The following is a 56,329-nucleotide window of genomic DNA, read 5'->3' as shown; positions in this document are numbered from 1 at the left end:
GACGTCGGTACCTCCGGCCTGATGGTCGTCGCGAAGTCCGAGCGGGCCTACACCTCGCTCAAGGCGCAGTTCCGCGAGCGGGTCGTCGACAAGCGCTACCACGCCCTGGTCCAGGGCCACCCGGACCCGATGAGCGGCACCATCGACGCCCCGATCGGGCGCCACCCCAACCACGACTACAAGTGGGCCGTGACCGCCGAGGGCAAGCCCTCCGTCACGCACTACGACCTGATCGAGGCCTTCCGCGCCGCCTCCCTGCTCGACATCAAGCTGGAGACGGGACGCACGCACCAGATCCGCGTCCACATGTCGGCCCACCGCCACCCCTGCGTCGGCGACCTCACCTACGGCGCCGACCCCACCATCGCCAAGCGCCTCAAGCTGACCCGCCAGTGGCTGCACGCGGTCCGGCTCGGCTTCGAGCACCCCTCGGACGGCCAGTGGGTCGAGTTCGAGAGCACCTACCCCGCCGACCTGCAGCACGCCCTCGACACGATCCGTGCCGAGAGCGAATGACCGCCTACGAGGTCAGGGTCGCCGAGGACGAGGCCGACCGCGCGGCCTGCTTCGCCGTGCGCCGGCAGGTCTTCGTGGTCGAGCAGCGGGTGTCCGAGGACATCGAGTACGACGCGTACGACGCCGGCGCCCTGCACGTCCTGGCCGTCGGCCCCCGGGGCCCGCTCGGCACCGGACGCCTCCTGCACGGCCCCGGCACCCTGGCGAGGACGGGCGGCGCGGACATCGGCTCGCTCGGCCGGCTCGCCGTGACCGCCGAGGCCCGCGGCCTCGGCGTCGGCGCGGCCCTGGTCCGCGCGATCGAGGAGGCCGCACGCGAGCGCGGCCTGACCGCGGTCGACCTGCACGCCCAGACGCACGCCCTCGGCTTCTACCAGCGGCTCGGATACGAGGCCTACGGCCCGGAGTTCCCGGACGCCGGCATCGCGCACCAGGCCATGCGGCGGGTGCTCCGCCGGCCGTGAGCCCGGCGCTATGAGCCCCGATGGGCGGTTCGGGCGGGTTGCGTGGCACGCTTGAGGTCTTGATCGTCAAGGCCGTCCAGGCCCGCACCGCCCGGAGGGCATCCCGTGGATCAGCTGGCCCTGCTGCTCGTGCTCATGCTCGGCGCGGTGGTGACCGTCCCGTTGGGGGAGCGCCTGGGACTGCCCGCGCCGGTGCTCATGACGCTCGGCGGCATCGTGATGGCGCTGCTCCCGTTCGTGCCCAATGTCGACATCGAGCCCGAACTCATCCTGCCGCTCGTGCTGCCCCCGCTGCTCTACGCCTCCGTACAGCGCACTTCCTGGCGGCAGTTCACGGCCAACGTACGGCCGATCTTCCTGCTCGCCGTCGCGCTCGTCTTCGTGACCACGGCCGCCGTCGCGGCCGTAGCCAACTCCATCGTGCCGGGCCTGCCGCTCGCCGCGGCCGTCGCGCTCGGCGCGCTCGTGGCGCCGCCCGACCCGGTCGCGGCGACCGCCGTCGCGGGCTCGCTCGGGCTGCCGCGGCGCCTGGTGTCGATCCTGGAGGGCGAGGGCCTCTTCAACGACGTCACCGCGATCGTGCTCTACCACGTGGCGATCACGGCGGTCGTGACCGGCAGCTTCTCGTGGGCCTCGGCGGCGGGTGAGCTCGTGCTCTCGGCGGTGGTCGCCGTGGCCGTCGGCCTCGCGCTCGGCTGGATCGCCAACAAGGTGATGAGCCTGCTCGGCGACCCCACGCTCCAGATCGGGCTCACCCTGCTCGTCCCGTTCGTCGCCTACGTCCTGGCCGAGGAGTTCCACGGCTCGGGCGTCCTCGCGGTGCTGACCGTGGCGCTGTTCCTCGCCGAGCACACGATGGACGCCGACGACGTGCAGGGCCGGCTGGCCGGGGCCACGTTCTGGGAGATCGTCGACACCCTGGTGACCGGGGTGGCGTTCGGCCTGATCGGCCTCGAACTCCACAACGTGTTCGGCACCGCCACCGGCCACGAGGCCCACATGTTCGGCTGGGCGGCGGGCGTGGTCGGCGTCGTCGTGGGCGTACGGCTGCTGTGGCTGCTCCCGGCCACCTGGCTCGCCAAGCGGCTGCACAACAAGCGCGACTACGACGAGGAGATCCCGACCTCCTGGCGCGAGACCGTCATCATGTGGTGGGCCGGGATGCGCGGGGTGGCCTCGGTGGCCCTGGCGCTCGCCATCCCGCTGAAGACGGACGACGGCGCGCCCTTCCCCGGCCGTGACGAGATCGTCTTCATCGCCTTCGCCGTGATCATGACCACCCTGGTCTTCCAGGGGCTCACCCTGCCCTGGCTGGTCAGGAGGCTCGGGGTGCGGGCCGACACGGACGCCGAGCGCGCCCTGGAGCGCGACCTCGCGATCCGCGCCGCGAAGGCCGCCAAGCGGCGCCTGAAGGAGATCGAGGACGTCGAGGAGCTGCCCGAGGACGTCATGGAGCAGCTGCACCGCAGGGCCTACGACGTGGGCGCGCGGATCAGCCCCGACATGGTCGACGACGAACGGCGCGCGTCCTATGCCAAGCGGGTGGAGCGGATCAGGGCGGTGCAGCGCATCCAGCGCGAGATGATGTCGGCCGCCCGGCACGAGGTGCTGTCCGCACGCAACGAGCCGGGCGCCGACCCCGAGATCGTGGACCGGGTGCTGCGGCAGCTCGACGTCCGCAGCCTGAGGTGAGCCCGTGGCGCCACCGGCTCGGGCGACCCCCTAGGGCCGCCGCTCCTCAAGTGCCGCGCGCTCCGGGCGGGTTGAGAGCCCGGCCTGCTCGGTGGTGATCCTCGGCAGCGCGTACGGGTGCTCCTCGTGCAGCCAGGCCACCAGCTGTTCGCGGACCGTGACCCGCACCGTCCAGATGTCGTCCGCGTCCTTGGCCGTCACGACCGCGCGCACCTCGATGGTGGAGGGCGTGGTGTCGGTGACCGCGAGCGAGAAGTCACGGCCGTCCCAGGCCGGGCACTCCTTGAGGATCACGGCGAGCCGCTCGCGCATCAGCGGCAGCGGCGCCGAGTGGTCGAGGTGGAAGTAGACGGTGCCGGTCATCTGGACACCGCCGCGCGACCAGTTCTGGAACGGCTTGCTGGTGAAGTACGACACCGGCATGGTCAGCCGGCGCTCGTCCCAGGTGCGGACCGCGAGGAAGGTGAGCGTGATCTCCTCGACGACGCCCCACTCCCCGTCGACCACCACCGTGTCGCCGAGCCGCACCATGTCGCCGAAGGCGATCTGCAGTCCGGCGAAGAGGTTGCCGAGGGTGGACTGGGCGGCCACACCGGCGACGATGCCCACGATGCCCGCCGAGGCGAGCAGGGAGGCGCCCGCCGCCCGCATCGCGGGGAAGGTGAGCAGCATCGCGGCGACGGCCACCACGATGACGATCGCGCTGACCACCCGCTGGATCAGCGTGACCTGGGTGCGGACCCGGCGGACCCGGGCGGGATCACGGGTGGACGCGGCGTAGCGGGAGTAGGAGGAATCCACGACGGCGGTGGCGATCCGCACCACCAGCCAGGAACTCGCCCCGATCAGGATCAGGGACAGGAACTGTCCCAGGCCCGCCTCGTGCTCCTGCACCGGGCTCCATTTGATCTCGTCGTAGGAGCCCCGCAGTATCGCGGTGAGCAGGACGAGGTTCAGCGGAATGCGGCAGCGGCGCAGCAGTCCCCACAGTGGGGTCTCGTGATGACGCGCGTCGGTTCGGCGCAGTAGTCGGTCGGCCAGCCACCCCACAACGAGCGTGAGCACGACCGACCCGCCGATGACGATCAACGGACGCAGTACGTTCTCCATGCCCCCGACCGTAACTGGCACGATGGCCCCATGAACATCATGCTTTTCCATTCGGTCTACGGTCTGCGCCCCGCCGTACAGGAGGCGGCCGCGCGTCTGCGGGCCGCCGGACACCAGGTGTACGTCCCCGACCTGTACGAAGGACGCACCGTGGAATCCGTCGAGGAGGGCAGGGAGATCAAGGACGAGATCGGCACGGATGAGCTGCTGAAACGGGCGATTCTGGCCGCGGCCCCCCACTCGGAGGCCGGCCTCGTCTACGCGGGCTTCTCGCTCGGCGGGTCCATCGCGCAGAACCTGGCGCTCGGCGACAGCAAGGCCCGCGGTCTGCTGCTGTTCCACGGCACCTCCGACATGGCGGAGAACACATCCGTGGACGAGCTGCCCGTGCAGCTCCACGTCGCCGACCCGGACCCGTTCGAGCCGGCGGACTGGCTGAACGCCTGGTACCTGCAGATGCGGCGGGCCGGGGCGGACGTGGAGGTCTACCGCTACCAGGGCGCCGGCCACCTCTACACCGACCCGCAGCTGCCCGACTACGACGAGGCCGCGGCCGAGCGGACCTGGCAGACCGCGCTCGGCTTCCTCGACAGCCTCGCCGAGGCGTAGCGCCGGACCGGACCGGCCCGGCTCCCTCGCCCCCCCGACGCGGGGGGGGGGGGGGGGGGGGCCCCGCCGGCGCCCGGGGGGCGCCCGCCCGGGGGGGGGGGGGGGGGGGGGGGGGCGGGGGGGGGGGGGGGCGGGGGGGGGGGGGGGGCGGCCCCCCCCCCCGGCCCCGCCCCCCCCCCCCCCCCCCCCCCCCCCCCCCCCCCCCCGCGCGCCCCCCCCCCCCCCCCCCCGCGCGGGCCGGCCCCCCCCCCCCCCGCGGGGGAGCGGGGGATCAGCCCTTGAGCGCCTTGTCGATCGCGGCCGTGAAGGCGGCCGGGTCCGAGGGCGCGTTGTCCGAGCCCTCGGCGGTGACCTTCTTGCCGTCCATCTTCAGGGTCGGCGTGCCCTGGACGCCGCTGCTGTCGAACTTGTCCGACATCACCAGCGCCCACTTGTCGTAGGTGCCGTCCTTGACCGCCTTGGCGAAGGCCGCGTTGCCCTTGAGCGCCGGGACGGTGTCCGCGATCTCGATCAGGTAGTCGCGGCTCTTGAACTTGTCGTCGGTCTCCTCGGGGTGGAACTTGGCCGAGTAGAGCGCGCTCTTGTACTCCAGGAACGCCTCGGGGCTGACGTTCAGGGCGGCGCCGAGGGCGCTCAGGGCGGTCTTGGAGCCGGTGCCCGGGCTGCCCTTGTCGATGAACGTGGCGCCGATGAACTGGATCTTGTACTTCCCGGCGTCGACGTCCTTCTTGATCGTCGGGCCGACGGCCTGCTCGAACTGCGAGCAGATCGGGCAGCGCGGGTCCTCGTACATTTCGAGGGTCTTCTTCGCGTCCGCCTTGCCGATGACGACGCTCGTGCCGTCGCTGCCCGAGTTCGCGGGCTTCACCAGGGTCTTGTCCTTGGCGGCCTCCCACGCGGTGGGCTTCATGGCCTGCATGATCGCGTAACCGGCGCCGCCCGCGACGGCGAGGACGCCGACGATGGACGCGGCCACGATGATCTGGCGGCGGGCCTTGGCCCTCTTGGCCTCGCGCTCGCGCTCCGCGCGCAGCCGCTCGCGGGCGGCGGCCTTGTTGGCCTGGCTGTTGCGGGAACTCATGATCGTTTTCTCCGGATGGCAGAAGAGGAAAGGGGCAGGTGCTGCGGTGCTGCGGGCTCAGACGAGGCCGAGCGAGCGCGCCGGCGGACCCCTTCGTGCCACGGAGTGCACCAGCAGGCGGGTGCGCGAGGGTCCGGGCCCGTGGTGCGACGGGCGGGCGGGCCGATCCGGGTGGCCGGCGACGGCGCGCACCACGGCGGCCGCGACGAGCAGCGGCCGGAAGGCGAACGCGCCCACCGCGCGCAGCACCCGGGCCAGCGCCGCCTCGCCGCGCCGCAGCCACAGCGCGGCGAGCAGCCCGACCGCGAGGTGCGCGGCGAGCAGCAGCCAGGGCACGGCCGGGCCGGGGTGGGTCAGGAGGGTGGCCGCGGTGGCCGGGGTGCGTACGGCGCCCAGCGTGCCGCCGCCGCACAGCACGTCCACGCCGACCGCGCGCAGGGCGCCCGCGACGGGGCCGCCCGCCGGGCCGTAACAGACGTGCTGGCCGGTGGTGAACAGAGTGTCGGCGGCCAGCTCCAGCGGGACCAGGGCGCCGGCGATGGCCCCGAACCCGCGCTCGCGCCCGGCCAGCGCGTAGGCGATGACGAACACCGCGCCGGCGGCCGCGGCCACCAGCGTGAGCGGCAGCGGGACCTGCGAGAGCAGCACGTGGGACGCGGCCGAGAGCGTCACGACGAGCGCTGTGAAAAGCGCCGCGCGTGCCGCTCTGAGCTGCGTCCCTGATATGTCCATCGCGGGTGAGTGTGCCATGCCGGGCTGTCAGCCGTGCCTAAAGGTTCAGTGAGACTGGAGACCCGGAATCCGACCGTTACGGAACAGGTCCACGAAGATCTGGTGATCCGCCCTGGCCCGCGCCCCGTAGGAGTGCGCGAAGTCGACGAGGAGATCGGCGAAGCCGGTCTCGTCGGCGGCGATCGCCGCGTCGATGGCGCGCTCGGTGGAGAACGGCACGAGCTCCGAGTGGCCGCTCTCGTCGTCGGCCGCCGCGTGCATCGTGGCGGTGGCCCGGCCGAGGTCGGCGACGACCGCCGCGATCTCGTCCGGGTCGTCGATGTCGGACCAGTCCAGGTCCACCGCGTACGGCGAGACCTCGGCGACCAGCTGTCCCGCGCCGTCCAGCTCGGTCCAGCCGAGCCACGGGTCGGCGGCGGCCTGGAGCGCCCGCTGCGAGATCACCGTGCGGTGGCCCTCGTGCTGGAAGTAGCCCCGGACCGCGGGGTCGGTGATGTGCCGCGAGACCGCCGGCGTCTGCGCCTGCTTGATGTAGATCACCACATCGTTCTCCAGGGCGTCGCTGTGGCCCTCCAGAAGGATGTTGTACGAGGGCAGACCCGCCGAGCCGATCCCGATGCCGCGCCGCCCCACCACGTCCTTGACCCGGTAGGAGTCCGGACGCACCAGGCTCTCCTCGGGCAGCGTCTCCAGATAGCCGTCGAAGGCGGCGAGCACCTTGTACCGCGTCGCCGCGTCCAGCTCGATCGAGCCGTCGCCCTCGGTGAACCGGCGCTCGTGGTCGCGGATCTCGGTCATCGAGTCGAGCAGCGCGAACCGGGTGCGGGCCCGGGCGTCGCGCAGCGCGCCGAGCAGCGGGCCCTCGGCCGTGTCCAGGGTGAAGGGGGGCAGCTCGGCCGAGCCCGGGTCCGCCGCGCCCGAGGCCAGCGCGCGGATGCGCTCGCGGTAGGCGGTGGCGCAGGTGCGCACCAGGGAGGAGATCTGCTCGTCGCCCAGCGCCTTGGTGTAGCCGATCAGGGCCAGCGAGGCCGCGAGCCGCTTCAGGTCCCAGGTGAAGGGGCCCACGTACGCCTCGTCGAAGTCGTTGACGTTGAAGATCAGCCGCCCGTTGGCGTCCATGTACGTGCCGAAGTTCTCGGCGTGCAGGTCGCCGTGGATCCAGACCCGGCCGGTGCGCTCGTCGAGGTAGGGACCGCCGTGCCGCTCCTTCTCCAGATCGGAGTAGAACAGGCAGGCCGTGCCGCGGTAGAAGGCGAAGGCGGAGGCCGCCATCTTGCGGAACTTGACCCGGAACGCGGCCGGGTCGGCGGCCAGGAGCCGGCCGAAGGCGGTCTCGAAAACGGCGAGTATCTCTTCGCCGCGCGCCTGCGCGCTGGGCTGGACCGACATCGCTGGGTGCCTCCTGGTGCGTACTGCCTGGTTCACGATCGGGACGGGGTGTGCCCCTTCCAACGCGCGACCGTACAGCCAAGTGCCCGCCGCCCGCCCGGCCGCCGTCCCGTCCGGGCCGCGCACGCCGGCTTTCCCCTCGGCTGTCGGTGCGGCGACGTAGACTCCGAGGCTGTCCCCCCGCTCCGCGAGACCCCCCCTGCCGTTGGAGGCCCCAACCGTGACTGGCACGTCCAAGACACCGTTCACGCACCTTCACGTCCACACCCAGTACTCGCTGCTGGACGGTGCCGCGCGGCTCAAGGACATGTTCGAGGCCTGCAACGAGATGGGCATGACGCACATCGCCATGTCCGACCACGGCAACCTCCACGGCGCCTACGACTTCTTCCACTCGGCGAAGAAGGCGGGCGTCACGCCGATCATCGGCATCGAGGCGTACGTGGCCCCCGAGTCGCGGCGCAACAAGCGCAAGATCCAGTGGGGACAGCCGCACCAGAAGCGCGACGACGTGTCCGGTTCGGGTGGTTACACGCACAAAACGATCTGGGCGCACAACAAGACCGGCCTGCACAACCTCTTCCGGCTCTCCTCCGACGCGTACGCCGAGGGCTGGCTCCAGAAGTGGCCGCGGATGGACAAGGAGACGATCTCGCAGTGGTCCGAGGGGCTCATCGCCTCCACGGGCTGCCCCTCCGGCGAGGTCCAGACCCGGCTCAGGCTCGGCCAGTTCGACGAGGCGATGCGGGCGGCCTCCGACTACAAGGACATCTTCGGCGAGGGCAAGTACTTCCTGGAGCTGATGGACCACGGCATCGAGATCGAACGCCGGGTCCGCGACGGGCTCCTGGAGATCGGCAAGAAGCTGGGCATCCCGCCGCTGGTCACCAACGACTCGCACTACACCTACGCCCACGAGGCGACCGCGCACGACGCCCTGCTGTGCATCCAGACCGGCAAGAACCTCTCGGACCCGGACCGCTTCCGCTTCGACGGCACCGGCTACTACCTCAAGTCCACCGACGAGATGTACGCCATCGACTCCTCGGACGCCTGGCAGGAGGGCTGCCGCAACACCCTGCTGGTGGCCGAACAGATCGACACCACCGGCATGTTCGAGGCCAAGAACCTCATGCCGAAGTTCGAGATCCCGGACGGCTACACCGAGGTCACCTGGTTCCAGGAGGAGGTCCGGGTCGGCATGGAGCGCCGCTACCCGGGCGGTGTGCCCGAGGACCGCCAGAAGCAGGCGGAGTACGAGATGGACATCATCATCCAGATGGGGTTCCCGGGGTACTTCCTCGTCGTCGCCGACTTCATCATGTGGGCCAAGAACAACGGCATCGCGGTCGGTCCCGGCCGGGGCTCGGCGGCCGGTTCGATCGTGGCGTACGCCATGGGCATCACCGACCTCGACCCGATCACGCACGGCCTGATCTTCGAGCGCTTCCTCAACCCCGAGCGCGTCTCCATGCCCGACGTCGACATCGACTTCGACGAGCGCAGGCGCGTCGAAGTGATCCGGTACGTGACGGAGAAGTACGGCTCCGACAAGGTCGCCATGATCGGCACCTACGGAAAGATCAAGGCGAAGAACGCCATCAAGGACTCCGCGCGCGTCCTCGGCTACCCCTACGCGATGGGCGACCGCCTCACCAAGGCGATGCCCGCCGACGTCCTCGGCAAGGGCATCGACCTGTCCGGCATCACCGACCCCAAGCACCCGCGCTACAGCGAGGCGGGCGAGATCCGGGGGATGTACGAGAACGAGCCGGACGTCAAGAAGGTCATCGACACCGCCAAGGGCGTCGAGGGCCTGGTCCGTCAGATGGGTGTGCACGCGGCCGGCGTGATCATGTCCAGCGAGCCGATCGTCGACCACGCCCCGATCTGGGTGCGCCACACCGACGGCGTGACCATCACGCAGTGGGACTACCCGCAGTGCGAGTCGCTCGGCCTCCTGAAGATGGACTTCCTGGGCCTGCGGAACCTGACCATCATGGACGACGCCGTCAAGATGGTGAAGGCCAACAAGGGCATCGAGCTGGAGATGCTCGCGCTCCCGCTGGACGACCCGAAGACCTTCGAACTGCTCTGCCGCGGTGACACCCTCGGCGTCTTCCAGTTCGACGGCGGCCCCATGCGCTCACTGCTGCGCCAGATGCAGCCCGACAACTTCGAGGACATTTCCGCCGTCTCGGCCCTGTACCGGCCGGGCCCGATGGGCATGAACTCGCACACGAACTACGCCGAGCGCAAGAACGGCCGCCAGGAGATCACCCCGATCCACCCGGAGCTGGAGGAGCCGCTCAAGGAGACCCTGGGCCTCACCTACGGCCTCATCGTCTACCAGGAGCAGGTCCAGAAGGCCGCCCAGATCGTCGCCGGGTACTCGCTCGGCGAGGCCGACATCCTGCGCCGCGTGATGGGCAAGAAGAAGCCCGAGGAGCTGGCCAAGAACTTCGTCCTCTTCCAGGCGGGCGCCAAGGAGAAGGGCTATTCGGACGCGGCGATCCAGGCGCTGTGGGACGTGCTGGTCCCGTTCGCCGGCTACGCCTTCAACAAGGCGCACTCCTCGGCGTACGGCCTGGTCACGTACTGGACCGCGTACCTCAAGGCGAACTACCCGGCCGAGTACATGGCGGCGCTGCTCACCTCGGTGAAGGACGACAAGGACAAGTCGGCCGTCTACCTCAACGAGTGCCGGCGCATGGGCATCAAGGTGCTGCCGCCGAACGTCAACGAGTCGGTGCACAACTTCGCCGCCCAGGGCGACGACGTGATCCTGTTCGGCCTGGAGGCCGTGCGCAACGTCGGCACCAACGTGGTCGACTCGATCATCCGCTCCCGCAAGGCCAAGGGGAAGTTCGCCTCCTTCCCCGACTACCTGGACAAGGTCGAGGCGGCCGCCTGCAACAAGCGCACCACGGAATCGCTCATCAAGGCGGGCGCCTTCGACACCATGGGCCACACCCGCAAGGGCCTGACCGCGCAGTTCGAGCCCATGATCGACAACGTGGTGCAGGTCAAGCGCAAGGAGGCCGAGGGCCAGTTCGACCTCTTCGGCGGGATGGACGAGGACAGCAGCGAGCCGGGCTTCGGCCTCGACGTCGAGTTCGGCGACGTGGAGTGGGAGAAGTCCTATCTGCTGGCCCAGGAGCGCGAGATGCTCGGTCTGTACGTCTCCGACCACCCGCTCTTCGGCCTGGAGCACGTGCTGTCCGACAAGGCGGACGCGGGCATCGGCCAGCTCACCGGCGGGGACTACTCGGACGGCTCGATCGTCACCATCGGCGGCATCATCTCCGGCCTCCAGCGCAAGATGACCAAGCAGGGCAACGCCTGGGCGATCGCCACCGTGGAGGACCTGGCGGGCTCCATCGAGTGCATGTTCTTCCCGGCGACCTACCAGCTGGTGTCGACCCAACTGGTCGAGGACGCCGTGGTGTTCGTCAAGGGCCGCCTCGACAAGCGCGAGGACATCCCGCGTCTGGTCGCGATGGAGCTGATGGTCCCGGACCTGTCGTCGGCGGGCACCAACGCCCCGGTCGTCCTGACCATCCCGACCGTCAAGGTCACCCCGCCGATGGTCAGCAGGCTCGGCGAGATCCTGGGCCACCACCGGGGCAACACCGAGGTGCGGATCAAGCTCCAGGGCCCGCGTTCGACCACGGTGCTGCGGCTCGACCGGCACCGGGTGCAGCCCGATCCGGCCCTGTTCGGCGACCTGAAGGTACTGCTCGGCCCGTCCTGCCTGGCCGGCTGAGCGCGGCGGGCTTTTCCGCCCACCGCAAACACGTTCGGCCGCCCCGCACGGGGCGCGGCGAGAACGCGTACGAGAAAGGGACGCACCCCTCGGGTGCGTCCCTTTCGCTCGCAATGACGGCTAGTTATGGCCGAAGCGACGCTGGTGCTTACGAGCAACATCCGCCGGGCTGCCCTGGCCCTGCGACTGGGGCATCGCCTGGGACTCGAAGGCGGTGGACTTGGACTGCTCCTGACCGCGCTCGGCGGCGCTGGAACGGTCCTGCTGACCACCCGACTTGCGGTTCTTGTTCTTGGCCATGGTGCTGCCTCCTGTGGGGGAACTCGGGGCCAGGGCCGCTGTCAGACTCACACAGATGGACAAAGAGCGCATTTCGGATCATTACCGTGTGTGAGCACGCGGCGACGCCGTAATCCGCCACGCCGATGATCGAGTTCCGGTGCTCAACCCTTGCGCGGTCGGGCAGACTCGAAGGAAACCCGAAGTTCATTCGGTGATCTCCCGAAACCCCGCTCCCGATTTCTTTTTCTTCGGCTTTTCCGTTCCCGAAAGAGGGTGGAACGCATGGATCGCTGTGTCGTCCTGGTGGATGCCGGCTACCTGCTCGGTGCCGCCGCGAGTCTGCTCGCCGGAGAACCGGCCCGCTCCCGCATCACCGTTGACCATGCCGCCCTGATCCAGGGCCTCCGCGAGCGCGCCGAGGCCGACACCCAGCAGCCGCTGCTGCGCATCTACTGGTTCGACGGCGCCCCCGACCGGGTGCCGCAGCCCGAGCACCGCCGGCTGCGCGTGATGCCCCGGGTGACGGTCCGCCTCGGGGCCCTGACCCGCAGCGACGGACGCTGGGCCCAGAAGGGCGTGGACGCCGCGATGCACGCGGAACTGACCGAACTCGCCCGCAACCGGGCCTGCTCCGACGTCGTCCTGGTCACCGGCGACGGCGATCTGCTGCCCGGCCTGATGTCGGCCAAGGAACACGGGGTCGCCGTGCACCTGTGGGCCGTGCAGGCCGCCGACGGTGACTACAACCAGTCCGAGGACCTGGTCGCCGAGGCCGACGAGCGCCGGGTCCTCGACCGGGCCTGGATCACCCGGGCGGTGCGCGCCCGCGACCTCACCGGGATCTGCGCCCCCGCCCCGGCCCCGCGCCCCGAGATCGCCGCCATCCTCTCCGCGCCGCTGCCCGAGTCCGCCCTCGCGGCCTCCGCCGAGCGGGCCGCCGAGGCCCAGGCCGCCGCCGTGCGCGGCGCCACCGCCACCCCCCAGGCCCCCGGCGAGAACGGCAGCGCCGTGCCCGCCCCCAGCGGCGCCAAGGGCGTACCGACACCGAAGGACCTCGCCTCACTGCGCGGCCCCGCCGGCGCCCAGGCCGCGCCCCCGCCCCCGCCCGCGTCGGCCACCCTGCGCTGGTCCTCCGACAAGGGCTGGGTGGAACGGCCCGGCTCCGCGCTCGGCGAGTCGCCCGAGACCGCGTCGCTGCCCACCCTCGCCCAGCTCACCAGCGCCGAGCAGCGCTGGGCGGACCGCGAGGAGGACATCACCACGGTCGGCGGTGACCCCTACGAGGTCGGCCAGGTCTTCGCGCGGCGCTGGATGGAGCGGCTGCCGGAGCCCTCCCACGTCCAGAAGCTCTCCACGATGTACCCCCGCATCCCGCACCGCATCGACGGTGAACTCCTGCGCTACGCCGCCCGGTTCGGCCTCCTCGCGCACAAGGACGACCAGATCGACGAGCACGACCGGTACGCGATCCGGGCCGGCTTCTGGCGCGAGATCGACGTACGGGCCGCGGCCGAACGCCAGCCGGCCGGCGAGTGACCCCGGGGTCGGGGGCGGCGCGGGGAGCGCGGCCAGGGCGCCCCCGGGGCGGGGCGGCCCGCCGGACCCCTTAGGCTCGTTCTCCGTGAGTACCGGCACAGCAGCGGCGCGGGCCGGCACCGTTTGCACGGTGCGGGGCCTGGTCAAGACGTACCCCGCGACCCGGGGCCGGCGAGGTGCGCCCGGTACGCCCGAGGTGCGGGCCACCGACGGCGTCGACCTCGACGTGCGCCGGGGCGAGATCTTCGGGCTGCTCGGGCCCAACGGGGCCGGCAAGTCCACCCTGGTGCGCCAGCTGACCGGGCTCATGCGGCCCGACGCGGGCAGTGTCGAGGTCCTCGGCCACGACCTGGTGCGCCATCCCGAACGCGCGGCCCGCCTGATCGCCTACCTCGGCCAGGAGTCCACCGCGCTGGACGAGCTCACCGTCTCGCTCGCCGCCGAGACCACCGGCCGGCTGCGCGGGCTCACCCTGCGCGCCGCACGCGCCGAACGCGACGCGGTCCTCGCCGAGCTCGGCCTGGACGAGATCGCCGGACGCCCGCTCAAGAAGCTCTCCGGCGGCCAGCGCCGCCTGGCCTGTTTCGCCACCGCGCTGGTCGGCGAACGCCCCGTCCTGGTCCTCGACGAGCCCACCACCGGCATGGACCCGGTGGCCCGGCGCGCGGTGTGGGCCGCCGTCGACCGGCGCCGCGCCGACCACGGGGCGACCGTCCTGCTCGTCACCCACAACGTCATCGAGGCGGAGACCGTGCTCGACCGGGTCGCCGTGCTGGAGCGCGGCCGGGTCATCGCCTGTGACACCCCCGCCGGCCTCAAGGCCCGGGTCGCCGACGAGGTGCGGGTCGAGCTCGTGTGGCGCGAGCGCGCGCCCGTCGAGGTCCCCGAGGTCGCGGCGCTGCGCGCCTCGGCCCAGGAGTCGGGGCGGCGCTGGACGCTGCGGCTCAGCCCCGAGCGGGCCAGGGCCGCCGTCGCCACCGTCACCGGCGGCCCCGCCTTCGCCGCCCTCGACGACTTCACCCTGGCCACGCCGAGCCTCGAAGACGTCTACCTCGCCCTCGGCGGCCGCACGGAAGGTCTGGTGAAGGCGTGAGCGCCCTGCCCCTGGAGAGCAGCGTGGAAGCCGTCGCGGGCCGGGCCCCGGCGGGCGGCGCGGCCGAGCGTCCCGGCGCCCCGCACGCCGCCGCGCTGGCCCCCCGCGCCCGGCTGCTGCCCGCGCTCGCCGCGGTCTACCGCGCCCAGCTCTCGCGGGCCCGGGTGGCCCGGATCCCGCTCCTGTTCGTCGCGACCTTCCAGTCCGTCGGCATCATGATCCTGATGCGCGGCGTGGTGGACGGCGGCGGCGAGGCCCGCGCCGTGGTCGCCGGGTCGAGCGTGCTGGTCGTCGCCTTCGTCGCGCTCAACCTGCTCGCCCAGTACTTCGGCCAGCTCCGTGCGAACGGCGGCCTCGACCACTACGCGACGCTGCCCGTGCCGCCCGCCTCCGTGGTCCTCGGCGCCGCCGCCGCGTACGCCTCGTTCACCGTGCCCGGCACCGTGGTCACCGCCGTCTTCGGCTGTCTGCTGTTCGGGCTGCCGCTGGGGCACCTGTGGGTGCTCGCCGCGGTGGTCCCGCTCGCCGGAGCCGCGCTCTCCGGGCTCGGCGCGGCCCTCGGCCTGCTCGCCCCGCGCCAGGAACTGGCCACGCTCTTCGGCCAGTTGGGCATGTCGGCGGCGCTGCTGCTCGGTGTGCTCCCGGCCTCCCGGATGCCCGGGCCCATCGCGTACGCCCGCGATCTGCTGCCCTCCACCTACGGCGTGGAGGCCCTCGCGCGCAGCTTCGACGCGCAGCCCGACTGGGGCCTGATCGCGCTCGACCTCGGGGTGTGCGCTGCGGTCGGCGCCGTCTCGCTCGCCGTGGCGGCGTGGGCCTACCGCCGGGCGGCGGTCCGGTGAGGCAGCGCACAGACACGCCTGGCACGATGTCAGGGTGACCGCACCTCTGACACCCCCCCATCAGCAGCCCCCGGGCGACGACCCGTGGCAGACGCACGCCGGTGCCACCGCGCCCGGAACCGTCGAGGAGGGGCCCGCCATGAAGAAGGAACTGCGGGACGCGGTGGTCGTGGCCCTCGCCGTGACCGTGGCCGGAGTGGCGCTCGGACTGCTGTGGCTGTGGCTGGCGCCCAAGGTGCCGCTGATCGCCGACGACAAGGCCGTCTTCCTCAAGGACACCGAGGGGGAGGAGGCGATCGGCGGTGACGGAACGTTCATCCTGCTGGCCCTCGGGTTCGGCGCGCTCAGCGCCGCCGCCGTCTTCCTGTGCCGCCGCGGGGGCGGTATCGCGCTGGTCGTCGGGCTCGCGGCCGGCAGCCTGCTGGCCTCGCTGCTCGCCTGGCGCCTGGGCATCTGGCTCGGCCCGAACCAGGACGTGGTGGCCGCCGCCAGGGCCGCGGGCAAGGGCGTCACCTTCGACGCCCCGCTGAAGCTGGACGCCAAGGGCGCGCTGCTCGCCTGGCCCGTCACCGCGATGGCCGTCCACCTGGGGCTCACCGCGCTGTTCGGGCCCCGCGACCCGGATCCGGTGTGGCAGGTACCGCCGCTGGACCCGGGCCCGGGACGGCCGGACACGTCCGGTCTGTGAGGACGCGGGTCAGGCCGGGCGCCTCCCGTGGTTGGCCCGGCCCTTCTTGATGCGCCACTTGCGCTTGCGGGTCCGCTTCGACATGGGCGTACCTCCCGCCCCCGGGTTCTAGTCGAGGGCGGCGGGCCCGTCGAGCCCCTGAACGCGCCAGATCGGGGCCGGGCTCCCGGCGGCCGTCGAGCGGGCCCTCAGCCGCGCCCGATCGGCGCGAGCAGGGCCCCGGTGAGGGCCGCCAGATCGGCGGGGGCCAGCTCGACCTCCAGGCCGCGCCGGCCCGCCGAGACGCAGATCGTGGCGTGCGCGGAGGCCGAGTCGTCCAGGACCGTGCGCAGCCTCTTGCGCTGGCCCAGCGGCGAGATGCCGCCGCGCACATAGCCGGTGGTGCGCTCGGCCGCCGCCGGGTCGGCCATCGCGGCCCGCTTGCCGCCGACCGCCGAGGCGAGCGCCTTGAGGTCGAGCGAGCCGGCGACCGGCACCACCGCCACCGTCAGCTCGCCGTCCACATCGGCCACCAGCGTCTTGAACACCCGCTCGGCGCTCACCCCGAGCGCCTGGGCCGCTTCCTCGCCGTAGGAGGCGGCGGCCGGGTCGTGCTCGTAGGCGTGCACGGTGAAGGCGGTGCCCGCCGCCGTCAGCGCCACCGTCGCCGGGGTGCCCCCGCTCTGCTGCTTCTTCTTGGCCACGACGGCCCTCCCCTGGGTCGGTCGCTCGGTCGGTGCGCGGGGCGCCCGTTCAGTTCGGGCTGGTCGGATTGCGGGTGAGGTCCACCGCGGGCAGCGAGGGCAGATGGCGGATGACCGCCGTCTCCGCACGCAGCAGTCGCAGCTCCTCGCGCAGCCGGGTCGCGGTGTCGGGCGCCTGGAGCAGGCGCTGCTTGGCCGGCACGTCCAGGACCGCGGCCGCGGCGACCAGGTAGGACACCACCGAGGGCTCGTCGGGCAGGTCCGCGGTGCCGGCGAGCGAGCGCTCCCGGGCGCCCGCGAGGCGCTTCTGGTACGAGCGGAAGGCGCGCAGCACGCCCTCGGCCAGCGCCCCCGCCTCCTCGCCGGGCTCCTCGGGGACCTCTTCGTACTCGGCCGTCAGATACGGGCCGCTCGCGTCCACGGACAGGATGCGGATGCGGGTCGTGCCGGTGGCGAGCACTTCGAAGCTGCCGTCCGAACGTTCCCGGATCGTGGCCGCGTCCGCGATGCAGCCCACCGGGTGGAAGGCCTGGATCGGGTCGGCGCCGAAGCCGGCGGCCGGGCCCTTCTCGGGCTGGGCGGTCTGGTCGGGCAGCCCGGGGGCGGTCGGCGCGACCTCCCGCCCGTCGCGGATCGCCACGACCGCGAAGCGGCGCGGCTCGTCGCCGGACTCGTCCTCGGCGGTGCCGGATGCGTCGGGGCCGGTCTTCAGCAGATCGCGCATCAGGGCGCGATAGCGCTCCTCGAAGATGTTCAGCGGCAGGACGAGGCCGGGGAACAGGACCGAGTTGAGCGGGAAGAGGGGGAGGCGTGCGGTGGTCACAACGCTCAAGCGTAATGGCCGTCGGAACGGGCTCGTCCTGGCCTGGGGCGCTCCCGGCCCCACGGCGTGCCCGCGGCGACCTCGGTACGGACGAACTCGCGCAGTTCCAGGAACTGGCCGAGCGGATCGGCGGCCAGGTGCAGCCAGGGGAAGGACGTGGCATACGGCCCGATACGCCGGAATTCCTCCAGGGTCTCCGGCCAGCGCCTGCGCACCACCAGGAGGTAGGCCAGCAGATTGCGGACCTCGGCCGGCCAGGGATCGCCCGGCTCGTAGGCGGCGGACAGCTCGATGGCGAGGTCGGCCGCCGCGTCGATCCGCTCGTACCCGATCGCCCGGCCCCCGCCGTCCACCAGGTACGCGAAGGCCGCGCGGGCCGGCAGCGCGCGGATCAGGGAGCCGGGCAGCGAGTCCTCGGCGGCCCGCTCGGCGAAGTCGAAGCACTCGCGGTGCGATCCGTACCACTGGGCGGAGAGGTACTGGAGCGCCGCCACATGGCAGCCGTAGTGGTGCGAGGAGCGGTGTATGGCCTCGCCCCACAGTTCCTCGAAGACGGTGTGGGGGGCATGGGTGCCGCGGGCGTGGTCGAGGGCGATGCGCCAGGGCACCGGGTCGGCCGGGTCGCCCTCGGCGGCGGAGTGGATCAGCGGGGCCACCTCGCGCAGGCGCTCGGCCCGGGCGGGCGAGCCCCAGGCCCGCACGATCGCCAGCTCGGCCTTGACGAGCAGGGCGTCCGGGTCGCGCGGGGCGTCGGCCAGCCACTGGGCGAGCCAGTCGGGCCTGCTGAGCGCGAAGGCGGCGAGGCGGACCGTGTAGCGGTCGCGGTTCTCCCACTCGGCCAGCTCGCGGGTGGTGGCGAGAAGCTTCGCCGCCGCCTCGTACTGGCCGACCGCGGCCGAGACCAGCGCGGGTCCGAGCCGGGCGTCGGGCGCGTCCAGGAGCACCTCGCGGCCGTCGGGCAGGCCCGCGGCGAGAAGCGCGCGGGGCATGCCCTGCTCGAACGCGGCCGAGCGCCCCGGAAGGTGCCTGGCCCGCCGTGCGGTGCGGATCAGCGCGGATACGAATGTCATGGTGTGGACCATTGAAATCCGCAGGTGGGGGCGGCGCCAGGGGGGTCACTGTGAAGCTTCTGTATCGGTGGTGAGGGTTGTACGACGCGGGGTCAAGGCCCGGCAAATTCGGCCGCCCGGGCCTCGCGGGGGACCGGTGAAGACCTCGCGCACAGCCCGCGAAAACGCTGCGGACGGGCCCCCGGCTCAGCCCCTGCGCAGCAGCCGCGAGGCGCCCGCGGCCACCGTCGTCGCCAGGATCCAGCCCAGCATGATCAGCAGCGCCGAGGCCCACTGCCAGCTTCCGGAGAGCTTCCAGTAGCCGTCCTGCCCGAGGTTGACCACCGGGATGAGGAGGTCGAGCGAGTAGAGCGCGGCGTTCCAGTCGGGGTGCTCGTCCGCCTTGATCGGCAGCGGGTCGTAGTGCGAGAAGGCGAGCGTGCCCGCCGCCCACAGGACGGCCATCCACAGCGCCGCCCGGCCCGGCCGGTAGCCGTACGCCACCGTCAGGTCCTGGAGCACCCCCCACGCCTTCCCGGCCAGCGGCAGCGTCTCGCGGCGGCGCCGCTGCTTGGCGAGCAGCACCTCGCGGGCGTCCGCGTCCTCACCGCTGGCGCGCAGCACCGCGGCGAGCCGCTCATAGGGCTCGGGCGCGTACTCCGGGGTCGCCGCGGTCACCCAGTCCAGGCGCTCGGCCAGGCTGAAGGCGCCGATCGGGATGAGGTTCTCGTAGGCGAAACCGTTCATGGTCAGATGGCCGGGCCCGGGCCAGCTGTCCGCCATGTCGACCAGGTTGACCACCCGGGCCCCGGACAGGACGACCTTGCCGCGCTCGGGGTGCTGGCCGGTGAAGCGCAGCTCCGGCGTCTGGATGCGGCGCAGCGACAGCTCCTGGGTGTCGGTCATCACCACGCGGGACTGGGCCAGGTCCACCGCGTCCCCGAACCGCCCGTCGTCCAGGCGCAGTCCGCCCCGGCACTCGAACGGCTGGATCAGAGTGCCCCGCACGGGCGTGTTGGTGTAGTTCGTTCCGTACGGGGGAGTGGTGCCCGCCTGGTTGCCGCTCGGGTAGACGGCCCCCGAGGTCAGGTACAGGGTGCGTTCCACGGTCAGCTGCGGGGCGTTGAGGGCGCGCCGGCCGTCCGGGTTGATCAGGCGGCTGCCGCGCAGGCTGAGCGTCACGCCGATCTTCGCGGCCCGCAGGCTCAGCTCCCCGTACGACTCGATCAGATCGGCCTGGAGGTCCTGGGCGACCGAGAGCCCGTCGGCCGCGATCGAGCGGCCGTTGCGGTCGGCGTGCACCACGGCCTGGCTGAGGAGGAGGTCGGTGCCGATGTGCGCGTCGGTCAGCCGGATGCCGCCGGCCACCCGGCAGCGCGGCAGGTGGAGGTCGCCCTCGGTGGTCAGCCGGGCCGCCTCCAGGCGCGGGATCGCGCAGCTCACCAGGCGCACGGTGGTGAAGTGGGCCTCGGGGAGCAGCACCTCGTTCTCGAAGCGGCAGTTGTTCAGCTCCACGTACGGAGTGACCGTGCCGCCGGACAGATTGAGCGTGCCGGTGATCTGCACGCCGTTGAGCTTCAGAGCCGCGACCCGGCCCGGCAGCGCGGGCGGCCCGCTCAGCAGGAGCAGCGCCACCACCCTGGCCCGCACGCTCCGCTCCGGCCCCCAGGGCCGCGCCGCGAACGGATCGTCGCGCACCGGATTGCGGGTGCGCAGATCGTAGGTACTGCCGTTGCGGAACGCCTGCCACATGCCCAGCTCCGCCGGACTGAGCCAGTCCGGTGCCTCCCCCAGATCGGGCGCCTCGGTCAATGCGTCCCCCTCCCCGTCCACCCCGACAGGAGGAACGCTAGTCGCCGTGGGTGACGGGGTGTGATGTCCGTGGCGCGTATCAGCCACTGATACAGGCGTCCAGTGCTCCGGAGCCGTCTGAGAGAATTGGTGATGTGATCTCCCGAATCGATCTGCGCGGCAACACCCTCCCCGAGGGTGGCGCCCTGCGCGACCTGCTGCCCCGTGCCGAGTTCGACGTGGAAGCCGCCCTGGAGAAGGTGCGGCCCATCTGCGAGGACGTGCATCATCGCGGCACCGCGGCGCTGATCGAGTACGCGGAGCGGTTCGACGGGGTGGAGCTGGAGCGCGTGCGGGTGCCCGCGGCGGCGCTCAAGCAGGCCCTGGCCGACCTCGACCCGCAGGTCAGGGCCGCCCTGGAGGAGTCCGTCCGGCGCGCCCGCATCGTCCACCGCGCCCAGCGCCGCGCCACCCACACCACCCAGGTGGTGCCCGGCGGCTCGGTCACCGAGAAGTGGGTGCCCGTCGACCGGGTGGGCCTCTACGCGCCCGGCGGACGCTCGGTCTACCCGTCCTCCGTGATCATGAACGTGGTCCCGGCCCAGGAGGCGGGCGTCGGCTCGATCGCGCTGGCCTCCCCGCCGCAGAAGGAGTTCGGCGGCCTCCCGCACCCGACGATCCTGGCGGCGTGCGCGCTGCTCGGCATCGACGAGGTGTACGCGGCCGGCGGCGCCCAGGCCGTCGCGATGTTCGCGTACGGCACCACGGGCCCCGACGGATGTGCGCCCGCGAACATGGTGACCGGCCCCGGCAACATCTGGGTCGCCGCCGCCAAGCGCTACTTCACCGGCCGCATCGGCATCGACACCGAGGCGGGCCCGACCGAGATCGCCGTCCTCGCCGACGACACCGCCGACCCGGTGCACGTCGCCGCCGACCTGATCAGCCAGGCCGAGCACGACCCGCTCGCGGCCGCCGTGCTCGTCACCGACTCGCTCGCGCTCGCCGAGGCCGTGGAGAAGGAGCTGGAGCCGCAGGTCGCCGCCACCAAGCACGTCGAGGACCGGATCAGGCCGGCGCTCGCCGGGCGCCAGTCCGCGATCGTCCTGGTCGACTCGCTGGAGGACGGCCTGAAGGTCGTCGACGCGTACGGCGCCGAGCACCTGGAGATCCAGACCGCCGACGCCGTCGCGGTGGCCGACCGGGTCCGCAACGCCGGCGCGGTCTTCGTCGGCCCCTGGGCCCCGGTCTCGCTCGGCGACTACTGCGCCGGCTCCAACCACGTGCTGCCCACCGGCGGCTGCGCCTGCCACTCCTCGGGCCTGTCCGTGCAGTCCTTCCTGCGCGGCATCCACATCGTCGACTACACGCGCGACGCGCTCGCGGCGGTCACCCACCACGTGGTGACGCTCGCCGAGGCCGAGGACCTGCCGGCGCACGGCGCCGCCCTGAAGGCCCGCTTCGGATGGAAGGTGCCGAGCGCATGACCGACACCGAGCCCATGACGAACGCCGAGCGCGCGGCCGGCGCCGAGCCCATGACCGGCATCGAGCGCAGGACGAACGCCGGTCGCGCGACGACCATCGACGACCTCCCCGTACGGGACGAGCTGCGCGGCAAGTCCCCTTACGGCGCGCCCCAGTTGGACACCCCCGTCCAGCTGAACACCAACGAGAACCCGTACCCGCTGCCCGAGCCCCTGGTCGCGCGGATCGCCGAGCGGGTCGCCGAGGCGGCCCGCGGCCTCAACCGCTACCCCGACCGCGACGCGGTGGAACTGCGCACCGAGCTGGCGAAGTACCTCACCCGCACCGGCAAGCACCCGGTGGCGGTCGAGAACGTGTGGGCGGCCAACGGGTCCAACGAGGTCCTCCAGCAGCTGCTGCAGACCTTCGGCGGCCCCGGCCGCACCGCGATCGGCTTCGAGCCCTCGTACTCGATGCACGCCCTGATCGCCCGCGGCACCGGCACCGGCTGGCTGTCGGGGCCCCGCAACGAGGACTTCACCATCGACGTGGCCGCCGCCGAGCGGGCCATCGCCGAGCACGCCCCGGACGTCGTCTTCATCACCTCGCCCAACAACCCCACCGGCACCGCGGTCGCCGCCGAGACGGTCCTCGCGCTGTACGAGGCGGCCCAGGCGGCGAAGCCGTCGATGGTGATCGTGGACGAGGCCTACGTCGAGTTCAGCCACCGCGACTCGCTGCTCCCGCTCATCGAGGGCCGCCCCCGCCTGGTGGTCTCGCGCACCATGTCGAAGGCGTTCGGCGCGGCCGGGCTGCGCCTCGGCTATCTCGCGGCGCACCCCGCGGTGGTCGACGCCGTCCAGCTCGTGCGCCTGCCCTACCACCTGTCGGCCGTCACCCAGGCGACCGCGCTGGCGGCCCTGGAGCACACCGACACCCTGCTCGGCTACGTCGAGCAGCTCAAGACCGAGCGCGACCGCCTGGTCGCCGAGCTGCGCGCGAGCGGCTACGAGGTGACGGAGTCGGACGCCAACTTCGTCCAGTTCGGCCGCTTCGAGGACAGCCACACCGTCTGGCGGCGGATCCTCGACCGGGGCGTCCTCGTCCGGGACAACGGCGTACCGGGATGGCTGCGGGTCACCGCGGGCACCCCGGCCGAGAACGACGCGTTCCTCGACGCGGTCCGTCAACTCAAGAAGGAGCAGAGCGCATGAGCCGCGTTGGCAGGGTGGAACGCACCACCAAGGAGACGTCCGTCCTCGTCGAGATCGACCTCGACGGCAGCGGAAAGGTCGATGTGTCGACCGGGGTCGGCTTCTACGACCACATGCTCGACCAGCTCGGCCGCCACGGCCTGTTCGACCTCACGGTCAAGACCGACGGCGACCTGCACATCGACACCCACCACACGATCGAGGACACCGCGCTCGCGCTCGGCGCCGCCTTCAAGCAGGCCCTCGGCGACAAGGTCGGCATCTACCGCTTCGGCAACTGCACCGTGCCGCTGGACGAGTCGCTCGCCCAGGTGACCGTCGACCTGTCGGGCCGCCCCTACCTCGTGCACACCGAGCCCGAGAACATGGCGCCGATGATCGGCTCGTACGACACGACGATGACCCGGCACATCTTCGAGTCCTTCGTCGCCCAGGCGCAGGTCGCGCTGCACATCCACGTACCGTACGGACGCAACGCCCACCACATCGTGGAGTGCCAGTTCAAGGCGCTCGCGCGGGCGCTGCGCTACGCCTCGGAGCGTGACCCGCGCGCTGCCGGAATCCTTCCTTCCACCAAGGGTGCCCTGTAAAGCATGAACGGTCTCAACACCATCCTGATCGTGGTCGGCCTCTTCCTGATCGGCGGAATCATCTCCTTCGTCAAGCAGGGGATGCCGAAGAGCCTGATCGTGCTTCTTTCCATCGGCGCCGTGATGTGCCTGGCCGCCGGCATCCTGCGACTGGACGTCTGGTCATGAGCGCACCCGCCAAGAAGGTCGTCGTCTTCGACTACGGATTCGGCAACGTCCGCTCCGCCGAGCGGGCCCTGGCCCACGTCGGGGCCGATGTGGAGATCACCCGCGACTATGACCGGGCCATGAACGCCGACGGCCTCCTGGTACCCGGCGTCGGCGCGTTCTCCGCCTGCATGCAGGGCCTGCGCGCGGCGCGCGGCGACTGGATCGTGGGCCGCAGGCTCTCCGGCGGCCGGCCCGTCATGGGCATCTGCGTCGGCATGCAGATCCTCTTCGAGCGCGGCATCGAGCACGGCGTGGAGACCGAGGGCCTGGACGAGTGGCCCGGAGTCGTGGCGCCGCTCAAGGCCCCGGTCGTACCGCACATGGGCTGGAACACCGTCGACGCGCCGAAGGACAGCGAGCTGTTCGCCGGCCTGGACGACGAGGCCCGCTTCTACTTCGTGCACTCCTACGCCGTGCACGACTGGAACCTCGAAGTCACCAACCCCAAGATCCGTGCCCCCAGGGTCAGTTGGGCCACCCACGGCGAGCCGTTCGTCGCCGCGGTGGAGAACGGCGCGCTGTGGGCCACCCAGTTCCACCCCGAGAAGTCCGGCGACGCCGGAGCCCAGCTGCTCACCAACTGGATCGGAACCCTGTGATGGCCGCCTCGCTCGAACTCCTCCCCGCCGTCGACGTCCGTGACGGCCAGGCCGTACGCCTGGTCCACGGCGAGTCCGGCTCCGAGACCTCCTACGGCTCGCCCCTCCAGGCGGCCCTGGCCTGGCAGCGCTCCGGCGCCGAGTGGCTGCACCTGGTCGACCTGGACGCGGCCTTCGGCACGGGCGACAACCGGGCGCTGATCGCCGAGGTCGCCGGCGCCATGGACATCAAGGTCGAGCTGTCCGGCGGCATCCGCGACGACGCCACCCTGGCGGCGGCCCTCGCCACCGGCTGCACCCGCGTCAACCTCGGCACCGCCGCCCTGGAGACGCCGGAGTGGGTCGCCAAGGTGATCGCCGAGTACGGCGACAGGATCGCGGTCGGCCTCGACGTGCGCGGCACCACGCTGCGCGGCCGCGGCTGGACGCGCGACGGCGGCGACCTGTACGAGACGCTGGCCCGCCTGGACTCCGAGGGCTGCGCGCGCTACGTGGTGACCGACATCGCCAAGGACGGCACGCTGACCGGCCCCAACCTGGAGCTCCTGAGGAACGTCTGCGCGGCCACCGACAAGCCGGTCGTCGCCTCCGGCGGCGTCTCCTCCCTGGACGACCTGCGGGCGATCTCCGCACTCGTCCCGCTGGGCGTCGAGGGCGCGATCGTCGGCAAGGCCCTGTACGCCGAGGCCTTCACGCTCGAAGAGGCACTCAAGGTGGTGACGGCATGAGCGACGAGATCCGCAGGATCTCCTCGGGCGGCCCTTGGGAGGAGCGCTTCGGCTACTCCCGCGCCGTGGAACTCCCGGGCGGCCTCGTCCTGGTGTCCGGCTGTACGTCGACGGTCAACGGCCGCATCGACGAGGGCGGCCCCTACGAGCAGACGCTCACCGCGTTCCGCGTCGCCCTCGAGGTGCTGGAGTCCGTGGGCCTCGGCCCCCAGGACGTGGTCCGCACCCGTATGTACCTCACCCATGCCCGGGACGTGGAAGATGTGGGCCGCGCCCACAAGGAGCTCTTCGACGCGGTGCGCCCGGCGGCCACGATGCTGATCGTGTCGGGCTTCGTCGACCCGAGCCTGGTCGTCGAGGTCGAGGTCGAGGCCTACCGGAAGCCGGTGGCGCCATGACCCTCGCGGTACGGGTGATCCCCTGTCTGGACGTCGACGGCGGCCGGGTCGTCAAGGGCGTCAACTTCCAGAACCTGCGCGACGCGGGCGACCCCGTCGAAATGGCCAAGCTGTACGACGCGGAGGGTGCGGACGAGCTGACGTTCCTCGACATCACCGCCTCGTCCGGCAACCGCGAGACCACCTACGACGTGGTGCGGCGCACCGCCGAGCAGGTCTTCATCCCGCTCACGGTGGGCGGCGGGGTGCGCAGCGCCGATGACGTGGACAAGCTGCTGCGGGCCGGCGCGGACAAGGTGGGTGTGAACACCGCCGCCATCGCCCGCCCCGAGCTGATCCGCGAGATCGCCGAGCGCTTCGGGCGCCAGGTGCTCGTCCTGTCGGTCGACGCCCGGCGCACCGCGTCCGGCTCCTTCGAGGTGACGACGCACGGCGGTCGCAAGGGCACCGGCATCGACGCGGTCGAATGGGCGCACCGCGCGGCCGAGTTGGGGGCGGGCGAGATCCTGCTCAACTCGATGGACGCGGACGGCACCAAGGACGGCTACGACACGGAGATGATCGCGGCCGTCCGCCGCCACGTCACCGTGCCGGTGATCGCCTCCGGCGGCGCGGGCCGCCTCGACCACTTCCCGCCGGCCGTCGAGGCGGGCGCGGACGCGGTGCTGGCCGCCTCCGTCTTCCACTTCGGCGACCTGCGCATCGCGGAGGTCAAGGAGACCCTGGCGAAGGCGGGCCACCCGGTCCGCTGAGCCTGGACCGCGCGAGCACACGAGCGTACGAAGCAGGGCCCGGGGCGTGCAGCTCCGGGCCCTGCTTCGTACGGGGATGCGCAGCGTTTATTGCGCAACTTATATTGCGCAAGTTTTCTTTCTTATCTACGCTGAGGGCATGGCACACGAGGGCAGCCGCCGCATCACCGACATCGACACGCTCAAGGCGTTCGGTCACCCGCTGCGCATGAAGCTCTACCGCGCTCTGTACATCGCCCGTACCGCCACCGCCTCCCAGCTCGCGGACCAGGTCGACGAGGCGGTCTCGCTGGTCAGCTACCACCTGCGCAAGCTCGCCGATCACGGCCTCATCGAGGAGGCCGAGGCGCAGGGCAGGGACGGGCGCGAGCGGTGGTGGCGGCCGGCCTCGGAGGGGATCAGCTACCGCCACGAGGACTTCAAGGACGCCCCCGAACAGATCGCCGCCCACACCTCGGTCACCCGCCTCCTGGTGGAGCAGCGCATGGAGCTCTACCGCGCCTTCCTGGACGAGATGGCCGGCTGGAGCGCCGAATGGACCGGCGCCGCCTTCAGCAGCGAGTACGCCCTGCATCTCACCCCGGCCCAACTGCGCGAGCTGGAGGACGAGTTGGAGGCCGTGCTCGGCAAGTACAAGGAACTCGGCGAGGCGGCGACGGCCGCGGGCGACACCGAGGGCCGCGAGAACACCGCGGTCCACCTGTACGGCTTCCCCTTCCGCGTCTGAGCCCGCCGCACGCCCCACCGTCCGAGAGGCCCGCCATGTCGACCAGCACCCTCATACCGCCCGCTCCCACCCCCGCCCGCCCCGCCCACCGGGACGGCAACGTGCTGCGGTGGCTGGCCGCCCACACCTCCTCGCTCGTCGGCGACAGCGTCTACTACATGGCGCTGGCCTGGGCCGCGGCCCGCTCCGGCAGCGCGGGCCAGGCCGGGCTCGTGCTCGCGGTCGGCGCGGTGCCGCGGGCCCTGCTGATGCTCGGCGGGGGAGTGGTCGCCGACCGGTTCGGGCCGCGCCGAGTCGTCATCGGCAGCGACGCGGCCCGCAGCCTGATCATCCTGGGCATGGCCGCGGTCCTGCTGTTCACCGGCCCCCACCTGTGGCTCCTGATCGTGCTGGCACTCGTCTTCGGCGCGGTGGACGCGGTGCTGCTGCCCGCGCTCGGCGCGCTGCCGCCCAGGATCACCGGGCCCGGCGAACTCGCCCGGGTGCAGGGCCTCAAGGGGCTCTCGGCGCGGATCGCCAACATCACGGGCGCCCCGCTCGGCGGGCTCGCCGTCGCGCTCGGCGGGACGGCGGCCACCTTCGCGGTGGCGGGCGGCCTGTTCGCGGTGTCGACCGTGCTGCTGGTCCGGGTCCGCATCGCCCGCCTGGACGGCGACGGACAGCGCGCCAAGGAACCGGCGCTGCGCGAACTGGCCGACGGCCTGCGCTACATCCGCCGCCACCGCACGCTCGCCCCGCTGATGATCGTCATAGCCGTCGGCGAGCTGGGCTTCGCCGCCCCGCTCAACATCGGGCTCACCCTGCTCGCCAAGGAACGGGCGTGGGGCGCGGCGGGCATGGGCTGGATCGTCGCGGCGTTCGGGGCGGGCGCGGGGGCCGCCTCACTGCTGCTGTCGGTGCGCGGCCGCGTCCCGCGCGCCGGGCTCGTGCTGCCCGTGTCCCTGCTCGGCGGCACCACGGCCATCGCGGGCCTCGCCTTCGCCCCTTCGGTGGCGTGGGCCGCGGTCGCCGGGGTGTGCATCGGGCTGCTCGCCGGGCTGAGCGGCGCCCTGTGCGGGGCGCTCACCCAGACCGCCACGGAACCCGCCTACCTCGGCCGGGTCACCGCGGTGGCCTCCCTGTTCACCATGGGCGTCGCCCCGCTCGGCTACCCCCTGGCGGGCGCCGCCATCGGGCTCTGGGGCACCACGCCGGTGTTCCTGGCCAGCGCCGGAGTGTGCGCGGCGGGCGCGCTGACCGGCCTCGCCTCCGCCCAGCTGCGCCGCGCCGAACTCCCGCGCTGACACCGGGCCCCGCGCGCGCCGGGGCGCCGGGTGCCTATGGATGCCTGCGGGTGCCTGCGGATGCCGGGCGGCCTAAAGGCCGAGGTTCGCCTCGATGGCCCGCGTCGAGGCCTCCTTGTCCCCCTCGATCTCGACCTGCGCCGCCTCCTGGCGCCCGTACGCGAACAGCGTCAACTCGCCCGGCTCGCCGGTGATCGTCACCACCGGGGTGCCCTTGTGCGCGACCGCCGTCTGGCCGTCCGGACGGCGCAGCACAAGACCCACCGGCGAGCGGCGGCCCATCAGCCGGGCCGCCTTCTCCAGCCGTGACCACAGCGCGTCCGCGAACACCGGGTCGAGCGCGCGGGGCGACCAGTCCGGCTGGGCCCGGCGGACGTCCTCGGCGTGGACGTAGAACTCCACCGCGTTGGCCCCCTCGTCGACCTGCTTGAGGCTGTACGGAGAGAACTTGGGCGGACCGGTCCTGATCAGCTGGATCAGTTCCTCGTACGGCTTCGCGGCGAATTCGGCCTGGACCCGGTCGAGGCGGTTCTTGAGCGCGCCGATCAGGATCCCGCCCGCCGCGTCGAGCCGTCGCTCGCGCACCACCACATGGGCCGCGAGTTCGCGGGCCGTCCAGCCCTCGCACAGGGTCGGTGCCTCGGGGCCCGCCGCCTCCAACAGGTCGGCGAGCAGAAGCCGTTCACGCTTGGCATGGGTCGACATGTCCGCCAGCGTACGGCCGCCCGCCTCGTCCGGACAGTGGACGCACCGCCCGGAGGGCCTCGCGGCCACGGCAGAATGGGGGCATGACCAGCAATCTCGACCCCGCCATCGCCGCCCGCCTCAAGCGCAGCGCCGACGGTCTGGTCCCGGCCATCGCCCAGCAGTACGACACCGGCGAGGTGCTCATGCTCGGGTGGATGGACGACGAGGCCCTGCACCGCACCCTGACCACCGGCCGCTGCACGTACTGGTCGCGCAGCCGTCAGGAGTACTGGGTCAAGGGGGACACCTCCGGGCACGTCCAGCACGTGAAGTCGGTCGCCCTGGACTGCGACGCGGACACCGTCCTGGTCAAGGTCGACCAGGTGGGCGCCGCCTGCCACACCGGGGACCGCACCTGCTTCGACGCCGACGTACTCGACCTGGGGAAGTAGCCGTGGACCTGGACACCTTCCGCAAGCTCGCCGTCGACCGTCGGGTCATCCCGGTGCACCGCCGCCTCCTCGCGGACGGCGACACCCCGGTCGGCCTCTACCGCAAACTCGCCGCCGAGCGGCCCGGCACCTTCCTGCTGGAATCGGCCGACGGGGGCACCTCCCACGCTGTTGGCGGTGGGGGAGGGGGCTCCTGGTCGCGGTACTCCTTCGTCGGCGTACGCTCCGCCGCCACCCTCACCGTGCGCGAGGGCGAGGCCCACTGGATCGGTGTTCCGCCCGTCGGCGTCCCCACTTCGGGTGATCCTCTGGCCGCCCTGAGGGCCACCGTCGAGGCCCTGCACACCCCGCGCGACCTGGTCGCCGGGATGCCGCCCTTCACCGGCGGCATGGTCGGCTACCTCGGCTACGACATCGTGCGCCGCCTGGAGCGGATCGGCGAGCACGGGAGCGACGACCTCCAGCTCCCCGAACTGACCATGCTGCTCACCTCCGACCTGGCGGTCCTCGACCACTGGGACGGCTCGGTCCTCCTCATCGCCAACGCGATCAACCACAACGACCTCGACACCGGGGTCGACGAGGCGTACGCGGACGCCGTGGCGCGGCTCGACGCGATGGAGGCCGACCTCGCCAGGCCCACCGACCACGCGCCCGTCGCGCTGCCCCCGTCCGAACTCCCCGAGTACACCGCGCGCTGGGGCGGCCCGGCCTACCAGGCCGCCGTTGAGGACGTGAAGGAGCGCATCCGGGCCGGCGAGGCCTTCCAGGTGGTGCCCTCGCAGCGCTTCGAAACCCCGTGCCACGCCAGTGCGTTGGACGTCTACCGGGTGCTGCGCGCCACCAACCCGTCGCCGTACATGTACCTGTTCCGCTTCGACGGCTTCGACGTGGTCGGCTCCAGCCCCGAGGCGCTCGTCAAGGTCGAGGACGGCCGCGCGATGCTGCACCCGATCGCCGGGACCCGGCCGCGCGGCGCCACCCCGCAGCGCGACCAGGCGCTCGCCGACGAACTGCTCGCGGACCCCAAGGAGCGCGCCGAGCACCTCATGCTCGTCGACCTCGGCCGCAACGACCTGGGCCGGGTCTGCGAACCGGGCTCGGTGGAGGTCGTCGACTTCATGTCGATCGAGCGGTACTCCCATGTGATGCACATCGTGTCGACCGTGACCGGCCGGGTCGCCGAGGGACGCACCGCCTTCGACGTCCTGACGGCCTGCTTCCCGGCCGGCACGCTCTCCGGGGCCCCCAAGCCCCGGGCGATGCAGATCATCGAGGAGCTGGAGCCCAGCCGCCGCGGGCTCTACGGCGGCTGCGTCGGCTACCTCGACTTCGCCGGGGACTCCGACACCGCGATCGCGATCCGCACCGCCCTGCTCCGGGACGGCACCGCTTATGTGCAGGCCGGGGCCGGCGTCGTCGCCGACTCCGACCCGGTGGCGGAGGACGACGAGTGCCGCAACAAGGCGGCGGCGGTCCTGCGCGCGGTAAACACAGCCAACCACCTGTCCCGCTGACGCCCCCGGGTTCCCCCCGCCCCGACGCCTCGCGCGCGAGCAGCGCCCACGGTCCGCGGACGACCGAGGGTTAAGGGGCGCGGGGAACTGCGCGGGAAGCGACCGCGGTCCGCAGTTGACCGGGGGTTGAGGGGCGCGGGGAACTGCGCGGGAAGCGACCGCGGTCCGCAGTTGACCGGGGGTTGAGGGGCGCGGGGAACGGCGCGAGTAGCGACCACGGCCCGCACCTGACCGACGGGGCCCAGGGGCGCGGGGAACTGCGCGAGTAGCGACCACGGCCCGCACCTGACCGACGGGGCCCAGGGGCGCGGGGAACGGCGCGAAAAACGGCCCCGGGTGACACTCCTGGCCGCGCGCAGGCGATAGTGGAGTACGTGAGTGCCGCATCCGTACCCCAGCCCCGTGCCGAAGCCACCGCGCCGTCCGCCCGCGGCGGCGGCCGCCGCAGCCTGGCCGCCGCACTGCTCGCCGGCGCCGTCGGCGCCGCCGTCGTCCTCATGGCCTCCGGGCAGACCTGGGCGCACGGCAACGCCGCCGTCGGCGGGGGCGCGCTGCCCCTGAAGGCCTCCGGCGGCGACATCACCGGGGTGCCCTCCGCGCTCGCGATCGTCGGGCTCGCCGCCCTGGTCGCGGTCTTCGCGGTGCGCGGTGCGAGCCGCCTGGTGGTCGCGGCCCTGCTCACGCTGAGCGGCGCGGGGGCCGCCGCGACCGCCTGGCTCGGCGTCGGCGACAGCGCCGCCCTCGACGAGAAGGCCGCCAAGGCCAGCGGCGACGCCGCCGCCACCGTCGACACGCTCACCCACACCGGCTGGCCCTACGTCGCCGTCGCGGGCGGCGTCCTGCTGCTGCTCGCCGGGCTCCTCGCCCTCCGCTTCGGCGCGGCCTGGCCCGCGATGGGCGGCCGTTACGAACGCGACGGCAGCCCCCGCCCGCGCAAGGCGCGCACCGCGCCCGACCCGGAGCGGCCCGAGGAACTCTGGAAGGCACTCGACCGCGGCGAGGACCCGACGCGCGAGAGCTGACCCCCGCACTCACCCACCCGCCGGCGTGCGGGACAATGGCTGTCGAGCGCCGGGTTCGACGGCAGCGGTCGCGGCGCAAGCCGCCGGGGCCGGGCCGATGACAGCGCCGACAGCGACGACGACCAACGGAAACACCCACGAGGAGCAACCCCCATGGCGAAGAGCGGCCACGGCCACACCCCGGCAGCCTGGACCGGTGTCATCATTGCCTTCATCGGATTCTGCGTGACCTGCGTCTTCATAGTGGCCGCCAACCCGGTGGGCTTCTGGGCCGGCATCGCACTCCTCGGCATCGCCGCCGTCGTCGGTGGCGTCATGAAGATGGCGGGCCTCGGCACCCCGAAGGACACGCCGGAGATCACGCGCATGCGTGAGGACGCCGCCGCCAAGGTGCGCGCCCGCCTTGAGGCCCAGGCCGGCTGACCCGCGCCATCCTCGTCAGGCGCAGCCCCCACGGGCTGCGCCTTTTCCCATGAACGGGCACAATCACCCGGTGGACCAAGCCCAGCCGCACCCCGTCCCCGCCGCCCCGTCCCCGCCGCCGCACCCGGCACCCGGGGCCGCCCCGGCCCCGCCGCCGCGCCCGGCCCGGCAGGCCGGCCCCGCCACCCCGCTGCGCAGGCTGCTCGTGCCGCTCGGCACCCTCGGCGCGGTGGCGTCCGCCTTCGCCTACGTGGGCCTGGTGGACCCGAACCAGCCGGGCCACTACCCCGTCTGCCCGCTCCTGCGCTTCACCGGCCTCTACTGCCCGGGCTGCGGCGGCCTGCGCAGCGCCCACGACTTCGTCACCGGGCACTTCGCCGCCGCCGTGCACTCCAACGCCCTCGCCGTCGCCGGATACCTGGTCTTCGCCGCGGTGTGGGTCCTGTGGGCGGTGCGCTCGGCGCGCGGGCTGCCCTTGCGGATCGCGGTCGGCGACCGCCAGTGGTGGCTGATCGGAACGGTCGTCGTGGTGTTCTCGGTGGTCCGGAACCTGCCGTTCGGCTCTGTGCTCGCCCCATGACGGACCGGCAAACCCGCAGGTCGCGTCCCACTTCCTGGGATGCGAGTCAACCGGATGCGCTCGCTTCGCCCCGGTGCGGATACCATCGTCATGGCTGATCGTGACCGCTGTGGAGGGTCACCCTCGTCCTGACCGACATCACCGTCCCGGAAGGGGGCCGCTCGCGTGAGTGTGCTCGACGAGATCATCGAAGGCGTCCGCGCCGACCTCGCAGAGCGGCAGGCGCGCGTCGGCCTCGACGAGCTCAAGGAGCGCGCCGCCAAGGCCCCCGCGGCCCGCGACGGCGTCGCGGCCCTGCGCGGGGACGGCGTGAAGGTCATCTGCGAGGTCAAGCGCTCCAGCCCCTCCAAGGGCGCGCTCGCCGCGATCGCCGACCCCGCGGCCCTGGCCGCCGACTACGCGGCGGGCGGCGCGTCCGTCATCTCCGTCCTGACCGAGCAGCGCCGTTTCGGCGGCTCGCTCGCCGACCTGGAGGCCGTGCGCGCCAAGGTCGACACCCCGATCCTGCGCAAGGACTTCATCGTCACCGCCTACCAGCTGTGGGAGGCCCGTGCGCACGGCGCCGATCTGGTGCTGCTCATCGTGGCGGCCCTGGACCAGCCGGCCCTGGAGTCGCTGATCGAGCGGGCCGAGTCGATCGGGCTCACCCCGCTGGTCGAGGTGCACGACGAGGACGAGGTCGAGCGGGCGGTGGCCGCGGGCGCCAAGATCATCGGCGTCAACGCGCGCAACCTGAAGGACCTCAAGGTCGACCGCGGCACCTTCGAGCGGGTCGCCCCCGAGATCCCGAACCACATCGTGAAGATCGCCGAGTCCGGCGTGCGCGGCCCGCACGACCTGATCGCGTACGCCAACGCCGGCGCCGACGCGGTGCTGGTCGGCGAGTCCCTGGTCACCGGCAAGGACCCGCGCGCGGCCGTCGCCGACCTGGTCGCCGCCGGCGCCCACCCGGCCCTGCGCCACGGGCGGAGCTGACCCCGTGTCCCTCGCCGCCCGTCTCGCCCCCGGCTGCCGCCCCCGCGGCTGCCGCGCTCCGGCGCGCCGGGTGCACGGACGGCGGGTGCGGTACGTGATCGGCTCGGAACCGGGCCAGGTCAACGGCATGCGATGGCGACGCGGCTGAGCTGAACGCCCCGCACGGGGCGCGGGGATCCGCGCGACCGGCCCGCCACGGCGGACGGTCGCGCACCACGCGCACCCGCCACGGCGTCCGGCACACCCGCCCACCAGCCAACCCAGGACCGGGGCCGCACACGCCCCTGCGAGGTATCCGCATGTCCCACGCGAACGAGTTCTTCGTACCCGACCCCGAGGGTCAAGTCCCCAGCGCCGAAGGCTACTTCGGCGCCTACGGCGGCAAGTTCATCCCCGAGGCGCTGGTCGCCGCGGTCGACGAGGTGGCCGTCGAGTACGAGAAGGCCAAGCACGACCCCGCCTTCGCCGCCGAGCTGACCGACCTCCTGGTCAACTACACCGGCCGCCCCAGCGCCCTCACCGAGGTGCCCCGATTCGCCCAGCACGCGGGCGGCGCCCGGGTGTTCCTCAAGCGCGAGGACCTCAACCACACCGGCTCGCACAAGATCAACAACGTACTCGGCCAGGCCCTGCTCACCCGCCGCATGGGCAAGACGCGGGTCATCGCCGAGACCGGCGCGGGCCAGCACGGCGTGGCGACCGCCACCGCCTGTGCCCTGTTCGGCCTCGACTGCACCATCTACATGGGCGAGATCGACACCCAGCGCCAGGCCCTGAACGTGGCCCGCATGCGGATGCTCGGCGCCGAGGTGATCCCGGTGGCCTCCGGCAGCCGCACCCTCAAGGACGCCATCAACGAGGCGTTCCGTGACTGGGTCGCCAACGTCGACCGCACCCACTACCTCTTCGGCACGGTCGCCGGACCGCACCCCTTCCCCGCGATGGTGCGCGACTTCCACCGCGTGATCGGCGTCGAGGCCCGCCGCCAGATCCTGGAGCGCGCCGGCCGCCTGCCGGACGCCGCGGTGGCCTGCGTGGGCGGCGGCTCGAACGCGATCGGCCTCTTCCACGCCTTCATCCCCGACGCCTCCGTACGCCTCATCGGCTGCGAACCGGCCGGCCACGGCGTCGAGTCCGGCGAGCACGCGGCCACCCTGACCGCGGGCGAGCCCGGCATCCTGCACGGCTCGCGCTCCTACGTCCTGCAGGACGAGGAGGGCCAGATCACCGAGCCGTACTCGATCTCGGCGGGTCTCGACTACCCGGGCATCGGCCCCGAGCACTCCTACCTCAAGGACACCGGCCGCGGCGAGTACCGCGCGGTCACCGACGACGCGGCGATGCAGGCCCTGCGCCTGCTCTCGCGCACCGAGGGCATCATCCCGGCCATCGAGTCGGCGCACGCGCTCGCGGGCGCGCTGGAGGTCGGCAAGGAGCTCGGCGAGGACGGTCTGATCGTGATCAACCTGTCCGGCCGCGGCGACAAGGACATGGACACGGCCGCGCGCTACTTCGGCCTGTACGGCACCGACGCCGAGGTGGCCGCCGACGCCGCGGGCCTCGCCGAGATCGAGGGAGACGCCAAGTGAGCGGGAACGTGACTCTGCTGGACGACACCCTCGCGCGGGCCAAGTCCGAGGACCGGGCGGCGCTCATCGCCTACCTGCCGGCCGGCTTCCCGACCGTCGACGGCGGCATCGAGGCGGTCAAGGCCGCCTTCGACGGCGGCGCCGACGTCGTCGAGGTCGGCCTGCCGCACAGCGACCCGGTCCTCGACGGCCCCGTCATCCAGACCGCCGACGACATCGCCCTCAAGGGCGGCGTGAAGATCGCCGACGTGCTGCGCACGGTCCGCGAGGCGCACGAGGCCACCGGCAAGCCGGTCCTGGTCATGACGTACTGGAACCCCGTCGACCGCTACGGCGTCGAGCGCTTCACCGCCGAGCTCGCCGAGGCGGGCGGCGCGGGCTGCATCCTGCCCGACCTGCCGGTCCAGGAGGCCGGGGTGTGGCGCGAGCACGCCGAGAAGCACGGCCTCGGCACCGTCTTCGTGGTCGCCCCCAGCAGCCGCGACGAGCGCCTCGCCCAGATCACGGCGGCCGGCTCCGGCTTCGTGTACGCGGCGTCCCTGATGGGCGTCACCGGCACCCGCGCCTCGGTCGGCGCGTCGGCCGAGGACCTGGTGCGCCGGACCCGGGCCACCACCGAACTCCCGGTCTGCGTGGGCCTCGGGGTCTCCAACGCCGCCCAGGCCAAGGAGGTCGCCGCGTTCGCCGACGGCGTGATCGTCGGCTCGGCCTTCGTCAAGCGCATGCTGGACGCCCCCGACCACGCGGCGGGCCTCACCGCCGTACGGGAACTGGCGGCCGAGCTCGCCGAGGGCGTTCGCAGGGCCTCGTAGGGCGCGTTCGCACACCTCACCCGTACGGGTGGAACTGGGACCGGGGAGGCACGGGCGTGCCTCCCCGGTTCGTTGCTGCGGGTGTGAGTGACAAGAACCCCGATGCGAAAAGGGCCGCGCGCGACCGGCTCGTCAAAGAACGTGAGCAGCAGAAGGCGGGCGAGCGCCGCCGGCGTCAGCTGATCGTGGCCGGTGCCGTGGTGGGCGTGCTCGCCCTGGCCGCCGTGATCGGTGTGATCGCCGCCAACGCGGGCGGCAACGACAGCGCCAAGGCCGCGAGCACCAGCGGCCCGGTCGTCGCGCCCTCCGGATCCGACGACAAGAACAAGCCCGCCATCCCGACCGGCGCGGTGGACGCGCCGTCCACCCTCACGGTGTGGGAGGACTTCCGCTGCCCGGCCTGCGCCGCGTTCGAGAACGGCTTCCGTGCCACCGTGCACCAACTGGTCAACAGCGGGCAGCTCCGCGTCCAGTACCACCTGGCCACGCTCATCGACGACAAGACGCGCGGCGCCGGTTCGCTGCACGCGGCCAACGCGGCGGCCTGCGCGCAGGACGCGGGGAAGTTCACCGCGTACCACGACGTCCTCTACACCAACCAGCCCGACGAGATGGACGACGCCTTCGCGGACAACGCCAAGCTGCTCGACCTGGCCAAGAAGGTGCCCGGTCTGGACACGCCGGCCTTCCGCTCCTGCGTCGAGAGCGGCACGCACAACAGCTGGGTCGTGAAGTCCAACGAGGCGTTCCAGGCGGGCAGGTTCAACGGCACGCCGACCGTCCAGCTCAACGGCGTGTCCGTCTTCCCGGCCAAGGGCAGCGAGCAGATCACCCCGGCGGCCCTGAAGAAGTGGGTGGCCGAGGCCAACAAGGGCAAGAAGCCCGGCAAGGCGAGCCCGGCCGCCTGAGGCGGAGGGGCCGTCGTTACTCATAAGTTGCCGGGCGGGTGCCGCTGCGCCCGCCCGGCACGGTAGCGTCGACCCTGCCATGGAACTTGCCTTCATCCCCAGTCCGTCGACCGGCGTGATCCACCTCGGACCGATCCCGCTGCGCGGCTACGCCTTCTGCATCATCATCGGTGTCTTCGTCGCCGTCTGGTACGGCAACAAGCGCTGGGTCGCACGCGGTGGCCGGTCCGGCACCGTCGCCGACATCGCCGTGTGGGCGGTGCCCTTCGGCCTCGTCGGCGGCCGGCTCTACCACGTCATCACCGACTACCAGCTGTACTTCAGCGACGGTGAGGACTGGGTCGGCGCCTTCAAGATCTGGGAGGGCGGCCTCGGCATCTGGGGCGCGGTCGCGCTCGGCGCGGTCGGCGCCTGGATCGGCTGCCGCCGCCGGGGCATCCCGCTGCCGGCCTGGGCCGACGCACTGGCCCCCGGGCTCGCCTTCGCCCAGGCCATCGGCCGCTGGGGCAACTGGTTCAACCAGGAGCTGTACGGCCGTCCCACCGACGTGCCGTGGGCGCTGAAGATCAGCGAGGGCCCGAACCGGATCGCGGGCACCTACCACCCGACGTTCCTGTACGAGTCGCTGTGGTGCGTGGGCGCCGGTTTCCTGATCATCTGGGCCGACCGCCGCTTCAAGCTGGGCCACGGCCGGGCGTTCGCGCTGTACGTCGCCACGTACTGCGCGGGCCGGTTCTGGATCGAGTACATGCGGGTCGACGAGGCCCACCACATCCTGGGCCTGCGCCTCAACGACTGGACGGCCGGCGGGGTCTTCCTGCTCGCGGTCGCCTACATCGTGGTCTCGGCGAAGCGGCGGCCCGGCCGCGAGGCGATCGTCGAGCCCGGCGCCCAGGACGACGACCCGGTGTCCCTGGACAAGGACGCGTCCCCGAAGGATCCCGCAGAGCCGACCGCCACGCAGGCCGAGGGCGCGACCGCGCACCCGACGGCCGAGCCGGCGGACCGGGCGACCTCGGAGCCGAAGGCCGAGCCGGCCGACGAGCCGAAGGCGGAGTCGCTGGCCGCCGAGCCGGAGCCGAAGAAGGCCTGACCCGGGCGGTCGCCTCCAGCCCTGCCGGGGCTGGAGGCCCCCCCGATCCCGAGCGGCCCGCCCCCAAGACAGCCCCGCCCGAAGGCCGCGCTACGCGTCGATCTCCGTCCGGTAGGGCATCGACGTGGCCGCCCCCGGCCGCTGGACCGACAGCGCCGCCGCCGTGGACGCCCAGGCGAGCGCGCCCGTCATCTCGCGTCCCTCGGCGAGCGCCACCGCGAGGGCGCCCACGAAGGTGTCGCCCGCACCGGTGGTGTCCACCGCCGTGACCGGCGGGGCCAGCACCGCCACCGGCTCCGGACGCGTACGCGAGGCGTAGAGGCAGCCGCGCGCGCCCAGCGTGATCACGACCTCGGGCACCAGGGCGAGCAGGGCCCGCGCGGCCCGCTCGGGGTCGCCCGTGATGCCGGTCAGCGCCGCGGCCTCGTGCTCGTTGGGGACCAACAGGTCGGTGGCGGCGAGGAGTTGGGCGGGCAGGGGCTGCTCGGGGGCCGGCGCGGGCGTCAGGATCGTACGGACCCCGTTGCGGCGGGCCGTCTCGGCGCCCTCCATCACCGCGCTCATCGGAAGCTCCAGCTGGAGCAGCAGGGACCGGGCCTCGGCGATCACCGCGCGGTCGGCGTGGCTGAGCGAGGTGAGCGAGCCGTTGGCGCCGGGGATGACGACGATCGAGTTGCCGCCGTCGCGGTCGACGACGATGTGGGCGGTGCCGGAAGGGCCCTCGATGGTGCGCAGCAGGTCGATGTCGACGCCCGCGCCTTCGAGCGTGGTGCGCAGCCGTCCGCCGAACTCGTCCGTGCCGACCGCGCCGATCATCGCGACGTCCGCCCCGGCCCGGGCGGCGGCGACGGCCTGGTTGGCCCCCTTGCCGCCGGGAACGGTGCGGAACTCGTGGCCGGTGACCGTCTCGCCGCTGCGGGGCGCGGTCGTGACGTAGGCGACGAGGTCCATGTTGGTGCTGCCGAGCACGGTGATCCGGGTCATGCCGGGATTGTCTCCCGCGGTCGGCCGGTTCGGTGACCGCACGGACGCCGGCGCGTTCCGGGCCGACCCGGCGACCGCCCGTTCCAGGGTGCCGAGCAGATCGCGGGCGTCGGCCCCCGACCCGCGCACAGCCAGGCCTTGCTTACTGAGCCGAGCCTCACTAAGTAAGGCCTTGCTTGCTGGCGCGGCCCTTACATCGCGCGTACTTTCGACGCTGTAGAGGGGGCGCGGGACCTACGGGGTGCCCGCGGCTGAGAGCAAGGGGATAGCTGTGTCCATCATCGATACCGACGCGACGCTGCACGAGGCGCACCGCGACAACCACACCCACCGTGACGTCAACGGTGGCTGGCTGCGCCCGGCCGTGTTCGGTGCGATGGACGGTCTGGTCTCCAACCTCGCCCTGATGACGGGAGTGGCCGGCGGCGAGGTCTCGCACCGCACCATCGTCATCACCGGGCTCGCCGGTCTCGCGGCGGGCGCCTTCTCGATGGCGGCCGGCGAATACACCTCGGTCGCCTCGCAGCGCGAGCTGGTCGAGGCCGAACTCGACATCGAGCGGCGGGAGTTGCGCAAGCACCCGGCCGACGAGGAGCGCGAGCTCGCCGAGCTGTACATGTCGCGGGGCGTCGAGCCCGAGCTCGCCCGCGAGGTCGCCCGGCAGCTGTCGCAGGACCCCGAGCAGGCGCTGGAGATCCACGCCCGCGAGGAGCTCGGCATCGACCCGTCGGACCTGCCCTCGCCGACCGTCGCCGCGGTGTCCTCCTTCGCCTCCTTCGCACTCGGCGCGCTGCTTCCCCTGCTGCCCTATCTGCTCGGCGCGTCCGCGCTGTGGCCGGCGGTGCTGCTCGCGCTCGTGGGCCTCTTCGGGTGCGGCGCGGTGGTCGCCAAGGTGACGGCCCGCTCGTGGTGGTTCAGCGGCGTGCGCCAGCTGGCCCTCGGCGGCGCCGCGGCGGCCCTCACCTTCGGCATCGGCTCCTTCTTCGGTACCGCCATCGGCTGACGCGCCGGTACGCGGGCGGGACACGGGCAGGACACGGGGCGGGGCCATCGGCCCCGCCCCGTGTGACATTCCTCCCGCGCGCAATCGAGCCGCACGCCGTAGAATGGCGGGGTATGCAGAGGCCCACATAACTAATCGTTACTCGGCGGTTTCGAATCTTTTTCCGCCGGGCATAGGCCGTACACACCCAGAACCGCACTCCTGTGCGCCCCCGTGGGCAATGAAGCCGACACCGGGTGTCCGCATGCTGGAATGAACTATCCGGTTCCCGAGATACGTTCCATCATGTAGCCTGCACAAAATTTTGCAGAGGGCCAACGTCGTCCCTCGGCTGTGAACATGCCACGACGACGACGGGAGAGCCGATGCGTTCCGACGCCTGGTCGCCCATGGACGGTCGCCCCGCCCAGCAGGGGATGTACGACCCCCGTAACGAGCACGACGCCTGCGGTGTCGGGTTCGTGGCCACCCTCACCGGTGTTGCCAGCCATGAGCTGGTCGAGCAGGCCCTGACCGTACTGCGCAACCTGGAACACCGCGGCGCCACCGGCTCCGAGCCGGACTCCGGTGACGGTGCGGGCATCCTGTTCCAGATTCCGGACGCGTTCCTGCGCGAGGTCACGGACTTCGAGCTGCCCGCAGCGGGCTCGTACGCCGTCGGTATCGCCTTCCTGCCGCTTGAGGAGACCGCCGAAGCCGTCTCACGGATCGAGACGATCGCCGGCGAGGAGGGCCTCACGGTCCTCGGGTGGCGTGAGGTCCCCGTCACCCCCGAACTGCTCGGCAACGGCGCCCGCGCCACCATGCCCGCCTTCCGCCAGCTGTTCGTCGCCGACGGCGACTCGACGGGCATCGCGCTCGACCGCAAGGCCTTCGTGCTGCGCAAGCGCGCCGAGCGCGAGGCCGGTGTCTACTTCCCGTCGCTCTCCGCCCGGACCATCGTCTACAAGGGCATGCTGACCACCGGCCAGCTGGAGCCGTTCTTCCCGGACCTCTCCGACCGCCGCTGCGCCACCGCCGTCGCCGTCGTGCACTCGCGGTTCTCCACCAACACCTTCCCCTCCTGGCCGCTGGCCCACCCGTACCGCTTCGTCGCGCACAACGGCGAGATCAACACGGTCAAGGGCAACCGCAACTGGATGGTGGCCCGCGAGTCCCAGCTCGCGTCGAACCTCTTCAACTCCGGCGCCGGCAAGATCGACCGCATCTTCCCCGTCTGCACGCCGGACGCCTCCGACTCCGCGTCCTTCGACGAGGTGCTCGAACTCCTCCACCTCGGCGGACGCTCGCTGCCCCACTCGGTCCTGATGATGGTCCCCGAGGCGTGGGAGAACCACGAGTCGATGGACCCGGACCGCCGCGCCTTCTACCAGTTCCACTCCACGATGATGGAGCCCTGGGACGGCCCGGCCTGCATCACCTTCACCGACGGCGTCCAGGTCGGCGCGGTCCTCGACCGCAACGGGCTGCGCCCGGGTCGCTACTGGGTGACCGACGACGGGCTCGTCGTCCTGTCCTCCGAGGTCGGCGTCCTCGACATCGACCCGGCCAAGGTCGTCCGTAAGGGCCGCCTCCAGCCCGGCCGGATGTTCCTCGTGGACACCGCCGAGCACCGCATCATCGAGGACGACGAGATCAAGGCGTCCCTCGCCGCGGAGAACCCGTACAAGGAGTGGCTGGAAGCCGGCGAGATCGAGCTGGAGGACCTGCCCGAGCGTGAGCACATCGTGCACACCCACGCCTCGGTCACCCGCCGCCAGCAGACCTTCGGCTACACCGAGGAAGAGCTCCGCGTCATCCTCGCGCCGATGGCCCGCACCGGTGGTGAGCCGCTCGGCTCCATGGGCACCGACTCGCCGATCGCCGCGCTCTCGGCCCGCCCCCGGCTGCTCTTCGACTACTTCACCCAGCTGTTCGCGCAGGTCACCAACCCGCCGCTGGACGCGATCCGCGAAGAGCTGGTCACCAGCCTGCGCTCCACGCTCGGCCCCCAGGGCAACCTCCTCGAGCCCACCGCGGCCTCCTGCCGCAGCGTCACCCTGCCCTTCCCGGTCATCGACAACGATGAGCTGGCGAAGCTGATCCACATCAACGCCGACGGCGACATGCCGGGCATGACGGCCGCCACGCTGTCGGGCCTGTACCGGGTCTCCGGCGGCGGCGACGCGCTGGCCGCCCGCATCGAGGCCATCTGCCAGGAGACCGACGCCGCGATCGAGGGCGGCGCCCGCCTGATCGTGCTGTCCGACCGGCACTCCGACGCCGAGCACGCGCCGATCCCGTCGCTGCTGCTCACCGCCGCCGTGCACCACCACCTCATCCGCACCAAGCAGCGCACCCAGGTGGGCCTGCTGGTCGAGGCCGGTGACGTCCGCGAGGTGCACCACGTCGCGCTGCTCATCGGGTACGGCGCCGCCGCGGTCAACCCGTACCTCGCGATGGAGTCCGTCGAGGACCTCGTGCGGGCCGGCACCTTCATCGAGGGCCTGGAGCCCGAGCAGGCCATCCGCAACCTGATCTACGCGCTCGGCAAGGGCGTCCTGAAGGTCATGTCCAAGATGGGCATCTCCACGGTCGCCTCCTACCGCGGCGCCCAGGTCTTCGAGGCCGTCGGCCTCGACGAGGCCTTCGTGCAGAAGTACTTCATCGGTACCGCCACCAAGATCGGCGGCGCCGGACTCGGCGTCGTCGCCAAGGAGGTCGCCGCCCGGCACGCCAAGGCCTACCCCGCCTCCGGCACCCCCTCGGCGCACCGCGCCCTGGAGATCGGCGGCGAGTACCAGTGGCGCCGCGAGGGCGAGCCGCACCTGTTCGACCCGGAGACGGTCTTCCGCCTCCAGCACGCCACCCGCAACAAGCGCTACGACATCTTCAAGCAGTACACGGACCGCGTGAACGAGCAGTCCGAGCGCCTGATGACGCTGCGCGGCCTGTTCGGCTTCAGCAGCGGGCGCCCGTCGATCCCTCTCGACGAGGTCGAGCCGGTCTCCGAGATCGTCAAGCGCTTCTCCACCGGCGCCATGTCGTACGGCTCCATCTCGCGCGAGGCGCACGAGACGCTCGCCATCGCCATGAACCAGCTGGGCGGCAAGTCCAACACCGGTGAGGGCGGCGAGGACCCGGACCGCCTGTACGACCCGGCGCGCCGCTCCTCGATCAAGCAGGTCGCCTCCGGCCGCTTCGGCGTCACCAGCGAGTACCTGGTCAACGCGGACGACATCCAGATCAAGATGGCGCAGGGCGCCAAGCCCGGCGAGGGCGGCCAGCTGCCCGGCCACAAGGTCTACCCGTGGGTCGCCAAGACCCGCCACTCCACCCCGGGCGTCGGCCTCATCTCGCCGCCGCCGCACCACGACATCTACTCCATCGAGGACCTGGCCCAGCTGATCCACGACCTCAAGAACGCCAACCCGGCCGCGCGCATCCATGTGAAGCTCGTGTCCGAGGTCGGCGTCGGAACGGTCGCCGCGGGTGTCTCCAAGGCGCACGCGGACGTCGTCCTCATCTCGGGTCACGACGGCGGCACCGGTGCCTCCCCGCTCACCAGCCTCAAGCACGCGGGCGGCCCCTGGGAGCTCGGCCTCGCCGAGACCCAGCAGACGCTGCTGCTCAACGGCCTGCGCGACCGCATCGTGGTGCAGACCGACGGCCAGCTCAAGACCGGACGCGACGTCGTCATCGCCGCACTGCTCGGCGCCGAGGAGTTCGGTTTCGCGACCGCGCCGCTCGTCGTCTCCGGCTGCGTCATGATGCGCGTCTGCCACCTGGACACCTGCCCGGTCGGCATCGCCACGCAGAACCCGGTGCTGCGCGACCGCTTCTCCGGCAAGCCCGAATTCGTCGTGAACTTCTTCGAGTTCATCGCCGAAGAGGTCCGCGAGATCCTGGCCGAGCTCGGCTTCCGCACGATCGAGGAGGCCGTCGGCCACGCCGAACTCCTCGACACCGACCGGGCCGTGACCCACTGGAAGGCCCAGGGCCTCGACCTCGCGCCGCTGTTCCACGTGCCCGAGCTGCCCGAGGGCGCCGTGCGCCACGCGCTGGTCGAGCAGGACCACGGCCTGGAGAAGGCGCTCGACAACGAGCTCATCAAGCTCGCCGCCGAAGCCCTGGAGGCCGACTCGCCCGAGGCCGCCCAGCCGGTCCGCGCGCAGATCGCCATCCGCAACATCAACCGCACCGTGGGCACCATGCTCGGCCACGAGGTGACGAAGAAGTTCGGTGGCGCGGGCCTGCCCGACGACACCATCGACATCACCTTCACCGGCTCGGCGGGCCAGTCCTTCGGCGCCTTCCTGCCGCGCGGCGTGACGCTGCGCCTGGAGGGCGACGCCAACGACTACGTCGGCAAGGGCCTGTCCGGCGGCCGCGTCATCGTCCGCCCGGACCGCAGCGCCGACCACCTCGCCGAGTACTCCACGATCGCGGGCAACACCATCGCCTACGGCGCGACCGGCGGCGAGCTGTTCCTGCGGGGCCGCACCGGCGAGCGCTTCTGCGTCCGCAACTCCGGTGCCACCGTCGTCTCGGAGGGCGTGGGCGACCACGGCTGCGAGTACATGACCGGCGGCAACGCGGTCGTCCTCGGCGAGACCGGGCGCAACTTCGCGGCCGGCATGTCCGGCGGCATCGCGTACGTGATCGACCTGGACCGCGACAACGTCAACTCCGGCAACCTGGGCGCCATCGAGGCGCTGAGCGAGACCGACAAGCAGTGGCTGCACGACGTCGTGCGCCGCCACTTCGAGGAGACGGGCTCGACGGTCGCCGAGAAGCTGCTCGCCGACTGGGCCGCGCACGTGGACCGCTTCAGCAAGATCATCCCGACCACGTACAAGGCAGTGCTCGCCGCCAAGGACGCCGCTGAGCTCGCCGGTCTCTCCGAGCAGGAGACCACCGAGAAGATGATGGAGGCGGCGACCAATGGCTGACCCCAAGGGCTTCCTGACCACCGGGCGCGAGGTCGCCAAGACCCGCCCGGTGGGCGAGCGAGTCAAGGACTGGAACGAGGTCTACGTTCCCGGCTCCCTGCTGCCGATCATCAGCAAGCAGGCCGGCCGCTGCATGGACTGCGGCATCCCGTTCTGCCACAACGGCTGTCCGCTCGGAAACCTCATCCCCGAGTGGAACGACTACGCCTACCGCGAGGACTGGCGGGCCGCCTCCGAGCGCCTGCACGCCACCAACAACTTCCCGGAGTTCACCGGGCGGCTGTGCCCGGCGCCCTGCGAGTCGGCGTGCGTGCTGGGCATCAACCAGCCCGCCGTCACCATCAAGAACGTCGAAGTCTCCATCATCGACAAGGCGTGGGACACCGGCGACGTCCGGCCGCAGGCGCCCGAGCGCCTGTCCGGCAAGACCGTCGCGGTCATCGGTTCGGGCCCGGCGGGCCTGGCCGCCGCCCAGCAGCTGACCCGGGCGGGCCACACGGTCGCCGTGTACGAGCGCGCCGACCGCATCGGCGGTCTGCTTCGCTACGGCATCCCCGAGTTCAAGATGGAGAAGGTGCACATCAACCGCCGCATCGAGCAGATGCGCGCGGAGGGCACCAAGTTCCGCACCGAGGTCGAGATCGGCCGCGACATCGACGCCGCCAAGCTGCGCAAGCGCTACGACGCGGTCGTCATCGCGGCCGGCGCCACCGTCTCGCGCGACCTGCCGGTCCCGGGCCGCGAGCTGAACGGCATCCACTTCGCGATGGAGTACCTGCCGCTCGCCAACAAGGTGCAGGAGGGCGACTTCGTGGCGCCCCCCATCACCGCCGAGGGCAAGCACGTCGTGGTCATCGGCGGCGGTGACACCGGCGCGGACTGCGTGGGCACCGCCCACCGCCAGGGCGCGGCCTCCGTCACCCAGCTGGAGATCATGCCGCGGCCGGGCGACGAGCGGAACCCGAACCAGCCCTGGCCCACCTTCCCCATGCTCTACAAGGTGACCTCCGCGCACGAGGAGGGCGGCGAGCGCGTCTACTCCGTCTCGACCACCCACTTCGAGGGCGACGAGGACGGCAACGTCAAGGCGCTGCACCTGACCGAGGTCGAGTTCATCGACGGCAAGCTGACCCCGAAGCCCGGCACCGAGCGGTCCATCCCCGCACAGCTGGTCACCCTCGCCATGGGCTTCACCGGCACCGACCAGGCCAACGGCCTCGTCCAGCAGTTCGGCCTCGCACTCGACGAGCGGGGTAATGTGGCCCGGGACGCCGACTTCGCGACCAACGTCGACGGCGTGTTCGTCGCCGGTGACGCGGGCCGCGGCCAGTCCCTGATCGTCTGGGCGATCGCCGAGGGCCGCTCCGCCGCCCGCGGCGTCGACCGCTACCTGACCGGTGCGAGCGACCTGCCCGCCCCGATCCGCCCCACGGACCGTTCGCTGATGGTCTGACCCCTCATCGTCCCGTACAACGACGTGCGGAACTGACCGGCGCCCGCCCCACTGTCCCCGACCGGACGACTGGGCGGGCGCCGCGGCATGCCCGGGCGGACGGCCCGCGACGCCTCTGGCGTAGCCTCGTCACCCCCGACCCGCCGGACCGGCCAAGCGAACGGAGCCGAGGCGCATGCCCGCACTTCACCCGGGTGACCGACGCCCAGCCGTACGACGGCTGCTCGGCGAGTTCCCGCTCTGGCTCAGGGCCGCCCGTGCGCAGGGGATCGTCGCGTGAGCGGCACCGGGAGCGGCGGCGGTGCCGGGGGCGTCACGGTTTTGCGGGCCGGCGTTCGGCGGGCCGTGCCGTGGCGGAACGGCGGCGGGGTGACCCGGGGCGTCGCCGCCCACCCCGAGGGCGCCGGCACCGCGGACTTCGCCTGGCGGGTCAGTCTCGCGGACGTCGGCGAGGACGGCCCGTTCTCCGGCTTCCCCGGCGTCGAGCGGATCCTCACCCTCGTCGAGGGCGCCGGCATGGACCTCACCGTGGCCGGCCGGCGCCGCCTGGTGGACGAGCGGTTCGTGCCCCAGCACTTCCCCGGCGACGCCCCCACCGACTGCCACCTCCTGGCCGGCCCGGTCGTCAACTTCAACGTGATGTTCCGCCGGGGCCACCCCGCCCCAAAGGTCGCCGTCGTGCGGGGCGGCCTCACGGTCGCGGGCCCCGTCCTGGTCGTCGCCCTCGACGCGCCCGCCCTCGCCGGCGGCGTGCGCCTCGACACCTACGACGCGCTGCGCACCGACGGCGGCGCCACGACGGTGCGGGCCGAGGGCCACATGGCGGTCGTCACCCTGCCCGCGCCGTAATCCGGACAGGAGATGTCGGGTATCCGGGGTTTCCTGGACGGGTGACGAACACAGACGTGGCAACCGAGGAGACAGGGCCCACCGCGGTGGGCTGGGCGGCGTTCCAGCAGGCGGAGGCGGAGTTCGCCGGACTCGTGGAGGCGCGGTTCAAGAAGTACCGGCACCAGGTCCTGGCGACCCTGCGCAAGGACGGCTCGCCCCGGGTGACCGGACTCGAGGTGGAGTTCCGGGGCGGTGAGCTGTGGCTCGGCATGATGCCGGGCTCGATGAAGGCCCGAGACCTGCTCCGCGACCCGCGTTTCGCGATCCAGGCCAACCCCGGGCCCGACGCGAAGATGGCCGACGGCGACGTCCGGGTCGCGGGTCGGGCCGTGGAGGTCACCGACCCCGCCGTGCGGGCGTTCTTCGTCGCCCAGGTGTCGCCCCCCGAACCGTTCCTCCTCTTTCGCGCCGAACTGACCGAGGTCGTGTTCACCGGCCTCGGACACGACGAACTGGTGGTACGGGTCTGGCGGCCGGGCGCCGCCCTGCGCACCATCCGGCGCGGCAACGGCGAGGAAGGGGTGCGCGAGGACGCCTGAACGGGGCCCGCCGCCGCTACAGTCGCGAGGGCACGTCAACGGGCTGAGGAAAACAGGGGAGTTCATGAGCAGCGAACACGACAGCGGCGCCGTCACCCTCGTCACCGGCGGGGCGAGCGGGATCGGCGCCGCCACCGTCCGGCGCCTGGTGGACGCCGGGCACCGGGTGGCCGTCACCGGCCGCGACCAGGCCAGGCTCGATGCCTTCGCGGCCGAACTGGGCGCGGGGGAGCGGCTGTTGGCGGTGGCCGCCGACACCACCGACTTCGCCTCGATCGGCGCGGCCGTCGAGGCGACGCTCAAGACGTTCGGGCGGCTCGACCACGTGGTGGCCAACGCCGGGTTCTCCACCCACGACAACCTCGCCGACGGCGACCCCGACCACTGGCGCGAGATGCTCCTGGTCAACGTCCTCGGCCCGGCCGTCCTCGTGAAGGCCGCGCTGCCCGCGCTCACCGAGAGCGGGGGCCGCGTCGTGATGGTGGGCAGCACCGCCGGGATCAAGAACACCCCGGGCAACATGTACTCGGTGTCCAAGACCGCGCTCACCTCGCTCGCCGAGAACACCCGCGTCCTGGTGACCGGCTCCGGTGTCGGTGTGACCCTGGTCGCGCCCGGCCGCGTCGACACCCCGTTCTGGTCGAGCCACCCGACGGGCACGGTGCCGGGCGGCCCGGCCATGACCCCGCAGCACGTCGCCGAGGCCATCGTGTGGGCACTGGCCCAGCCGGCCGGCGTGGAGGTGAACACCGTGGTGGTCCGCCCGACGGGCCAGATCCACTGAGCGCCCCGCACCGCCCGCCCGCTCAGCCGCCGAGCACCGCCGCACGGCACTGCGCGGGCGACCCCCAGGCGTCCCTGAGCGGGCGCGCCTTGCGCAGCCACAGCGACAGGTCGAGCTCCTGGGTGTAGCCGACCGCACCGTGCAGTTGCAGCGCGGTGCGGGCGGCGCCGTACGCGGCCTCCCCGGCCGTCACCTTCGCCGCGGCCACCTCGCCCGGTGCGAGCGACAGGGCCGCCCCGTACAGCAGGGGCCGCGCGAACTCCACCGCGATCAGGGTGTCCGCGAGCCGGTGCTTGACCGCCTGGAACGACCCGACGGGCACCCCGAACTGGGTGCGCTGCTTGACGTACGCCACGGTCCGCGCCAGCAGTGCCTCGGCGACCCCGAGGCACTGCCCGGCCGCCGCGAGCCGCCCCCACAGCGCGGCGTGATCCGCGGCCCCGGCCAACTCGGGCCCCGCGAAGAGGAGTTCACCGCCGGGCAGCGGACGGGCCAGGCGGCGGGCCGGATCGGCCGACGGCTGTACGGGCCCGTGGCCCGGGGCGAGCCGCAGTTCCCGGCCCGTCACCGTGAGCACCGCGTCCGCCGTGTCGGCGTCCAGCGCGTACGGGCCGGCTCCCGGCAGCAGGACGCTCGCCGCGCAGCTGCCCGAGACGATCGCGGGCAGCAGCCGCTTGGCGGGGCCCGGCTCGCCCAGCTCCGCGAGCCGGCCCAGGAGTGCCCCCGCGGCCACCGTCTCCACGACCGGCCCCGGTACCGCGTGGCGCCCCAACTCCACGCAGACGAGGGCCAGTTCAAGGGGCAGCGGCCCGGCGCCGTCGTACGCCTCGGGTGCCACCAGCGCGAACACCCCGGCCTCGGCGATCCGCGAGAACAGGGCCCGCCCCGGCCCGGCGTCCCCCGCACTCCAGGCCCGGACCGCCCGCGGCACGTCGGCCGCGGTCAGCATCGCGTCCAGGGAGCGTGCGAAGTCACGCTGCTGAGCGGTGAGCAGAAACCTCATCGGCGCCCCTTGGGGAGGCCGAGCAGGCGCTCGGCGATGATGTCGCGCTGGATCTCGTTGGTCCCCGCGTAGAGGGGGCCGGCCAGCGAGAAGACGTGGTTCTCGGCCCAACTCCCGTGCCCCGGAGCCTCGTCGGCCTCGTCCGACAGCTCCGCGTACGGCCCGAGCAGATCGAGGGCGCACTCGTGCAGGGCGATGTCGTACTGCGACCAGAACACCTTGTTGAGGCTGGACTCGGCGCCGATGGCCCCGCCCGCGGCGAAGCGGGAGGCGCCCGCCCAGGTGAAGAGCTGATAGGCGCGCGCCCCGATGACCGCGTCCGCGACGCGGTCGCGCAGCGCCGTGTCCGCCGGATCGCCCGCCGTGCGCCACAGTTCCACCAGGCGCGCGGCCGAGGCGAGGAAGCGGCCGGGGGAGCGCAGCATCAGGCCGCGCTCGTTGCCGGTCGTCGACATCGCGATGCGCCAGCCCGCCCCTGCCTCGCCGATGACGTCCTGGTCCGGCACGAAGACGCGGTCCAGGAAGAGCTCGGCGAAGGCCGGCTTCCCGTCGAGGCGGCCGATGGGACGGACCGTCACCCCCGGCGCGCGCAGGTCGAACATCAGGTAGGTGAGGCCCTGGTGGGGCCGGGCCGCGTCCGGATCCGTACGGAAGATGCCGAAGGCGCGGTCGGCGAACGCGGCCCGCGAGGACCAGGTCTTCTGGCCCGTGAGCAGCCAGCCCCCGGCCGTGCGCTCGGCCCGTGACCTGAGCGAGGCGAGGTCGGACCCCGCCTCCGGCTCCGACCAGGCCTGTGCCCAGATCGTCGCGCCGCTCGCCATGTCCGGCAGGATCCGCGCCCGCTGCTCGGGCGTGCCGTGGTCGAACAGGGTCGGGGCGAGGAGGTTGATGCCGTTCTGCGAGACGCGGCCGGGGCCGCCCGCCGCGAAGTACTCCTCCTCGAAGACCAGCCACTGGAAGATGTCGGCGCCCCGGCCCCCGAACTCCTCGGGCCACGACACCACCGACCAGCGGTCCGCGTGCAGCCGCGCCTCCCACTCCCGGTGGGCCGCGAAGCCGGCCGCGGTCTCCAGCGAGGGGAGCGGGGCGGCGGGGACGTGGGCGGCGAGCCAGTCGCGCGCCTCGGCCCGCAGGGCCTCCTGGGCGGGGGTGGGATCCAGGTCCATGGGGGCGGCACACCATCCTTCCCTAACAAGTGTTTGGTAGGTTAACGTGGCGCCGTGACGGACAACAAGGCTCAGTACGTGCCGGGCCACGGTCTGCTCGACGGCCGCACCGCCGTCGTCACCGCGGCGGCCGGCGCCGGGATCGGCGGGGCGACCGCCCGCAGGCTCCTCGAAGAGGGCGCCCGGATCGTCATCGGCGACGCCCACGCCCGCCGCCTGGGGGAGACCGAGCAGGCGCTCGCCGCCGAGTTCGGCGCCCACCGCGTCGCCTCACTGCCCTGCGACGTCACCGACGAACACCAGGTCGCCGCCCTCTTCGCGCTCGCCGCACACGAACACGGCGGACTCGACATCGTGGTCAACAACGCGGGTCTCGGCGGGACCTGCTCCCTGGTCGACATGACCGACCAGGCCTGGTCCAAGGTCCTCGACGTCACCCTGAACGGCACCTTCCGCTGCACCCGCGCGGCCCTGCGCGCCTTCAAGGACTCCGGCCGGGGCGGCGTCGTCGTCAACAACGCCTCCGTCGTCGGCTGGCGCGCCCAGGCGGGCCAGGCCCACTACGCCGCCGCCAAGGCGGGCGTCATGGCCCTCACCCGGTGCGCGGCCGTCGAAGCCGCCGAACTCGGCGTCCGGGTCAACGCGGTGGCGCCCAGCCTCGCCATGCACCCGCACCTGGTGAAGGTGACCTCGGCCCGACTCCTCGAAGAGCTCACCGCCCGCGAGGCGTTCGGCCGCCACGCCGAACCCTGGGAGGTCGCCAACGTCATCGTCTTCCTCGCCAGCGGCTACTCCTCGTACCTCACCGGCGAGGTCGTCTCCGTCAGCAGCCAGCACCCCTAGCCGGGACGACACAATGGCCCGGTGCCGACGAACAAGAAGCCCACGAACCAGAAGAAGACGCAGGTGACCGCCGTGCCCGAGCGGCGGCGCGAACTCCTCGCCACGGCGGCCGAGGTGTTCGCCGCCCAGGGCTACAACGCCACCACCGTACGGAAGATCGCCGACCGGGCGGGCCTGCTCGCGGGCAGCCTGTACTACCACTTCGACTCCAAGGAGTCGATGCTCGACGAGATCCTCTCGACGTTCCTGGACGAGCTCTGGGCGGGCTACGACGCCGTGCTCGCCGCCGGACTCGGCCCGCGGGAGACCATCGAGGCCCTGGTCACCGAGTCCTTCCGGGAGATCGACCGGCACCGCGCCGCCGTCGCCATCTACCAGAAGGAGTCCGCGCACCTGGCCGCGCTCCCGCGCTTCCACTACCTCGCCGACTCGCAGCAGAAGTTCGAGAAGGCGTGGCTGGGGACCCTGGAGCGGGGCGTCGCCGCCCGCGCCTTCCGGGCCGACCTCGACATCCGCCTCACCTACCGCTTCGTGCGCGACACGGTGTGGGTGGCCGCGTCCTGGTACCGGCCGGGCGGCCGGCACAGCCCCGAGGAGATCGCCCGCCAGTACCTCTCGATGGTCCTGGACGGCATCGCCCTGCGTACGTAACACACCGATGCGATAGGGGAGTTGGCATGAGCGAGGCCTACATCGTCGAAGCGGTGCGCACCCCGGTGGGGCGGCGCGGCGGAGGGCTCTCGGCGGTGCACCCCGCCGACCTCGGGGCCCATGTGCTGAAGGCGCTGGTCGAGCGCAGCGGCATCGACCCGGCCGCCGTCGAGGACGTCGTCTTCGGCTGCCTGGACACCGTGGGCCCCCAGGCCGGCGACATCGCCCGTACGGCATGGCTGGCGGCCGGCCTGCCCGAAGAGGTGCCCGGCGTCACCGTCGACCGCCAGTGCGGCTCCTCCCAGCAGGCCGTCCACTTCGCCGCCCAGGGCGTGCTGTCGGGCACCCAGGACCTGGTGGTGGCGGGCGGCACCCAGAGCATGTCGATGATCCCGATCGCCTTCGCCTCCCGCCAGGCCGCCGAACCCCTCGGCCTCACCGACGGTCCCTTCCTCGGCAGCGCGGGCTGGCGGGCCCGCTACGGGGACGCGCCGGTCAACCAGTTCCACGGCGCCCAGCTGATCGCCGAGAAGTGGGGCGTGACCCGCCGCGACATGGAGGAGTTCGCCCTGCGCTCGCACCGGCGGGCCGTCCGCGCCATCGACGAGGGCCGCTTCGCCCGGGAGACCGTCGCCCACGGGGAGGTGACGACGGACGAGGGGCCGCGCAGGGACACCACGCTGGAGAAGATGGCCGGGCTCCGGCCCGTCCTGGAGGGCGGCACCATCACCGCGGCCTGCTCCTCCCAGGTCTCCGACGGGGCGGCGGCCCTGCTCATCGCCTCCGAGCGCGCCGTCGCCGAGCACGGCCTGACCCCGCGCGCCCGCGTCCACCACCTCTCGGTCCGGGGCGAGGACCCCGTCCGCATGCTGTCCGCGCCGATCCCCGCCACCGCGTACGCCCTGAAGAAGACCGGTCTGCGGATCGACGACATCGACCTCGTCGAGATCAACGAGGCGTTCGCGCCGGTCGTCCTCGCCTGGCTGAAGGAGACCGGCGCCGACCCGGACCGGGTCAACGTCAACGGCGGCGCCATCGCACTCGGCCATCCGCTGGGCGCGACCGGCGCCAAGCTCATGACGACCCTGCTGCACGAGCTCGAACGCACCGGCGGGCGCTACGGCCTCCAGACGATGTGCGAAGGTGGCGGCCAGGCCAATGTGACGATCATCGAGCGGCTGTAACCGCCGTCACGGTGGCCTCAGCCGCGGCATGCTACTGTGGACGTGTTGCAGTTTTGGTACCCATATACTTTATGTGCGCCTGACGGGAATGCTTCCTCAGGCGCATATTTGTTTTCCGGGTTTCTCCGGATGGGCTCAATGCGGCGACGAGGAATCCGTAAATCCGCGGATTTCCGGAACTGCCCCTGTCTTAGGAGAAATGACATGGCTACTGGCACCGTGAAGTGGTTCAACTCGGAAAAGGGCTTCGGCTTCATCGAGCAGGACGGCGGCGGCCCCGACGTCTTCGCCCACTACTCCAACATCGCCTCCTCCGGCTTCCGTGAGCTCCTTGAGGGCCAGAAGGTCTCCTTCGAGGTCACCCAGGGCCAGAAGGGCCTGCAGGCGGAGAACATCGTTCCCGCCTAATTCGCCGACGAGGCGTATTTTGCAGCCGCGGATTCCGTGGCTCGCGAATTTCGCAGCCGGGGCCCGCACCCTCAGGTGCGGGTCCCGGCTTGTGCTGTCTTGTCCCAGGAAGGCAAATTCCGTATGACGCGCATGACCAGCAAGCGCTCCGGTGCCGGTTCCGGTACCGGCTCCCGTTCCGGTTCCGGTTCCAGCTCCGGCGCCCGCAGGGGCACCGGCAGGCCCGCCGCCAAGTCCGCGAAGTCCGCCAAGGGCCGGACCATGGCGCCGCAGGGCGAGTTCCAGCTGCCGGAGACCCTCACCCCCGCGCTGCCGGCCGTCGAGGCGTTCGCCGACCTGGACATGCCCGCGGCGCTCCTCAAGACGCTCGACGCGCAGGGCGTGACCGAGCCGTTCCCCATCCAGGGCGCCACCCTGCCCAACTCCCTCGCCGGCCGCGACATCCTCGGCCGTGGGCGCACCGGCTCCGGCAAGACCCTCGCCTTCGGCCTCGCCCTGCTCGCCCGCACCGCGGGCCGGCGCGCCGAGCCCAAGGCGCCGCTCGCCATGGTCCTGGTGCCGACGCGTGAACTCGCCCAGCAGGTCACCGACGCGCTCACCCCGTACGCCACGGCCGTGAACCTGCGGCTCACCACCGTCGTCGGCGGCCTGTCCCTGACCAAGCAGGCCAACGCGCTGCGCCGCGGCGCCGAGGTGATGGTCGCCACCCCCGGCCGTCTCAAGGACCTCATAGAACGAGGCGACTGCTCCCTGGAGAACGTCGCCGTCACGGTCCTCGACGAGGCCGACCAGATGGCCGACATGGGCTTCATGCCGCAGGTCACCGCGCTGCTCAAGCAGGTCGAGCCGGACGGCCAGCGGATGCTGTTCTCCGCGACCCTGGACGCCAACATCGACCGCCTGGTCCGGATGTTCCTCACCGACCCGGTGGTGCACTCCGTCGACCCGTCGGCGGGCGCGGTCACCACGATGGAACACCACGTCCTGTACGTGATGGACGAGACCGACAAGAAGGCCGTCACCACGCGGATCGCGGCCCGCGACGGTCGCGTGATCATGTTCCTGGACACCAAGCGTTCCGTCGACCGGCTGGTCAAGCGACTCCTCGCGAGCGGGGTACGGGCGGCCGGCCTGCACGGCGGACGCTCCCAGCCGCAGCGCAACCGCACGCTCGACCAGTTCAAGAACGGGCAGGTCACGGCGCTGGTCGCCACCAATGTCGCGGCGCGCGGCATCCACGTCGACGACCTCGACCTCGTCGTCAACGTCGACCCGCCGACGGACCACAAGGACTACCTCCACCGCGGTGGGCGCACCGCCCGGGCGGGCGAGTCGGGCAGCGTTGTCACGCTCGTCCTGCCGGACGAGAAGCGCGAGATGACCAAGCTGATGTCGTTCGCGGGGATCCGTCCGCGCATGGCCGAGATCAAGTCCAGCTCCGAGGAGCTGGTCCGCGTGACCGGTGCGCGCGAGCCGTCCGGGGTTCCCGTGGTCATCGAACTCCCGCCCCAGCCGGAACCGAAGCGGGCCCCCTCGGGGAGCACCCGCACCCGCTCCCGCCGGGGCGGTGCGCCCCGGGCGCAGGGGGGTTCGGGTGGTGGTTCGGGTGCCCGGGCTCAGGGTGGTTCGGCTGCTCGGGCGCAGGGTGGTTCGGGTGGCCGTGCGCAGGGTGGTTCGGCTGCTCGGGCGCAGGGCGGTTCGGGTGCCCGGGCGCAGGGTGGTTCGTCGGCCCGTGCTCAGGGGGCCGGGTCCCGTGTGCAGGGTGGTTCGGGTGGTCGCAGCCAGGGGGGCCGTGGACAAGGTGGGGCTGCCGGGCGGGCGGCTCGGGGTGGCCGGGGCTGATTTGCGCCCTACCCGGGGCTCGGCCCTGGGGGGCTTGGGGCCGGCCCCCGGGGGGTTTGCCCACCCGCCCGCCCGTGCGGCGGGTTGTATCGGCTGGGCCCCTGGGGCTGCGCCCCAGACCCGCTGAGGGGCTCCGCCCCTCGGACCCCGGCGGGTTTGCCCACCCGCCCGCCCGTGCAGCGGGTTGGATAGGCCCGGGCCCTGGGGCTGCGCCCCAGACCCGCTGAGGGGCTCCGCCCCTCGGACCCCGGGGGGTTTGCCCACCCGCCCGCCCGTGCAGCGGGTTGGAAGGTGCCGGGCCCTGGGGCTGCGCCCCAGACCCGCTGAGGGGCTCCGCCCCTCGGACCCCGGGGGGTTTGCCCACCCGCCCGCCCGTGCAGCGGGCTGGAAGGGTTCGGCCCCTGGGGCTGCGCCCCAGACCCGCTGAGGGGCTCCGCCCCTCGGACCCCGGCGGGGGCTGCGCCCCCTGCACCCCC

General features: G+C 72.4%; 54 protein-coding genes (1 of these 54 cut by a window edge). 41 read left to right on the top strand and 13 right to left on the bottom strand.

Annotated features, from left to right (window positions below):
• The 3 genes from ACGF3I_RS31435 to ACGF3I_RS31425 form a co-directional block, all read left to right on the top strand.
• A protein-coding gene (locus ACGF3I_RS31435; protein WP_393138011.1) for an RluA family pseudouridine synthase crosses the window boundary here: on the top strand, positions 1 to 516 show its 3' portion. It extends 426 nt beyond the left edge of the window; only the last 516 of its 942 coding nucleotides appear in the window; the start codon falls outside the window, past its left edge; its stop codon occupies positions 514 to 516.
• Positions 513 to 980 carry a GNAT family N-acetyltransferase gene (locus ACGF3I_RS31430; RefSeq protein ID WP_393138009.1) on the top strand — a complete coding sequence of 156 codons (468 nt, stop codon included), beginning with the start codon at positions 513 to 515 and terminating at the stop codon, positions 978 to 980. The genes ACGF3I_RS31435 and ACGF3I_RS31430 overlap by 4 nt, the downstream gene beginning before the upstream one ends.
• 105 nt (positions 981 to 1,085) lie before the next feature.
• Positions 1,086 to 2,672 (top strand): Na+/H+ antiporter, encoded by a 1,587-nt coding sequence (locus ACGF3I_RS31425; RefSeq protein ID WP_393138007.1) that lies wholly within the window; start codon positions 1,086 to 1,088, stop codon positions 2,670 to 2,672.
• A 30-nt stretch (positions 2,673 to 2,702) separates the two neighbouring features.
• Here ACGF3I_RS31425 and ACGF3I_RS31420 read toward each other — a convergent pair whose 3' ends face one another.
• Positions 2,703 to 3,782, bottom strand: a complete 1,080-nt coding sequence (locus tag ACGF3I_RS31420) for a mechanosensitive ion channel family protein (protein ID WP_393138005.1) — start codon at positions 3,780 to 3,782, stop codon at positions 2,703 to 2,705.
• Positions 3,783 to 3,812: 30 nt separating this feature from the next.
• Between ACGF3I_RS31420 and ACGF3I_RS31415 the strand changes: the two genes are divergently transcribed.
• A complete protein-coding gene (locus ACGF3I_RS31415; protein ID WP_393138003.1) occupies positions 3,813 to 4,391 on the top strand; it encodes a dienelactone hydrolase family protein in 579 nt (192 codons plus the stop codon).
• A gap of 271 nt (positions 4,392 to 4,662) precedes the next feature.
• On the opposite strand, the gene ACGF3I_RS31410 is transcribed toward ACGF3I_RS31415, so the two are convergent.
• Genes ACGF3I_RS31410 through ACGF3I_RS31400 form a run of 3 tightly spaced genes read right to left on the bottom strand, consistent with a single transcriptional unit; the run spans position 4,663 to position 7,593 of the window.
• Positions 4,663 to 5,472: a thioredoxin domain-containing protein gene (locus tag ACGF3I_RS31410; RefSeq protein ID WP_393138001.1), complete on the bottom strand. Its 810-nt coding sequence runs from the start codon at positions 5,470 to 5,472 to the stop codon at positions 4,663 to 4,665.
• Between the two features lie 57 nt (positions 5,473 to 5,529).
• Positions 5,530 to 6,204, bottom strand: coding sequence for a hypothetical protein (locus ACGF3I_RS31405; RefSeq protein ID WP_393138023.1), 675 nt, complete (start codon positions 6,202 to 6,204; stop codon positions 5,530 to 5,532).
• 45 nt (positions 6,205 to 6,249) lie between these two features.
• On the bottom strand, positions 6,250 to 7,593 hold the full coding sequence (locus ACGF3I_RS31400) for a DUF2252 domain-containing protein (RefSeq protein WP_393137999.1): 1,344 nt from the start codon (positions 7,591 to 7,593) through the stop codon (positions 6,250 to 6,252).
• 220 nt (positions 7,594 to 7,813) lie between these two features.
• Between ACGF3I_RS31400 and dnaE the strand changes: the two genes are divergently transcribed.
• Positions 7,814 to 11,359, top strand: coding sequence for a DNA polymerase III subunit alpha (gene dnaE, locus ACGF3I_RS31395; RefSeq protein ID WP_393137997.1), 3,546 nt, complete (start codon positions 7,814 to 7,816; stop codon positions 11,357 to 11,359).
• Positions 11,360 to 11,479: 120 nt separating this feature from the next.
• Here dnaE and ACGF3I_RS31390 read toward each other — a convergent pair whose 3' ends face one another.
• On the bottom strand, positions 11,480 to 11,659 hold the full coding sequence (locus tag ACGF3I_RS31390) for a hypothetical protein (protein ID WP_393137995.1): 180 nt from the start codon (positions 11,657 to 11,659) through the stop codon (positions 11,480 to 11,482).
• Between the two features lie 264 nt (positions 11,660 to 11,923).
• Between ACGF3I_RS31390 and ACGF3I_RS31385 the strand changes: the two genes are divergently transcribed.
• The 4 genes from ACGF3I_RS31385 to ACGF3I_RS31370 all read left to right on the top strand — a co-directional run bounded on the left by ACGF3I_RS31385 (position 11,924) and on the right by ACGF3I_RS31370 (position 15,800).
• A complete protein-coding gene (locus ACGF3I_RS31385) occupies positions 11,924 to 13,177 on the top strand; it encodes an NYN domain-containing protein (RefSeq protein WP_393137993.1) in 1,254 nt (417 codons plus the stop codon).
• 85 nt (positions 13,178 to 13,262) lie between these two features.
• On the top strand, positions 13,263 to 14,270 hold the full coding sequence (locus ACGF3I_RS31380; protein ID WP_393137991.1) for an ABC transporter ATP-binding protein: 1,008 nt from the start codon (positions 13,263 to 13,265) through the stop codon (positions 14,268 to 14,270).
• A 23-nt stretch (positions 14,271 to 14,293) separates the two neighbouring features.
• Positions 14,294 to 15,112 carry an ABC transporter permease gene (locus ACGF3I_RS31375; protein WP_393138021.1) on the top strand — a complete coding sequence of 273 codons (819 nt, stop codon included), beginning with the start codon at positions 14,294 to 14,296 and terminating at the stop codon, positions 15,110 to 15,112.
• A gap of 34 nt (positions 15,113 to 15,146) precedes the next feature.
• On the top strand, positions 15,147 to 15,800 hold the full coding sequence (locus ACGF3I_RS31370; protein ID WP_393137989.1) for a hypothetical protein: 654 nt from the start codon (positions 15,147 to 15,149) through the stop codon (positions 15,798 to 15,800).
• Between the two features lie 188 nt (positions 15,801 to 15,988).
• On the opposite strand, the gene ybaK is transcribed toward ACGF3I_RS31370, so the two are convergent.
• The 4 genes from ybaK to ACGF3I_RS31350 form a co-directional block, all read right to left on the bottom strand.
• Positions 15,989 to 16,483, bottom strand: coding sequence for a Cys-tRNA(Pro) deacylase (gene ybaK / locus ACGF3I_RS31365; RefSeq protein ID WP_393137987.1), 495 nt, complete (start codon positions 16,481 to 16,483; stop codon positions 15,989 to 15,991).
• Positions 16,484 to 16,532: 49 nt separating this feature from the next.
• Positions 16,533 to 17,306, bottom strand: coding sequence for an LON peptidase substrate-binding domain-containing protein (locus ACGF3I_RS31360; protein ID WP_393137985.1), 774 nt, complete (start codon positions 17,304 to 17,306; stop codon positions 16,533 to 16,535).
• Between the two features lie 5 nt (positions 17,307 to 17,311).
• Entirely contained in the window at positions 17,312 to 18,388 is a 1,077-nt protein-coding gene (locus ACGF3I_RS31355; protein ID WP_393137983.1) for a hypothetical protein, read from the bottom strand.
• 174 nt (positions 18,389 to 18,562) lie between these two features.
• The gene (locus ACGF3I_RS31350; RefSeq protein WP_393137981.1) at positions 18,563 to 20,167 is read right to left on the bottom strand and encodes an oxidoreductase; all 1,605 of its coding nucleotides are present in this window, start codon (positions 20,165 to 20,167) and stop codon (positions 18,563 to 18,565) included.
• A gap of 134 nt (positions 20,168 to 20,301) precedes the next feature.
• Between ACGF3I_RS31350 and hisD the strand changes: the two genes are divergently transcribed.
• The 10 genes from hisD to ACGF3I_RS31300 all read left to right on the top strand — a co-directional run bounded on the left by hisD (position 20,302) and on the right by ACGF3I_RS31300 (position 28,113).
• Complete coding sequence (gene hisD, locus ACGF3I_RS31345) at positions 20,302 to 21,633, top strand: histidinol dehydrogenase (RefSeq protein ID WP_393137979.1); 1,332 nt, start codon at positions 20,302 to 20,304, stop codon at positions 21,631 to 21,633.
• A 50-nt stretch (positions 21,634 to 21,683) separates the two neighbouring features.
• On the top strand, positions 21,684 to 22,826 hold the full coding sequence (locus ACGF3I_RS31340; protein ID WP_393138019.1) for a histidinol-phosphate transaminase: 1,143 nt from the start codon (positions 21,684 to 21,686) through the stop codon (positions 22,824 to 22,826).
• Complete coding sequence (gene hisB / locus ACGF3I_RS31335) at positions 22,823 to 23,416, top strand: imidazoleglycerol-phosphate dehydratase HisB (RefSeq protein WP_393137977.1); 594 nt, start codon at positions 22,823 to 22,825, stop codon at positions 23,414 to 23,416. The genes ACGF3I_RS31340 and hisB overlap by 4 nt, the downstream gene beginning before the upstream one ends.
• 3 nt (positions 23,417 to 23,419) lie before the next feature.
• The gene (locus ACGF3I_RS31330; RefSeq protein WP_053727806.1) at positions 23,420 to 23,584 is read left to right on the top strand and encodes a hypothetical protein; all 165 of its coding nucleotides are present in this window, start codon (positions 23,420 to 23,422) and stop codon (positions 23,582 to 23,584) included.
• Positions 23,581 to 24,225 carry an imidazole glycerol phosphate synthase subunit HisH gene (hisH, locus tag ACGF3I_RS31325; RefSeq protein ID WP_393137975.1) on the top strand — a complete coding sequence of 215 codons (645 nt, stop codon included), beginning with the start codon at positions 23,581 to 23,583 and terminating at the stop codon, positions 24,223 to 24,225. The genes ACGF3I_RS31330 and hisH overlap by 4 nt, the downstream gene beginning before the upstream one ends.
• Entirely contained in the window at positions 24,225 to 24,953 is a 729-nt protein-coding gene (gene priA, locus ACGF3I_RS31320) for a bifunctional 1-(5-phosphoribosyl)-5-((5-phosphoribosylamino)methylideneamino)imidazole-4-carboxamide isomerase/phosphoribosylanthranilate isomerase PriA (protein WP_393137973.1), read from the top strand. Before hisH ends, priA begins: the two co-directional genes overlap by 1 nt.
• Complete coding sequence (locus ACGF3I_RS31315) at positions 24,950 to 25,351, top strand: RidA family protein (RefSeq protein WP_393137971.1); 402 nt, start codon at positions 24,950 to 24,952, stop codon at positions 25,349 to 25,351. Before priA ends, ACGF3I_RS31315 begins: the two co-directional genes overlap by 4 nt.
• A complete protein-coding gene (gene hisF, locus ACGF3I_RS31310) occupies positions 25,348 to 26,103 on the top strand; it encodes an imidazole glycerol phosphate synthase subunit HisF (RefSeq protein WP_393137969.1) in 756 nt (251 codons plus the stop codon). The genes ACGF3I_RS31315 and hisF overlap by 4 nt, the downstream gene beginning before the upstream one ends.
• Before the next feature lie 139 nt (positions 26,104 to 26,242).
• The gene (locus ACGF3I_RS31305; protein ID WP_393137967.1) at positions 26,243 to 26,830 is read left to right on the top strand and encodes an ArsR/SmtB family transcription factor; all 588 of its coding nucleotides are present in this window, start codon (positions 26,243 to 26,245) and stop codon (positions 26,828 to 26,830) included.
• 35 nt (positions 26,831 to 26,865) lie between these two features.
• The gene (locus ACGF3I_RS31300) at positions 26,866 to 28,113 is read left to right on the top strand and encodes an MFS transporter (protein WP_393137965.1); all 1,248 of its coding nucleotides are present in this window, start codon (positions 26,866 to 26,868) and stop codon (positions 28,111 to 28,113) included.
• A 72-nt stretch (positions 28,114 to 28,185) separates the two neighbouring features.
• Here the strand turns inward: ACGF3I_RS31300 and ACGF3I_RS31295 are convergent, their stop codons facing one another.
• A complete protein-coding gene (locus ACGF3I_RS31295) occupies positions 28,186 to 28,818 on the bottom strand; it encodes a TIGR03085 family metal-binding protein (RefSeq protein ID WP_393137963.1) in 633 nt (210 codons plus the stop codon).
• An 83-nt stretch (positions 28,819 to 28,901) separates the two neighbouring features.
• Here ACGF3I_RS31295 and hisI point away from each other — a divergent pair, with 83 nt between their 5' ends.
• The 11 genes from hisI to lgt all read left to right on the top strand — a co-directional run bounded on the left by hisI (position 28,902) and on the right by lgt (position 38,171).
• A complete protein-coding gene (gene hisI / locus ACGF3I_RS31290; protein WP_189961144.1) occupies positions 28,902 to 29,252 on the top strand; it encodes a phosphoribosyl-AMP cyclohydrolase in 351 nt (116 codons plus the stop codon).
• Between the two features lie 2 nt (positions 29,253 to 29,254).
• A complete protein-coding gene (locus tag ACGF3I_RS31285; protein ID WP_393137960.1) occupies positions 29,255 to 30,769 on the top strand; it encodes an anthranilate synthase component I in 1,515 nt (504 codons plus the stop codon).
• Positions 30,770 to 31,134: 365 nt separating this feature from the next.
• Entirely contained in the window at positions 31,135 to 31,791 is a 657-nt protein-coding gene (locus tag ACGF3I_RS31280; protein WP_393137958.1) for a TIGR02234 family membrane protein, read from the top strand.
• Between the two features lie 153 nt (positions 31,792 to 31,944).
• Entirely contained in the window at positions 31,945 to 32,214 is a 270-nt protein-coding gene (locus ACGF3I_RS31275; protein ID WP_393137956.1) for an HGxxPAAW family protein, read from the top strand.
• Between the two features lie 49 nt (positions 32,215 to 32,263).
• The gene (locus tag ACGF3I_RS31270) at positions 32,264 to 32,794 is read left to right on the top strand and encodes a DUF2752 domain-containing protein (protein ID WP_393137955.1); all 531 of its coding nucleotides are present in this window, start codon (positions 32,264 to 32,266) and stop codon (positions 32,792 to 32,794) included.
• 165 nt (positions 32,795 to 32,959) lie between these two features.
• Positions 32,960 to 33,769, top strand: a complete 810-nt coding sequence (gene trpC / locus ACGF3I_RS31265; RefSeq protein WP_393137953.1) for an indole-3-glycerol phosphate synthase TrpC — start codon at positions 32,960 to 32,962, stop codon at positions 33,767 to 33,769.
• Positions 33,770 to 33,773: 4 nt separating this feature from the next.
• Positions 33,774 to 33,917: a tryptophan biosynthesis modulator TrpM gene (gene trpM, locus ACGF3I_RS31260; protein ID WP_393137952.1), complete on the top strand. Its 144-nt coding sequence runs from the start codon at positions 33,774 to 33,776 to the stop codon at positions 33,915 to 33,917.
• A 151-nt stretch (positions 33,918 to 34,068) separates the two neighbouring features.
• Entirely contained in the window at positions 34,069 to 35,358 is a 1,290-nt protein-coding gene (trpB, locus tag ACGF3I_RS31255) for a tryptophan synthase subunit beta (RefSeq protein WP_393137950.1), read from the top strand.
• Complete coding sequence (gene trpA / locus ACGF3I_RS31250) at positions 35,355 to 36,170, top strand: tryptophan synthase subunit alpha (RefSeq protein WP_393137948.1); 816 nt, start codon at positions 35,355 to 35,357, stop codon at positions 36,168 to 36,170. Before trpB ends, trpA begins: the two co-directional genes overlap by 4 nt.
• 83 nt (positions 36,171 to 36,253) lie before the next feature.
• Positions 36,254 to 37,078: a DsbA family protein gene (locus ACGF3I_RS31245; RefSeq protein ID WP_393137946.1), complete on the top strand. Its 825-nt coding sequence runs from the start codon at positions 36,254 to 36,256 to the stop codon at positions 37,076 to 37,078.
• Positions 37,079 to 37,157: 79 nt separating this feature from the next.
• The gene (lgt, locus tag ACGF3I_RS31240) at positions 37,158 to 38,171 is read left to right on the top strand and encodes a prolipoprotein diacylglyceryl transferase (RefSeq protein WP_393137944.1); all 1,014 of its coding nucleotides are present in this window, start codon (positions 37,158 to 37,160) and stop codon (positions 38,169 to 38,171) included.
• A 90-nt stretch (positions 38,172 to 38,261) separates the two neighbouring features.
• On the opposite strand, the gene rbsK is transcribed toward lgt, so the two are convergent.
• The gene (rbsK, locus tag ACGF3I_RS31235; protein ID WP_393137942.1) at positions 38,262 to 39,155 is read right to left on the bottom strand and encodes a ribokinase; all 894 of its coding nucleotides are present in this window, start codon (positions 39,153 to 39,155) and stop codon (positions 38,262 to 38,264) included.
• A gap of 271 nt (positions 39,156 to 39,426) precedes the next feature.
• Between rbsK and ACGF3I_RS31230 the strand changes: the two genes are divergently transcribed.
• From ACGF3I_RS31230 to ACGF3I_RS31205, 6 genes are all read left to right on the top strand, one after another.
• Positions 39,427 to 40,158: a VIT1/CCC1 transporter family protein gene (locus ACGF3I_RS31230; protein ID WP_393137940.1), complete on the top strand. Its 732-nt coding sequence runs from the start codon at positions 39,427 to 39,429 to the stop codon at positions 40,156 to 40,158.
• A gap of 365 nt (positions 40,159 to 40,523) precedes the next feature.
• Positions 40,524 to 45,089 (top strand): glutamate synthase large subunit, encoded by a 4,566-nt coding sequence (gene gltB, locus ACGF3I_RS31225; RefSeq protein WP_393137939.1) that lies wholly within the window; start codon positions 40,524 to 40,526, stop codon positions 45,087 to 45,089.
• Complete coding sequence (locus tag ACGF3I_RS31220) at positions 45,082 to 46,542, top strand: glutamate synthase subunit beta (protein WP_393137937.1); 1,461 nt, start codon at positions 45,082 to 45,084, stop codon at positions 46,540 to 46,542. Before gltB ends, ACGF3I_RS31220 begins: the two co-directional genes overlap by 8 nt.
• Before the next feature lie 276 nt (positions 46,543 to 46,818).
• Positions 46,819 to 47,391, top strand: coding sequence for a HutD family protein (locus ACGF3I_RS31215; protein WP_393137935.1), 573 nt, complete (start codon positions 46,819 to 46,821; stop codon positions 47,389 to 47,391).
• A 41-nt stretch (positions 47,392 to 47,432) separates the two neighbouring features.
• A complete protein-coding gene (locus ACGF3I_RS31210) occupies positions 47,433 to 47,972 on the top strand; it encodes a pyridoxamine 5'-phosphate oxidase family protein (RefSeq protein WP_393137933.1) in 540 nt (179 codons plus the stop codon).
• Between the two features lie 64 nt (positions 47,973 to 48,036).
• Complete coding sequence (locus ACGF3I_RS31205) at positions 48,037 to 48,756, top strand: SDR family oxidoreductase (RefSeq protein WP_393137931.1); 720 nt, start codon at positions 48,037 to 48,039, stop codon at positions 48,754 to 48,756.
• A 22-nt stretch (positions 48,757 to 48,778) separates the two neighbouring features.
• On the opposite strand, the gene ACGF3I_RS31200 is transcribed toward ACGF3I_RS31205, so the two are convergent.
• Positions 48,779 to 49,759, bottom strand: coding sequence for an acyl-CoA dehydrogenase family protein (locus ACGF3I_RS31200; protein ID WP_393137929.1), 981 nt, complete (start codon positions 49,757 to 49,759; stop codon positions 48,779 to 48,781).
• Positions 49,756 to 50,925 carry an acyl-CoA dehydrogenase family protein gene (locus ACGF3I_RS31195; protein ID WP_393137927.1) on the bottom strand — a complete coding sequence of 390 codons (1,170 nt, stop codon included), beginning with the start codon at positions 50,923 to 50,925 and terminating at the stop codon, positions 49,756 to 49,758. The genes ACGF3I_RS31200 and ACGF3I_RS31195 overlap by 4 nt, the downstream gene beginning before the upstream one ends.
• A 54-nt stretch (positions 50,926 to 50,979) precedes the next feature.
• Between ACGF3I_RS31195 and ACGF3I_RS31190 the strand changes: the two genes are divergently transcribed.
• The 5 genes from ACGF3I_RS31190 to ACGF3I_RS31170 all read left to right on the top strand — a co-directional run bounded on the left by ACGF3I_RS31190 (position 50,980) and on the right by ACGF3I_RS31170 (position 55,853).
• Positions 50,980 to 51,768: an SDR family oxidoreductase gene (locus ACGF3I_RS31190; RefSeq protein ID WP_393137926.1), complete on the top strand. Its 789-nt coding sequence runs from the start codon at positions 50,980 to 50,982 to the stop codon at positions 51,766 to 51,768.
• A 21-nt stretch (positions 51,769 to 51,789) separates the two neighbouring features.
• Positions 51,790 to 52,419 (top strand): TetR/AcrR family transcriptional regulator, encoded by a 630-nt coding sequence (locus tag ACGF3I_RS31185; RefSeq protein WP_393137924.1) that lies wholly within the window; start codon positions 51,790 to 51,792, stop codon positions 52,417 to 52,419.
• A 26-nt stretch (positions 52,420 to 52,445) separates the two neighbouring features.
• On the top strand, positions 52,446 to 53,603 hold the full coding sequence (locus ACGF3I_RS31180) for an acetyl-CoA C-acetyltransferase (RefSeq protein ID WP_393137922.1): 1,158 nt from the start codon (positions 52,446 to 52,448) through the stop codon (positions 53,601 to 53,603).
• A gap of 204 nt (positions 53,604 to 53,807) precedes the next feature.
• Positions 53,808 to 54,011, top strand: coding sequence for a cold-shock protein (locus tag ACGF3I_RS31175; protein ID WP_030362889.1), 204 nt, complete (start codon positions 53,808 to 53,810; stop codon positions 54,009 to 54,011).
• 123 nt (positions 54,012 to 54,134) lie between these two features.
• Positions 54,135 to 55,853 (top strand): DEAD/DEAH box helicase, encoded by a 1,719-nt coding sequence (locus tag ACGF3I_RS31170; RefSeq protein ID WP_393137920.1) that lies wholly within the window; start codon positions 54,135 to 54,137, stop codon positions 55,851 to 55,853.
• Positions 55,854 to 56,329: the final 476 nt, after the last annotated feature.

This window comes from Streptomyces sp. NPDC048111 (assembly GCF_043202815.1).
Classification (GTDB): Bacteria; Actinomycetota; Actinomycetes; order Streptomycetales; family Streptomycetaceae; genus Streptomyces.
Note: the sequence above shows the minus strand (reverse complement) of the source record. Positions and strands in the feature narration are given on the sequence as shown.

Excerpts from the sequence above, each read along its gene's own strand:
- ACGF3I_RS31390 (WP_393137995.1), bottom strand. The coding sequence starts at position 11,659 with ATGGCCAAGAACAAGAACCGCAAGTCGGGTGGTCAGCAGGACCGTTCC.
- ACGF3I_RS31430 (WP_393138009.1), top strand. The coding sequence starts at position 513 with ATGACCGCCTACGAGGTCAGGGTCGCCGAGGACGAGGCCGACCGCGCG.
- ACGF3I_RS31195 (WP_393137927.1), bottom strand. The coding sequence starts at position 50,925 with ATGGACCTGGATCCCACCCCCGCCCAGGAGGCCCTGCGGGCCGAGGCG.
- lgt (WP_393137944.1), top strand. The coding sequence starts at position 37,158 with ATGGAACTTGCCTTCATCCCCAGTCCGTCGACCGGCGTGATCCACCTC.
- ACGF3I_RS31175 (WP_030362889.1), top strand. The coding sequence starts at position 53,808 with ATGGCTACTGGCACCGTGAAGTGGTTCAACTCGGAAAAGGGCTTCGGC.
- ACGF3I_RS31295 (WP_393137963.1), bottom strand. The coding sequence starts at position 28,818 with ATGTCGACCCATGCCAAGCGTGAACGGCTTCTGCTCGCCGACCTGTTG.
- ACGF3I_RS31270 (WP_393137955.1), top strand. The coding sequence starts at position 32,264 with ATGAACGGGCACAATCACCCGGTGGACCAAGCCCAGCCGCACCCCGTC.
- rbsK (WP_393137942.1), bottom strand. The coding sequence starts at position 39,155 with ATGACCCGGATCACCGTGCTCGGCAGCACCAACATGGACCTCGTCGCC.
- ACGF3I_RS31400 (WP_393137999.1), bottom strand. The coding sequence starts at position 7,593 with ATGTCGGTCCAGCCCAGCGCGCAGGCGCGCGGCGAAGAGATACTCGCC.
- ACGF3I_RS31355 (WP_393137983.1), bottom strand. The coding sequence starts at position 18,388 with ATGGTCCACACCATGACATTCGTATCCGCGCTGATCCGCACCGCACGG.
- hisF (WP_393137969.1), top strand. The coding sequence starts at position 25,348 with ATGACCCTCGCGGTACGGGTGATCCCCTGTCTGGACGTCGACGGCGGC.
- ACGF3I_RS31205 (WP_393137931.1), top strand. The coding sequence starts at position 48,037 with ATGAGCAGCGAACACGACAGCGGCGCCGTCACCCTCGTCACCGGCGGG.
- ACGF3I_RS31170 (WP_393137920.1), top strand. The coding sequence starts at position 54,135 with ATGACGCGCATGACCAGCAAGCGCTCCGGTGCCGGTTCCGGTACCGGC.
- ACGF3I_RS31275 (WP_393137956.1), top strand. The coding sequence starts at position 31,945 with ATGGCGAAGAGCGGCCACGGCCACACCCCGGCAGCCTGGACCGGTGTC.
- priA (WP_393137973.1), top strand. The coding sequence starts at position 24,225 with ATGGCCGCCTCGCTCGAACTCCTCCCCGCCGTCGACGTCCGTGACGGC.
- hisI (WP_189961144.1), top strand. The coding sequence starts at position 28,902 with ATGACCAGCAATCTCGACCCCGCCATCGCCGCCCGCCTCAAGCGCAGC.
- trpB (WP_393137950.1), top strand. The coding sequence starts at position 34,069 with ATGTCCCACGCGAACGAGTTCTTCGTACCCGACCCCGAGGGTCAAGTC.
- ACGF3I_RS31180 (WP_393137922.1), top strand. The coding sequence starts at position 52,446 with ATGAGCGAGGCCTACATCGTCGAAGCGGTGCGCACCCCGGTGGGGCGG.
- ACGF3I_RS31385 (WP_393137993.1), top strand. The coding sequence starts at position 11,924 with ATGGATCGCTGTGTCGTCCTGGTGGATGCCGGCTACCTGCTCGGTGCC.
- ACGF3I_RS31330 (WP_053727806.1), top strand. The coding sequence starts at position 23,420 with ATGAACGGTCTCAACACCATCCTGATCGTGGTCGGCCTCTTCCTGATC.
- ACGF3I_RS31340 (WP_393138019.1), top strand. The coding sequence starts at position 21,684 with ATGACCGGCATCGAGCGCAGGACGAACGCCGGTCGCGCGACGACCATC.
- ACGF3I_RS31305 (WP_393137967.1), top strand. The coding sequence starts at position 26,243 with ATGGCACACGAGGGCAGCCGCCGCATCACCGACATCGACACGCTCAAG.
- gltB (WP_393137939.1), top strand. The coding sequence starts at position 40,524 with ATGCGTTCCGACGCCTGGTCGCCCATGGACGGTCGCCCCGCCCAGCAG.
- ACGF3I_RS31315 (WP_393137971.1), top strand. The coding sequence starts at position 24,950 with ATGAGCGACGAGATCCGCAGGATCTCCTCGGGCGGCCCTTGGGAGGAG.
- ACGF3I_RS31220 (WP_393137937.1), top strand. The coding sequence starts at position 45,082 with ATGGCTGACCCCAAGGGCTTCCTGACCACCGGGCGCGAGGTCGCCAAG.
- ACGF3I_RS31420 (WP_393138005.1), bottom strand. The coding sequence starts at position 3,782 with ATGGAGAACGTACTGCGTCCGTTGATCGTCATCGGCGGGTCGGTCGTG.
- ACGF3I_RS31410 (WP_393138001.1), bottom strand. The coding sequence starts at position 5,472 with ATGAGTTCCCGCAACAGCCAGGCCAACAAGGCCGCCGCCCGCGAGCGG.
- hisB (WP_393137977.1), top strand. The coding sequence starts at position 22,823 with ATGAGCCGCGTTGGCAGGGTGGAACGCACCACCAAGGAGACGTCCGTC.
- hisH (WP_393137975.1), top strand. The coding sequence starts at position 23,581 with ATGAGCGCACCCGCCAAGAAGGTCGTCGTCTTCGACTACGGATTCGGC.
- ACGF3I_RS31200 (WP_393137929.1), bottom strand. The coding sequence starts at position 49,759 with ATGAGGTTTCTGCTCACCGCTCAGCAGCGTGACTTCGCACGCTCCCTG.
- ACGF3I_RS31405 (WP_393138023.1), bottom strand. The coding sequence starts at position 6,204 with ATGGACATATCAGGGACGCAGCTCAGAGCGGCACGCGCGGCGCTTTTC.
- ACGF3I_RS31300 (WP_393137965.1), top strand. The coding sequence starts at position 26,866 with ATGTCGACCAGCACCCTCATACCGCCCGCTCCCACCCCCGCCCGCCCC.
- ACGF3I_RS31415 (WP_393138003.1), top strand. The coding sequence starts at position 3,813 with ATGAACATCATGCTTTTCCATTCGGTCTACGGTCTGCGCCCCGCCGTA.